The following is a 56,151-nucleotide window of genomic DNA, read 5'->3' on the forward strand; positions in this document are numbered from 1 at the left end:
GAGGCAGGGAACAAAAAGTTAATGTCTACCGGATTTTGGGAAGCAAAAAGAAATAAAAAGAGAGAATCTATCTCTAAAAATTCAGGGAGTTAATATGAAAACAATTACTAAGTTTTTCCTCAATCTGACATCAGTTTGCTCAATAGTATTGATAGCAACACTTAATGCTTCCCAATTAGCAGTTGTGGGACAGCCGACTCCAAAAATAGACGGCAAGCCAATCACTCAATCGGGAGGGCCGCGCTTCATTCAGCCCCGTGAAGATATCGGCGATCGCCCCCCCACTCAACCGAGACGGATTATTCGCGGTGGCTGCGGAAGTATTCGTCAGCTAGGTGTCACAGCTTTGGTGCCTAAAAATAAGATCGGACGGACTGTTTCCGACTATCCAACATTGTTTTTCTACTTACCTCAAACAGAGGCAAAATTAGCCGAATTTACCCTAGAAGATCAAAGCGGCAACCAGATTTATAAACAGGATGTGACAATTAGCAATTTATCAGGAGTGATCGGCATTAGTATCCCCGCTAACACAAATGTGCCGCCCTTGGAAGTAGGCAAAAGTTACCGTTGGAATTTTACAGTGATTTGCAACTCTCAAGACCGATCGAGCGATGAGATCGAAAGCGGTGTTGTACGCCGAGTTGAACTCAGTGCAGATATCCGCAGTCAATTAGAGAAGGCAGATCCGCGCCAGAAAACGGCTATTTATGCTGAAAATGGGATTTGGCAAGATGCCCTCAGCAATCTAGCTGCCGCTCGCCGCGCTAATCCTAACGATGCAGAATTAGCTGCTGATTGGAAAAGCTTGCTATATTCTGTGAAATTGGGCCAGATTGCCAAAGAGCCGATCGTTCAAACTCAGCCACAGCCATAGTTTATTACATAGTCTTAGGCGCATTGAGGCCGAGAAACCCGGTTTTTTTACGAAAATACTTCGTTCGAGCCCGCAGATTCGGCAAAAAACCCGGTTTCTTCGGTCAAATTGCGTAATTCGTGTATGCCAAGCCATTCCTCTTCTGAAAGCGGCTGCACTTCCAAATCAATCTCAAAACAGCGACAAGCCGCCGCAGTTAAAACATCAATCACAGTTGCAATCAAATCATTTCCCTCAGATGATAGAGGTAATTGCACAGGAATTAATTCCTCCCCAAACACTTGAGAAAACAATTTAACATCCGGTTGCAAACGCATCGAACCGTGCTGCAAAATAGCATCACCCCGTCGCAATTGCGCGCTACCAATTAACTTGCAGCCATCAGCGGTAACTAAATCCGCACCCGTGGCAGTACCAAAACAATTCGGATTGTGAATGTAACCCCTTCCAGCTTCCCCATAGTGCAAATCCAAACCCATCGCTCTCCAACCCTCAATCAAAAACTCGCAAATAGTCTGATAAGCTTTCATACGGCTGCTTCCAAATCCCGACGCCACAACTGCATAAGTTAAATCCCCTTGGTGCAGCACGGCGCGCCCGCCGCTGGGCCTCCTCACCAACTCCACAGGCATTCCCTGCCAAGACAACTGCTGCCAAAAATCCGGCCACCTGCGCTGGTGGTAGCCCAAGGAAATCGCCGCCGGTTGCCAAGTGTAAAATCGCAGAGTTGGGGGATTTTTGCCCGCTAGATGCTGTTCGAGTAGCCATTGGTCGATCGCCATCTGCACGCTACCAGACGCCGACAACAGTGGAATTAAACGCCATACAGAATTATCCATCAGTTCCCAGTCCTGAGTTTGCACTCAATAATTCGCAGAATGTTTTAAAATTAGTAACAGTTTTTTGGGCCTGTCTTGTCAGTTGGTGCAAGTTTTACGCCCGCCGGTGCTTTAGAAATAAATAGAAAAAATAATCGCAGAACCATGAGCAACAGTGTAATTGTCATTAACGACGAAAAATTTGAAACAGAAGTCCTGAAAGCTGAACAACCAGTGCTTGCCTATTTTTGGGCTAGTTGGTGCGGGCCTTGCAAACTGATCGCGCCTTCGGTAGACTGGGTGGCTGCCAACTACAGCGATCGGCTGAAAGTGGTTAAAATGGAAATTGACCCCAATCCTAATACTGTCAAGCAGTATAAAGTAGAAGGAGTCCCAGCTCTCCGACTGTTTAAAAATGCCGAAGTAGTGCTTTCTCACGAAGGAGCTATTACTAAACAAACTTTGATCGGTTTGCTCGACGCTCACTTATAAAGTTTGGATATGATTCGGGAGTTTCCAACTCCCAACTCACAATTATAGCAATCGCATTTTTTTTAAACATCTCTCTTTTCTCCTCGATATTCCTCTCTGACTCTGCGCCCTCTGCGCTCTCTGCGGTTATCAAAAACATTCACAAATCAAATAAGAATGCCCGAGCAAAAAATTAAATAATAATTTATCAATATAAAAAGATTCCTTAAAATCCCAAAAAGTTACAAAAAATATGCAATTTGCCAAACGTTTAGAGCCACTGCAATTTAATGTATTTGCCGATATGGATCGGGCGAAAACTCAAGCTAGAGCAGCGGGGCAGAATGTGATTGACTTGTCTCTGGGTTCTTCGGATTTGCCGGCCGCTGCTCACATTACAGATGCGATCGCACATTCTTTGTCGGACTCCAGCACCCACGGCTATTTGCTGTTTAACGGGACGAAATCTTTCCGGGAAGCCGCAGCTATTTGGTACGAGAAAAAATTTGGGATTTCAGTAAATCCAGAAACCGAAGTGCTGCCGTTAATTGGTTCCCAAGAAGGCACGGCGCATCTGCCTTTAGCTGTACTCAACCCCGGAGATTTTGCTTTGCTGCTCGATCCGGGCTATCCTTCCCACGCGGGCGGTGTGCATTTGGCCGGCGGTCAAATTTATCCGATGCCGCTATTAGCAGAAAATGCGTTTTTGCCGATATTTGAAGATATTCCGACAGCAGTGTTGGCTCAGTCGAAGATGATGGTTTTGAGCTACCCTCACAATCCTACAACTGCGATCGCACCTGTTGCTTTTTTTGAGAAAGCCGTGGCTTTTTGTCGCGAACACCGGCTAGTTTTAGTTCACGATTTCCCTTATGTGGATTTGGTGTTTGACGGTCGCAATTCTGCAATTGAGGCTGCTGGGAGCGAGGAAAACCGCAAATTGATGGCACCGTCAATTTTTCAGGCAGATCGAGATAAGAGTGTGGCGATCGAGTTTTTTACACTATCCAAATCCTACAGTATGGGAGGTTTTCGAGTCGGATACGCGATCGGCAATTCCGAACTAATTGGAGCACTGCGACAGGTAAAAGCAGCAGTAGACTTCAACCAATACCGAGGGATTTTGAACGGAGCGATCTCCGCATTAACCGGCCCCCAAGATACCGTCAGAACCAGCGTAGAAACCTTCAGAAAACGGCGGGATGCCTTTGTAAACGCCCTGCAGGGCATCGGCTGGCAAGTGCCTGTACCCCCCGCCACCATGTACGTCTGGGCGAAACTGCCGGAACCTTGGGCCCAAGATTCCGTGAAATTTTGCACTCAGCTAGTACAGAGTACAGGAGTTGCAGCTTCCCCCGGTGCCGGTTTCGGGAAATCAGGAGAAGGCTACGTGCGATTTGCCTTAGTCGAGTCGCCAGCAATTTTGGAAGCAGCAGTTAGAAAAATTGCTGAGTTTCTAAATTGAGCGATGCGATACAGCGTATCCCAGGTTGATGAAGGACACCCGCCTATCGGTCTATCCCCGCCGTAGGGACAAAGGCTTTCGCCGCGTCCCTTTGAGGCAGGGGTTTAAACCCCTGCCGGACTCGGGTTGTGACGTTTTTACGGACAAAAATAAGGGTACGGTGCCTAAGTCCCTACCCGCCGATCGAGATTGGTACAATTGCTAAACTATTGTGATTTATACCTAAAGGAATAGATATTTGCACGGAGTATCTGTCACAATTTATGTTGAGAAATGTTAACGCGAGGGATCTTGAGAATTGTCAGTTCCGCTCACCCACTCTAAAAATCCTTGAAATGAATGCTGTCGGGGCAGCGATTGTTCCGTAACCGAGAGCGCACATCCCAAAAATACGACACTGCCCAAAATTGCAATCAGCGGAAAATGCTTACCCAGCCCAAAGTCCCGCTGAAGTCGAGCTAACGGCCTGCTCTCGCGCCTGAGCATCTTTCCCACCGTCAGTTGTTTGAGACTAAAAGGATCGCGCACAAAATGACCGCTCCAGCTAATTACCAGATGAGAATGGCAGTGGGGACAAGTGAATAGTCCGCTGACCATTCCGACTGGGCCTACGACGCTGGAACGGTGGCAAATCGGGCAAGTGACAGAATGAGTGTTATAGGTGGGAGCGTTCATAACTGCTTTTCTTGAGTAAAAAACCAACAACCAATGGAGAGCCTGCGTTAACGCCTAGGGCATAGACCTGAAGAGGCACTTTTCCTTAATTCCTAGTTTACCGCTCGGATCGGGTCGATCGGAGCTCACTGCTTGGGAAAACCTTCAAATTGCCAATCCCGCAGCGAGTGCAAGTCGGGAGCACAGGTGAGATTGTATTGCAGGGGAGTTACCGTTATTCTGTTGTCGCGAATAGCTTGTACGTCCGTAGGAATATCATGCCAGACCGCCGCATCGGGGGCTTCTTCTACATCTTCTAACAATTCGCCAGCCAGCCAATAATAAGTTTTGCCGCGCGGATCGGTGCGCTTTTGAAATATGTCGAAATACCGGCGAATGCCTTGACGGGCGATCGCAACTCCGGTAATTTCTGCTTGTGTGACTGCTGGTATGTTGACATTCAACAGCACCGGTTTGGGCATTGGCTGTTTTTCCAACTGCGACAGCAAGGTGACAGCGAAATCCACTGCCGGCCCAAATTCCTGGGAAGTATAGCTCGCGAGGCTGAAAGCAATGCTGGGAATGCCTTCCATAATTCCTTCCATTGCGGCCGAAACCGTGCCCGAACAGATGATATCCGTGCCTAAATTGGGCCCGTGGTTGATACCGGAAAGCACAAAATCCGGCGGTTTGTCCAGTAAAGCCCACAAAGCGAGTTTCACGCAGTCGGCGGGAGTACCCGAACAAGCCCAAGCTTGGACTGAGGGATCGAAAATAGATTCGACTATTTCGGCGCGGATTGGTTGGTGCAGGGTGAGGCCGTGGCCGGTAGCGGAGCGCTCTCTGTCGGGACAAACTACGCTCACGTCGTGACCGGCGGTGGCGAGAGCGTTGGCGAGGCTGCGGATGCCTTGTGCAAAGATGCCATCGTCGTTGCTAATTAAAAGTTTCATTGAAATTTTTATAGGCCTGATAACAATACTAAACTAGATTCAAGGAGGACGATCGCTTTAACATCCAATTACCTATTACGAATTATCCGTAACTGCCCTCAATCTAAAATCTAAAATCTAAAATCTAAAATCAATAAGACTGTCGAACCAAAATTGCGCTAAACTCAGCTTGGCTCAAAACTGCCCTCAATCTAAAATCTAAAATCTAAAATCTAAAATCAAAATGACTGTCCAGCTAAGCGACATTGAAACTCAACTAGAAACCCTCGGTCAAGAGTCCAAAAGTGCGATCGCCACTGCCAATACTCTCGAACAACTCGAACAGTTGCGCGTCGGCTACCTCGGCAAAAAAGGCCAACTCTCTCAAATTTTAGGCATGATGGGCAAACTGTCGCCAGACCAGCGTCCCAAAGTAGGCGCGATCGCCAATACTGTAAAAGAAGCTCTGCAAGCCGATTTAGAAGACAAGCGCGCTGCCCTCCAAAGCGCCCAAATCCAAGCCAAATTAGCCTCAGAAACCCTCGATGTCACCATGCCGGGGATTTTTCGCCCCCAAGGTCGCGTTCACCCCTTAAACGCCGTCATAGACCGCGCTCTCGATATCTTTGTCGGCCTCGGCTACACCGTCGCCAACGGCCCGGAAATGGAAACAGATTATTACAACTTCGAGGCGCTCAACACCCCGCCCGACCACCCAGCGCGGGATATGCAAGATACATTTTACTTACCCGGAGGTGACTTGCTGCGGACTCAGACATCATCGGTGCAAATTCGCTACATGGAACAGCACAAACCGCCGATTCGGATTGTCTCTCCCGGCCGCGTTTACCGCCGCGATACTGTAGATGCTACTCACGCAGCCGTCTTCCACCAAATTGAACTTTTAGCAATTGATGAAGGTCTGACATTTACTGACTTGAAAGGCACAATTAAAGAGTTTTTGCGGCAAATGTTCGGGCAAGATTTGCCGATCCGTTTCCGCACGAGTTACTTTCCGTTTACCGAACCTTCTGCCGAAGTTGATTTGCAGTGGAACGGCAAATGGCTGGAAGTTTTGGGCTGCGGAACGGTCGATCCTAACGTTCTTAAAGGAGTCGGTTTAGATCCAGAAAAATATACGGGGTTTGCGGCCGGTTTTGGTGTCGAGCGGTTCGCAATGGTACTTTATGAAATCGACGACATTCGCCGGGTTTATGCTAGCGATTTGCGCTTTTTGCGGCAATTTTAAAGAAGGGCTTGGGGTCGCTTACAAGCTGCGTATAGAGGTGTTAGTCAATCGACATCAATCTTTCAGTTTCAAATAAGTGGACTTAAACAATTGACGGGGTGACAACCCCGTCAGAACATAGATACAGGGTATCCCAGGTTTATGAATTACACCCGCCGATCGATCGATCCCCGCAGGAACACGGCACTGCCGTATCTAAAGCTGCACTTCATAAAGCTGGGATACGCTGTATAATAAATGACATACCCCTGATGCCCCTCTAAAACAATGGTAGTGTATTGCGCCTGAGTATCATTATCGGCTCATCTTCAGCAAAAATCAGTGGTCAAGGGTCAAGCAAGCGATCGTACTAAAGCCAAAGCTAGAACTCAGCGGACTGACGATCGTTTACCAGTTCATAGTTTGGCAACCTTAGTAGCAAATGTGGTGGCGATCGCTCTCAATCAAATTCAATCGACTATCAGGGCTGCTAGTTTCACTTTTGATAAGATTATTGAACCGACCATAGTACAACAAAAGGCTCTAGATTTGCTTGGTATTTCTCTGATTTGTACCCAGTAAACCCGGGGGGGAAATCTTTAAAAGTCTTGCAATTCACGGCTTACGCTTTTTGTCAATTGGGGAAGTTCACTTTAAACAAAATACCATTCTCGCCCTCAGAAATAGTCAAGGCAGTGCGTGCGATCGCAAATCTGTTTTTATTGGATGCAATAGAACAGGAACAGATAACTTTGTTTAGTTTGAATCGCGTTTTGAAGCAGTATGTAAAAACTCAGTATCTTTCTAGCTGATATCCAATCAGGTTGATAAACGCGATATCCGTAGGGAAACGGCACTGCCGTGTCCGTGTCCGTACCCCTAGGAAACTGCTGTGCCGTTTCCCTACCGTAGCTGGTTCTGTAAGTGCGATCGCACCCATTCCCGAAACTCTCTAATTCTCGCATTCTCTCCCTTTTCTGAGTCTAGCTGCATAAACTCTGCGAGCTCTTTGACAGGAAACGAGCCAAATGCCAAACTGGTTTCCGACTTGATATAACCCGTATCATTTAAAATGTTAATTATTAGTTTTCCCTTCTTCCAAATCCAAACCTCCGGTACTTTTAATTCCGCATAAACCGCCCTTTTATGGATAGATGAGCTAGTCAAATCAATTTCCACAGCTAAGTCGGGCGGCGGGTCATTTTTTAGATCGATAGTTAACTTTCCCCGCATTAAAGATTCATTTTGGATATAAAAACATTCATCAGCTTCGTTGCCAGCTTTTTTCGGTTCCGAACGCCAAGTAGATGATTTCAAGCCGAGAATTTCAATCCCAATTTCCTCAGAAAGTGCTACAATTAGTCGTCCCAGAGTCCAGCTATACCTTTCATGTTCTGGTAAAGGTACCATAAGTTCTAACGTTCCTTGGTAATAAGTCATGCGCGGCGTTGAACGTTCCGCAAATATTTCTAACAAGTGTTCGTAGGTTTCCCAACTGATATCATGTAAAATCAGGTGAGAACCTGCAAGCTCTTCTTTACTGTACGCTAGGGTTTGAACCATTGCAAATACTCCACGAAAACTTTAACTCTATTTTACTCTATTGAACATTAGACAGGTGCGATTCCCTGCGGGATAGCTTCGCACGCGCGTACATTACCAGATTGATTCAAGATTCAAAATAAATCCGGGGAGAATATCTTCACCTGATACAGCGGCTGGAGATTCTAGCACTTCAACTTCTTGATTCTGACGGTAAATTTCTACTTGCCGTGATTGGCGATTAATTAACCAACCTAAAACAGCACCGTTATCTCGATATTCTTTCATCTTATCCTGAGTTTCTTTCAAACTATCGCTGGGAGACATTAACTCAACGACAAAATCAGGACAAATGGGGGGAAATTTCTTTTGTTGTTCAGGAGTTAGTGCATTCCAGCGTTCTAATTTTACCCAAGAAGCGTCAGGAGAGCGATTAGCTCCATTGGGAAGTTTGAACCCTGTTGAGGAATCAAAGACTTTACCCAATTTATTTCGCTCATTCCAAATCCAAATCTGTGCTGTTAATCCTGCATTGCTGTTTCCAGTTTCTCCTCCTGCTGGTGACATGATAATTAATTCTCCTTTCGCTGTGCGTTCCAATCTAATATTTTCATTCTCCTGACAGAGTTGAAAAAACTGCTCGTCTGTCAGCTTAATAATTGGGTTGAGATTGAGGGTGAGGGTAGTCATAGCGGTATTTTATCGTAGCTAAACGACCTTTATTGGGGATTGTAGCATATTGAGTGAGTTGCGAGGGCGATCGCCTTTTCGATAATTGTAAATTGAGATATAATGGTAAAAATAGATAATAGTGGATATTAGCTATGCAGCGAATATTCGAGGCTATATTAAAGGGAAACCTTTTAGAATGGGCTAATGAGGTTCCAAGACAAGGCGATCGCCCTGTCAGACTTTACGTTACTTTACAAGAAGAGCGATCGACTTTAAGCGCTGAGTTTCGCCGTCAGAAAATAGTTGAAATATTGGAAAAAATTGCAGCAAATAATGTCTTTGCTGATATTAGCGATCCAGTGGAATGGCATCGAGAGTTGCGTCAAGATTGTCCACTTCCTGGTAGGGATGAATAATGCTGCTTGACAGTAATATTATTATCTAGGCTTCCCAACCATAAAACACGCCAATTAGGCAGTTTATTGGCAAACATGACATAGTTGTATCGGCAGTAAGTTACGTTGAAGTGCTGGGTTATCATGGGCTAACTGAAGAGTATAGATTGTACTTTGAGGAATTCTTTGGTGTGGTGGAGGTTCTACCAATTTCTAACGCTGTACTCGATCGCGCAGTGCTGTTGCGACAGATAAGGATAATGACACTTGGGGAGGCTATTATTGCGGCAACAGCTTTGGTATATGGCAGAACTTTAGTAACAAGAAATATAGGGGATTTTCGGTGGATTGCTGAACTCACACTGATTAACCCGTTTGAGGCTTAAGAAAGATCGGCGATCGCACTTTAGGAAGAAAAGGGCGATCGCAAATTTATTCACTGCTTTTTACGTGATGTTCAACATAAGAGCGCAGCACAGCGTTCATTAGAGATTGATAGCCTTTTCCTTGGCTTTTAAACCAATCTAATACATCGCTATCAACTCTTAAAGAAATAGCTTGTTTTGTCAATGGTGTTACGAGTTTTGCTTTTGCCCAAAAATTCGCATCTAATTCAGGAATATCAGAGGTATCGATTGCAGATTCTGGAATATTTTCTAATTCTTCAAGTCGTTTGGGCGAGATAGTCATAGTAGGTATTTTTTTCTTGACGAGTGGCTTTTCTTGCAGAGATGATGCGGATAATTCCATTTCTTTCAGTATGCGCTACGGTGACGATAACGACACCTTGTATGGCGCCAATACTGATTTCTCGGATTTCTCCGTAGTCGAAACGCTCATCAATGGCATTAAAAACGATTCCGTCAAAGATTTCTTGAGCTTCTTCAAAGCTAATGCCATGTTTTTTGAGGTTTTGGGCGTTTTTATTTTCATCCCATTCAAACTGCATAATAGTGTATATACAAAATGTATATAATCATAATATAGCATAACCGGATCGCACTTTAGGAAGAAAAGGGCGATCGCACTTCCTTCGATCCTAAATTGCTATAATAACAATCAGCCAAAAAATCTCCACATAAAGCCTATGTCTACTTATAGCGAGGTACTGAGTCAGGCTCAAAATCTCACTCTTGAAGAGCAACAGCAACTGTTAGAAGTATTGTCAGCTTTGATTCGCGATCGGGTAACAACCCAAACTCAGGGTAAACGATCGGAAATTGATGCAGCACTGATTGAAATGGTACAAGATCCAGAGTATCAAGCTCAAGTGCTACAGATGGAGGCTGAGTTTGCGGTAGCGAGTTGGGAAGCCTTGCAATTGGGAGAATCTCCTGTATGAACCGGGGAGAAGTCTATGATGCTAGACTTGAACCTGTTGAGGGTTCTGAACAAGGAGGAACCCGTCCTGTTATCATCGTTAGTCGAGCTACAATCAATACATATAGCCCTGTAGTTTTGGCTATTCCCTGCACTACTTATCAAACTGGTAAACGAGTTTATCCCACTCAGGTATTAATTAAAGCTGCCGACGGTGGATTAACCAACGATTCTATCGGTATGGCCGATCAAGTACGGGTATTATCTAAATCTCGTTTATTGAGTTTACGAGGAATGCTTAGTGATGAAGCAATACTTATGCTGAATCAAGCTTTATTAATTGCGTTGGATTTGCCTGGTCAAGTTTAATTGCACTTGAGGAATATCAGGGCGATCGCACTTTGGGAAGATCAGGGCGATCGCACTTTAGGAAGAAACGGGCGATCGCACTTCCTTCGATCCTAAATTGCTATAATGACAATCAGCCAAAAAATTTCCACATAAAACCTATGTCTACTTACAGCGCGGTACTGACTCAGGTTCTAAGACTTGCACCAGATGAGCAACTGCGACTCATCTCTGAATTATTAGTATATGTTCGTCACCGGGTTCAGGCTAAACCTAGGTGGAGTATTTTAGAATTAGAAGGGTTGGGTGAGGAAATTTGGAATGGGATTGATGCTCAAGACTATGTGAATCAGGAACGAGATTCATGGAATGGATAGCTCAGTTACAGATACAACCGTACTAAAGTTGCTATTATTTATTGATAATCCCACAGACTAGGAGATTAAAATGCAAGTCAAAGACATGACTGTTGAGCAATTGCGGGACTTAATTCGGCATACCGTGGAACAGTGTTTAGAAGAATATTTTGGCGATCCTGATGCAGGTTTAGAAGTTAAGGAAGAAGTCAAGCTGAAATTGTTAGAGTCAATGAAGCGCAAACAAGCAGGAGAAAGTAGCGTCGAACCTGGGGAAGTTTATCAAAAACTCGGCATTAAGTCGTAATGAGCTATTCGGTTGATTTGACAGCAGAAGCTCTGGTTAACCAAGAAAGATTGACTCAGGCTGTGCAGGAGCGTATAGGTAATAAAATCAATTGGTTGGCTGAAAATTTTGAACAAATTACTCCTATGGCGTTGTCCGCTAATCTGGCAGGTTTCTTTAAGTTAAGAGTGGGTGATTATCGGGTAATTTATTCTTTTGATGATGATTTAAAGGTGATTACTATTCACCAGATTGGACACCGGAGAGAAATTTATGATTAACTAAGGGCGATCGCACTTTGGGAAAATAAGGGCGATCGTACTTTCGGAAGATAAGGGCGATCGCACTTTGGGAAGATAAGGGCGATCGCTTTTCCCAGAATTCCCAATTGAGATATAATATAGAGCAAGTAAAAAAAATTAACTAAATTTTGTGTAACTTAAGACACCCTATGTTGACTATTGAACAGATAGAAAATGCGATTCTGCAACTTCCGCCGAACCAGATAGGAGAGTTGTTAGAGTGGTTTCTAAATTTGGATTACAAACGATGGGATGTCCAGCTAGAGAAAGATATTGCTGAGGGTAAACTGGAGGCTTTAGCAGCAGAAGCGATCGCAGATTTTGAGAGTGGTAACTATCGAGAGATTTAATGCACTACACTACTCGAAAATTTTGGGATTGTTACAATGCTTTGCCATCAAATGTACAAGCTACAGCAGATCAGTGTTATGAGTTGCTGAAGGCAGATCCGTCTCATCCTTCTCTGCATTTTAAGAAGGTTGGTAATTATTGGTCTGTAAGGGCCGGACAAGCTTATCGGGCGTTGGGTATTGAAATTAAAACAGGTATTGTGTGGTTTTGGATTGGTACTCACGCAGAGTACGATCGGCTGATAGGAAAATAAGGGCGATCGTACTTGGAAAAAAGGGGCGATCGCACTTGGGGAAGATAAGGGCGATCGCACTTTGGGAAGATAAGGGCATCGCACTTCCTGCCAAAATCAGTATATATTAGAGTTAGAGCTAAAAAATACCAGTAAAAAGTCTATGCCGACTTATAATGAGGTACTGACTCAAGTTCAAGGCCTCGCCCTGTCTGACCAACTCCGATTATTAGAGGAATTAAGAAAGATCGTTGATCGGGGGGTGGAAGTTGAAGGCGATGATGAGGTGGTTTCAGCCCAAGAGATAGCGGAAAGTCAAGCAGCATTAGCAGATTATTTCGCGGGGCGCGATCGGGGAATCTCCTCAAAAGAACTTAAGTTGAAGCTGTTCGGAGAAAAAAGTGACTGACTACATTCTCCTAAAATCAGCACAGCGGTATTTACAACGGATGCAACTGGATGATCGAGTGCGTATTGTTAAGGCTTTAGATGCGCTGGTGACAGACTCGACAGGACTTGACATTCAGCCTCTCAAAGGTCGTCTTGAGTTCCGGCTGCGAGTGGGTAAATATCGGATACTTTTTGTAGAAGATACGGATAACCAGGTATATGTTGTGACTCCGATTGGTTCTCGCGGTGATGTCTATAAATAAGAGCGATCGCACTTTGGGAAGATAAGGACGATCATATTTCCCCGCTGCTTGTTAAATAGTTTTTTTTAAAACTGTACTAACTTTTAACTTCTCGGCTACGCATCCACTCAGCTAAACGCTCTAGCTGTTGTCTTAAAAAGCTTTTGATGACTGGTTGCCTCTTCACATAGTTAGCGATGCTAGGGCTGATATTGTAGTATAGGCTGACTAATCCTTTACCTACAGGATTAGTTAAAAGTTTTTTGTCACGGAAATTGCGGAATGTGTCTATATCGGGGTGTGTGGAAGTAGAATAAGCTGCTGTGGCAATGAAGCAAGAGCTACTAGAAGAGCTACTAGAACTACTAACACTAACTGCTTTGGATGGTACAAGAAATGTTTTATAGGAACAACATTTGTCAAAGTTTGCCACCAGTTCTATGAATATGGGATCGTCTGAATAATCCTCGACTTTATATGTATTTTCTACAAAGTCCCTGCATTTATCTGTTATCGCATTTTCTTCATCAGACCATTTGTTATAACTTGCTTCAATCGTATTTTTATAAATAACCAAATATTCTGGTTCTAACTTGTTTTCATATTTACCAATTGTCTCTACTATTTCATCAACTTTTTTTTGGAATATCAGTGCTTTATAAGGTTCGTTGAGTTCATCATAACACTTTTTCACTTTGTCGATGAAGCTAAGCATCACAAAAAGTAAGATGATTTGGCTTGCGAGAAAAATCATGCCACCTTCTTTTGATTCGCAAAAACAAAAAAAACCTTCGTAGAATTTTAAAGCAGAGTTATATTTTTCAAGAGCCTTTTTGTAGTAGCCTGATTCTTGATATTTTTGGCCGTCAGAAGTTTTTTCTATAGCATTATTAAACAGTCTAGCGGTACCAACAGATAAATAATCACCTGGGTTTTCAAATAATTTACTCATCTTTACATTCTCATCTTTACACTAAAATAATTTAAGATCTTTTTCGCTACCAACCAGTATACTTTGAGCGATTGCCCAAGCTTTAACTTTTCCTGTAAATGTGGGCGATCGCAATTTTTCTCAATCAATCCTTCCATTTCTGAAGCGTAGTTGCGTAGAAATTAGCTTTACGCCAAGCTTCCTCAGCGGATGAGGCTTTACCCGCAGAGTTAGGACCAACATATACTTCGCCAGTATCCTCGTCCCAATAATAATCGTAAGAAGAATCTGTCGGCGTTTTAACTGTACCCATGTGTTTTCTAGCCATAACTACTCCATTGATGTTTGTAAGATTCAACTCAATCTCAGTATTAACTGAACTCTGACTAGCAGGTTTGGTGAAGTTATCGCCTAACATTTAACTTTTGCTATAAATGTTGGCTATCGCGTTCCATTAACCCTCTAATTTTTTCACAATAAAAGCGTTATATCTGATTAATTGAAAACCGCCGGAGTTATCTTAATCCCCTTTTGATTGGCTACATAAACTCTGTGTCTTCCACTATAAACTTCGTAAGGTGGTGTACCTTTATGGAGAGTTATAGGATCTGTTTCGTCGTGAAGCAGACTTGAGATAGAGTCAGGAGGATTTTCTATTGACCTTATTTTTCCTTCAATGAGTTCGCTTCTATTTGGGACTCGAATATCTGAGATTTTTACAGGGACAGTTTCCATTTGGTTGAGTTCTGTAACGCTGAATATGGTATGTTCATGAGGTTGAGTAAGTCAGAGATGTCGGGACTGACCCCAGACGCCCCGCAAATGCCCAAAATATCCACAATAACGGATGTAGCCCGATCGCCCTCAGTGCAACCAACCTCTACTCCAAAAATCATACAATGACCACTTTGGCCCATCGCCCACCAACTCACTTTAGAAAATGTTATGTTTTGTTATCTAAAAAGTTATAAAAAATAAGTTATAATCAGTAAAAATTACCCCAGACGCGATCTATGGAGCTTAATGAAGTCTTAAGATTTGCCGATGAAAAAGTTTTTTCTCAAACAGGGAAGCACTTAGACGACCTGCAAGAAGCTATTTTAAAAGAAACCCTCCAAGGTCGAAAATATGCAACAAAAATAGCGCAAGACCGTGATTGTAGTGAAGGTTATGTTAGGGTGGCCGCTTCTGAATTATGGAAGATACTATCAGATGTCTTCGGCGAAGAAGTTAGCAAGGTAAATGTTAGAGCAATACTAGAAAGAGCGAAATTTTATAATCATTCATCAGCTATTGGTGAAAATTATGGAACAGTTAATCATAACGTCAACATTTGTCAAGAAAGGGCGAGAAGTCCCACACCTTCCCAAAACCCCCAACAAACCCCAACTCAACCCCACATCGACTTAGGCGACGCACCCGAAATCTTCAGGTTTTTCGATCGCACTTCTGAACTCTCCACCCTCGAAAACTGGATAACGGGCGATCGCACTCGCCTCATCGCACTCCTGGGAATCAGCGGCATCGGCAAAACCACCCTCTCCCTAAGCCTAATCGATCGCATCAAAACCCAATTCGATTACGTCATCTATCGCAGCCTCCGCTTTTCCCCTACTCTCGATGCAACCCTCACCAACCTGCTGCAAATCTTTTCCCAACAATCAGAAACTCCCCAAAGCATCGAAACCAAAATTTCCCAAATCCTCGATTACCTGCGAAAGTACAGATGTCTGATTGTCCTCGATGACGTGCAGATGCTTTTGGGCAGCGGACAACTCGCAGGACAATATAAAACTGGATATGAAGATTATCAGTTATTTTTTAAATTAATTGCCGAAGTTTGTCATCAAAGTTGTTTGATATTGAATAGTTGGGAAAAACCCAGAGAAATTGCCAGATTCTCAAAAGATAATCATCCCGTGCGATGTTTTGTATTGGGAAGTTTAGGAGTAGCAGCTAAAGAGATTTTGAACTCACAAAAGTTATCCGATGAGGAAACATGGGAAACATTGATTGATATTTATCAAGGCAATCCTCTGTGGTTGGAGTTCACTGCAACGCTGATTCAAGAGTTGTTTGGGGGGAGAGTTTCTGAGTTTTTGCAGTGCGAGATGCCGATTTTAGATGAAGGGTTGCAATCTCAGTTATCTAAACCTTTTGGCCGTTTGACTCCGGCAGAGTTGGCAGTGATGACTCACCTGGCTAATCAACCTGAACCCCTTGCTGTGTCGCAAATTTTCAACAAAATACCATTTTCGCCGTCAGAAATAGTCAATGCAGTGCGCTCTCTTGGAAATCGGTTTTTATTGGATGCTGTAGAACGGGAAAAGATAACTTTATTTATTTTGAATTCTGTGATGAAACAGTATGTGAAAACTCAGTATCTTTCTAACCGATCGAATTAAAAAGGGCGGCAACCTTGCTCTATTATGCGAACATTAATCTACCTTTAGGTTGAGGGATCGATCGCCCTAATTGCCGAGCAGTCTCAACCCACTCCTGCATAATAATCTCTAGATTTTGCAATGCTTCTTGATAAGTTTCCCCATCCGCAGCACATCCCGGCAATTCAGGCACTTTTGCAATAAAAGCCTGGTCTTGCTCACTCCAGTAAATGATTACTTCGTACTTCATTATCCTACGTTAATTAAGTGTTAATTGCTTGCTCGGCTGCTTTAATTAAAACCTCATCCATCCAGTTGTTAATACTTTTGCCAGCCTTCTTGGCCGCAATAAATATTTTGCGGTGATGTTCGGGAGTAGTGCGGAAGGGAAGTTTACCTGAAAATGGTTTATCAGGTTCCTGTCCTAATTCTTTGCAAAACTCTAGATAATCATCGATCGAATTTTGGAATTCTTGGCGAGCTTCTTCAATAGTTTGTGCCTTAAAAGTCACTACGTCATTAATATCGAGGACTCGCCCGAAAAGAATTTCCGCTTCTAAATCTACTTCAATGCTAGCACTGTAACCTTTGTAAGTCATCATGGCTGTAATACTTCTTCCTATTTCAATAAGTGACAGTTGTGGCGGATATTTTTTATACTAATGCCCTTGTTAATTTGGGCAATCCGCAATGATTTTCCCGTTAACAGCTAAGTCATCATGGTTCAACCCCCGCCTTTATCAAAAATTCTCTGACTGATTTAACGGCTCCTTTATCTGTCTCTTTTTGAGGATGTGGTTCGTGAAATACAGCTCTAACCTCATTTAATAAAATCCGAACCCGCGAACCTGAACCTTGAGTAACAGTAGCACGGAGTGCTGTAAATAAATTTTCAATATCTTGCCAATTAATATTAGCTGGTATAGGATCTGTAAAAATTGCTTCTAAAATCTTACGCTGTTTATTATTTAGTTCCTTAAAAAATTTATTTGTTATTATAATTGACCTATGATATCATAATATGATATCAATGTCAATAAGGTGAGCTAATCTCGCGCCCAGACTACTTGAGACTGGAACAAACACCACTTTCATCGAGAATACTCTATGAGATATTTCATGAAACTTGAGATGAGAGAAGGCGACGCACCTTACGATTTTTTATTTGCCAGGGTTGGCTATAAAGGTAGGTACTGAACGCGGTTAACTAAATCTTCAGGTTCGCTAACCTTAGCAATAATTTCCAAGTCACGAATGCAATCACCAAAAGTTACATTCTGTTGATGGGCATAGATGACGCCAGCAAAATTTACTTCTTCTTGCTGGCGGCTGTTAGCTATGGCTAAAAAATCTTCGTCTTGTGTAAAAACAACGCGCTGAAGATCCGTTGCGCGATCGAGTATAATAGGGTCTGGCGTGTTTTGATGGTTATCTTCTTGAGCTCTCAAAACATCTACATCTCTTTGTCTCAGTCCATTTGTAATCGGTAGAGGCACATTCTCATCCATGTACAAAGCTATACTCATTTAATTAGTCCTTGGGCGCGGAGTTTTTTAGCCAAAGGAGATTCACCCGCTTCTAATCGCAACTTTTCGGCATACTCGAATCGGCGCTGCATATCTGCATCAAGGTCTTGTTTATGATCCCAGTAGTAAGCTAAGGCAGAGTAAATTTTACTCAAAGTTAGGTGAGGATAGCTTTCCAGTAATTCTTCAGGACTCAAGCTGTAAGCTTTTACCGAAGTCATTAATTCAACTACTTTCATAGTAGTCCCTGTGATGATAGGCACATTCTTCTCATCTAATTCTACGTATTTATATTCGGTTGCAGTTAGTGGCATAGTTTACCTCGTTAATGGATCTAATTTAATTATATCGATATATCGATCGCCCTTGACCGCATCCCCAAACTGTCCGAATTCCGTAAGTCCTGAGATAGACAGTTACTTATTGAGTGCTCAATCCATGTTTTTATATCTTATGTCAGCAGCCTAGAAAAATTGTTGAGGCTGACAGAAATGTCAGCCCCATAAATCTGATAACTATTCTACCCCCTCAATCCTGTCTTCCACCTCCTGATAAAGTTCACGCAACCTGTCCAAATTGTTCTCCGAAGTCTCCCAATAGCCCCGGCCATTCACCTCAAGCAAAGTGCTGACAATCTTGCGGAACGAATGAGGATTTAAGTTAAGCAAACGCTTCTGCATCTCCTCATCTTGGATAAACGTAGTGTTAACATCCTCATACACCCAATTATCCACAGCGCCCGCCGTCGCACTCCATCCAGTCGTATTCACCAGACGCTTAGAAATCTCGCGCACGCCTTCATAACCGTGCGACAGCATCCCCTCGTACCACTTCGGATTCAGCAGCTTAGTCCGCGAATCTAAACGCACGGTTTCTGATAGCGTCCGCACCTGCGCGTTGGCTGTGGTTGTATCAGCAACAAAGGATGTCGGTTGCTTCCCATCTGCGCGCAAACTGCCGATCAATTTAGTCGGATCGGAGTCGAAATAGTGCGACACGTCGGTTAGGGAAATCTCCGCCGAATCCAAGTTTTGGAAAGTGACTTCCGCAGTTTTCAAGGAGGATTCAAAAATCTTCCGGTCTTGTTCCATTGTTCCGGGATTGTCGGAAGAAAAGGCGAAGGATTTGCGAGTTAAGTACATTTCCTGCAACTCGGCTTCGCTTTCCCAAGTGCTGTTTTCCACCGCCAAGTTGATGTTAGATGAATAGGAACCAGAGGCATTGGAAAATACCCGGGTTGCTGCTTGTCGCAGGTTGATTCCCATTTCTTCCGCTTGCTTCAGGGCGTGTTTGCGGACGAAGTTCATCTCTAACGGTTCGTCGGCTTCCGCTGCCATTTTCACGGCTTTATCTAACAAGTTCATTTGGTTGATGAACAAGTCGCGGAATACGCCGGAACAGTTAATTACTACGTCGATTCGAGGGCGTCCCAACTCTTCTAAAGAAAGCAATTCGAGTTTGTTTACCCGGCCCAATGCGTCTGGAACTGGCTTCACTCCCACCATCCACATTACTTGGGCGAGGGATTCGCCGTAAGTCTTGATGTTGTCGGTTCCCCACAACACAACGGCGATCGTTTCTGGGTAATTTCCGCCGTTATCAACGCGCTGTCTTTCTAACAGCCGATCGACTACAATCTTAGCAGACTTAACCGCCCCCGTTGTAGGGATTGACTGCGGGTCCAAAGCGTGCATATTCTTACCAGTCGGCAAAACATCCGGGTTGCGAATCGGATCGCCACCGGGGCCAGGCAGAACATACTCGCCTTCTAACGCGCGCAACAAAGCGCCTAATTCGTTGTCGGCACAAACTTGCTGCAAGCAGAATTCCAGATACTCAAACAGCGGTTTAATCGGTTCTGGATCGATTTTTTTGTAACCTGCGGCGTGCAAGGCTTCAACCCAAGGGGTTTTCTTGCCCATGTTGAAGAAATTCAACTTAGAAACAAGGGAAACTCTGCCCTCAGCGTCGGTTTGTTCCTTCACCAAAGCGCCAACGGCATCCCGACAGGCCAACGTGATATTTTGCAGCAATTCGACATCACTTAAAATGCCTTTGTCGCTGTTGCTGTAAATTTCGCCGATATCGCGTCCGAGACTGTTAGCAATAATCCGCGGCAAGCTGATCAGCCCGTCTTCTTCGCGGTCTAAATTGGCGATATTCACCAAAGTTGCGATCGCCTCTTCCGCAGTCGGTGGCTTACCGATAACGTGCAAACCGCAAGGTAACAACCGCGACTCAATTTCCATCAACTTGCGGTAAACCAAGCCAACTAAATTGTCGCGTTCCTCGGCAGTCATTCCCGCAGCAACCCCTCTTTCTTGTTCCGGAGGTAGGGCGATATCCTTGTCCAAATTCACCAAACGGCATTTTTCGACGATCGCATCAACAATCGGCACACCGCGCCCAGTCTCTTTCAAAGTTTGATAAGAAGCAATTAACTCGCTTAGTTCCTGCAAACCTTTGTACAAACCAGCATTTTCAGCCGGAGGAGTCAGATAGCTGATTGTTTCAGCATAACTGCGGCGCTTAGCAATTGTTGCCTCGCTGGGATTGTTGGCGGCGTAATAATAGAGGTTAGGAATTTTGCCGATCAAACTGTCGGGATAACATTCCCCAGACATTCCCATCTGCTTACCTGGCATGAATTCTAGCGAACCGTGAGTGCCAAAGTGCAGCACCGCATCCGCACCCCAAATGCGCTCCAAATATGTATAGTAAGCAGCAAAACCGTGGTGCGGGCTGGCGGAACGAGAGAATAACAACCGCATCGGATCGCCTTCGTATCCAAAAGTAGGTTGCACTCCGATAAACACATTGCCGAAATGTTTGCCGAAAATCAGCAAATTTTGTCCGTCGCTGTTCAAATGTCCCGGAGGCGGGCCCCAATTTTCTTGCAAGCGTTCCGAGTAAGGAGTGAATTCTTCGTATTCAGCTACAGACATCCGGTAAGCAACATTTAATTCGGGACTTTGGTATTGGGCTGTTGCGTCGTGGATGACTTCTTGCATCAGTTTTTCGGCGGACTCCGGCAATTCTGGCAAGTCGTAACCGTTGCCTTTTAAGGCTTTCAAGACTTGGTAAATCGAGCCGAAAACGTCCAAATAAGCGGCTGTTCCGACGTTGCCTTTGTCGGGCGGGAAACTGAAAACTGTGATCGCAACTTTTTTATCTAATTTTGGTTTGCGGCGCAGCATTGCCCATTTCATGGCGCGCTGGGAAATTGCTTCGATCCGGTCTTGCAGGGCGATCGCCTTGCCAGTTGCGCCATCTCTTCCCGACAAAATAATCGGTTCGATCGCGCCATCCAACTCAGGAATGGCAATTTGCAAAGCAACTTGAATCGGGTGCAAGCCTAAATCGCTATTTTCCCACTCTTCCGTCGTTTGGAAAACCAGCGGCAAAGCCACCATGTAAGGGCAGTTTAGCTTTTTCAAAGTCTCGATCGCCTTCGGGTGATCTTGTTTCGCCGGGCCGCCCACCAAAGCAAAACCAGTCAGAGAAACCACCGCATCAACTATCGGCAGCGGCGCAACACCTTTGGTTCCAACTTCCAAGAAGAAAGTTTCGACTGGTTTCGAGAAGTCCAAACCGCCGGCAAAAATCGGCACCACCCGCGCCCCCATTGCCTCCAATTCCTGCACCATTGCTACATAGTGCGCGTCATCTCCCGTGACTAAGTGAGTCCGCTGCAACACCAAGCCGATGCAAGGCGCGAGGGGGTCTTTGAGGTCTGCGGAAATATCTTTGCGGGCGTTATACCAAGTGAGGTATCCTTTTACATCCTCAAACATCGACGGTGCCAAAGGATGCCAAATTCCCATATCCGGGTAGACAACGGGCTCTTGAAAAGTTAGCTGTTCCTGGCCTTTGAAGACATATTTATGTGACAGCATCAGCAAGAAGTTTTCCAAGTTTTCTTGGGAACCGCCCAGCCAATACTGGAAACTCAGCATGAAGTTGCGCGCATCTTGGGCTTTGTCGATGGGCAAATATTTCAGGACTTTCGGCAAAGTTTGCAGCAGTTTCAGCATTCCGTCTTGGAAGGAACTCCCGGATTTTTCCTTCCGTTTTTTCATGAATTCGCCGATCGCACTTTTGCTTTGTCCCAACTGTGCCATCGAGAAACTGCCCATTTTATTTAGCCGCATCACCCCTGGCATCGACGGGAAGACGACGGCGACATCCAAGCTGTCGCGCAGCGGTTCCACTGCCGCTACCACTTTTTCTGCCAAATCTTCGATGAAAATTAGAGAAGCAATAAATACATTGGCATCCGCCACATCCCGCTTGAAGGCCTCGTAATTTTCCGGGCTGCGGAGTTCCTCGATCAGGTAGCCACTGATTTCTATTGCCAGATTCGGATTTTTCTGGTTTATCGATCGAACCGCTGCGGACAGGGCGCTTTGATACTGCGGTTCCAGTACGACATAGACCACCTTCATGAGCGATCGCCCCTGCAAGTTTTCCGGCACAACGTGGCGAATGGTGGGCTTGACGTGAGTGAACATCCGGTTAGGCTCCTTTAAGATGCTGTTTTCGGGAATCGGGAATTTTTTTATCCCATAAGCATTTTTACCAGAAAACGCTTGCCATTAGGCGATTTGAGCCTGCACATGACACAATTCGACAAATTTAGGTCAAATTTTCGTTACATTTTTTGATAAATTCCTTGAGCAAATACTCCAGATTTTATTTACAAAAATTTACTTGACAAAAAATATTTAGTATGTATAGGATTAATTAGTTGGATAAAAATAATTAAAAATTAATCAACCATTGAAAAATAAATCCTGAAAAAAGTTCCAAGTTTTGTAGAATTGATTAAACTTGCGGTCGAGCAATTAACTGATGGAAAAAAGGCATAATTTGTGAAGGCAGAATGTAACCTTCGGATAATTGCTGAGTCAAAAAAGTTGACATTTTACCAGGAATTTAAAACCATTTCATCACATATGTTTTGTGTAAATTCCTGATCGGCGATCGAGTTCATGGAAAGTTAATTGCTATAAACTCTCAAACTCATCAAAACCTTAAGGGGATAACATGGCTAACTACGCAATTTTCGACGAACAATTCTACCTCGCCTCATATCCTTGGGTCAAACCAGCCATTGACGCAGGAGTCATCAAATCCGGGAGAGAACACTTTGAAAAATTCGGGCGAGAAGGCGGTTTAACTAAAGTATCGCGTTATTTTGACGAAAATGCTTACCTTGCTGGGAATCCAGACCTAGCACCCTTTGTCCGCACAGTCAATCCAAACGCACCTTTTGCGACCGGCCTCGATCACTTTATCCAGTTCGGTTACGATGAAGGACAGCGCCGCACCCAAGTATCGCCTGAGTACGACGAAAATTTTTATTTAGCAAACAACTCAGATGTCCGACCGTTCGTTCAGAACGGAACTTTCAAATCAGGCTTCGACCATTTCATTAAATTCGGAATCAAAGACGGTCGGTTTGGGACTTCATTTTTTGAACCGGAATACTTAAAAGAAAACCCCGACATCGTGCCGTTTGTCAACTCTGGAACCTTGAGAACCGGTCGGGACCACTTCTTCAATTTCGGGAAAAACGAGCCGGCCCGCGACGCAACTTTTGTCGGCAGCCGCAGCAACGATGTTTTAACTGGTGTTGGCGTCGGCGATGTCGAACTCGTGGGAGTGGAAGTAGGTCTAGATTCGCAACGCAACCGACAGTATGAAAGCTTTGGCACCAATGAATTCGATGTCTTGATTGGTGCTCCGGGAACTAATACATTCGTACTCGGAGTTCCTGCTACATCCGGGAATTTTAGCCCGACACCGCTGTATTTGGGTAACGGTCAAGCTACTATTCGCAACTTCGACATAGAAAGCGATTTTATCCAACTGCAAGGAACTTCATTAAACGGCTACAGCCTAACTCCGGTTGGCAACAATTTGTCAATCCAGCGTTTTGGAGATGTGCTCGGCGTGATTGAAGGAGGAGCAACCTTGGGTTTGACTTTCCAAGAATCTAACGGTAACGGTACTTTCTTGATTGGATAGTCATTGGTCATTGGTCATTAGTCATTAGTCATTAGTTAATACTAATGATTAATGACTTTTTTCTGTCGAGAATTAACGGATAGAAAAAAGTATAATTACCGCCACAAAAATAAAGTCTTCGGATAATTAGTGTGTCACAAAAATTAATGTTTCACCAGGAACTTAAAACCATTTCATAAAGTCTGCATTGTATAAATTATTGATAGCCGATCGAGTGAATGGAAAGCTGATGGGTATTGACGCTCCCAATCATCAAAACCGTAGGAGGAAAATATGGCTAACTACGCAATTTTTGACGAACAATACTACCTTTCGCAATATCCGTGGCTGAAACCAGCGATTGATGCAGGAATCATCAAATCTGGAAGAGAACACTTTGAAAAGTTTGGTCAAGCCGCCGGTCTCACAAAAATATCGCGGTATTTTGACGAAGATACTTACCTTGAGGGAAATCCCGACATTAAACCCTTTGTCCGCACCCCCAACAACCCTAACGCGCCTTTTGCTACAGGCTTAGATCACTTTATCCAATATGGTTGCGAAGAAGGTCGCACTCGCGTATCGGCGGAGTATGACGAAGCCTTTTATGTAGCAACTAACCGAGATTTGCTGCCGTTTATTCAGAATGGAACTTTTAAAAATGGCTACCAGCATTTCATTCAATTCGGGGTCAAAGACGGTCGGTTGCCTACTTCTTTTTTTGAACAGGGATACTTAGGGAACCACCCCGACATTGGGCAGTTTGTCGAATCTGGAACCTTGAAAACTGGTCGGGAACACTACTTCAAGTTTGGACAATTTGAGCCAAGCCGCTCTGCGACTTTTGTGGGAACTTCCGGCAATGACATCCTCACCGGTTCCGGGGCGGGGAATGTGGAATTAATTGGAGTTGACGTAGAAGCCCCTAACGGTCTCCGACGATATGAAAGTGACGGCAGCAATGAATTCGATACTCTCACTGGCGGTAGCGGCCGCGATAAATTCGTGCTCGGTGACATTGTTGGCTTCAGGGGAGGAACCCTCTCATCCAGACAGTTCTACATCGGCCCAGGTTTTGCTACAATTCGGAACTTTACTCAAGGTCAGGATATCATCCAGATAGGGATTCCCTTAGATCAATTATTGGTGTTTCCAATCAACAATAATCGAGATTTAGCTATCCAAACTAATGGCTTCCCCGTCGTTGAAAATGGAGTTTTCATAGCCAGTCGCTTTGACACAATCGCTGTAGTTGAAGGTGGCGGCAATCTCAATTTGAATCTATTACCAGGATCTAGTGTTATTAGATATTTCCTTGGGTAGAAATCTCGCAGCTATTAAAGATTTGCCTTTGGCTTCTGTCGCTGCGATCGCTAATTGAAGAGAAGTGAAAAACATGGCTAACTACGCAATTTTTGACGAACAATACTACCTTTCGCAATATCCGTGGCTCAAACCAGCCATTGATGCAGGAATCATCAAATCTGGAAGAGAACACTTTGAAAAATTTGGTCAAGCCGCGGGTCTCACAAAAATATCGCGGTATTTTGACGAAGATACTTACCTTGAGGGAAATCCAGACCTTAAACCCTTTGTCCGCACCCCCAACAACCCTAACGCGCCTTTTGCGACCGGACTAGACCACTTTATCCAATACGGTTACGAAGAGGGTCGCCGCCAAGTATCGCCTGAGTATGACGAAGCGTTTTATCTCGCAAATAACCGAGTTTTGCTGCCGTTTATTCAGAAGGGAACTTTTAAAAACGGCTACCAGCATTTCATTGAATTCGGCCTCAAAGAGGATCAGTTTGGGACTTCATTTTTTGAAATACAATACTTAGAAAGCAACTCGGATGTTCGGCAGCTTGTCGAATCGGGAGCCTTGAAAACAGGTCGCGAACACTACTTCAATTTCGGGAAAAACGAGCCAAACCGGTCTGCTACTTTTGTGGGAACTTCCGGTAATGACATCCTCACTGGTTTCGGGGTGGGGCATACCGAATTAATAGGATTTGAAGTAGCTTATGCTACAAAAGGTATTGGCTTCCCCTCCTCCCCCGGGCGATATTATGAAAGTGACGGCAGCAATGAATTCGATACTTTAACTGGCGGTAGCGGCCGCGATACATTCGTGTTGACCCGTAGACGTCCCCGTTTCGGGAGTGGTAGACAGACGATGGACACGGACCTGTCCTACATCGGGCCGGGTTTTGCTACAATTCGGAACTTTACGCAAGGTCAGGATACGCTCGATATAGGGATTTCCTCAGATCTAGTGGTATTTCCCATCAACAATAATCGAGATTTAGCTATTCAAAAGAAGGGCTTCCTCGTCGTTAACAATGGAGTTACCGAAACCACTCCCTCTGACACGATCGCTGTTATTGAAGGTGGCGGAAATCTCAGTTTGATTCTACCATTCTATACCATTATTAGGGTATAGTTTTATTAGCGCTGTATGTGGGTAGAAATCTCGAAGCTATTCAGGGTTTGCTTTGTCTCTCAGGGGGAGACTTATGAATTAAAAAATCGGGAGATACAATTGCTATAATTCATAGCGTAGCCAATCTAAATCTGCAACAGATTGGGATGAGAAGTTCCTTTAACCCTCCAGTATGTCTCACTTTGCTGGGCTAGAAAGCATAGAGCTTAAGTGAGATTTGACTGTTGGGTAAAATCACCCGATCGGGTAATTCTCTCAGTTCTGGATTATGGATAAATTGCATAAACAGCTCATTAAACCCGCAGTAGGAAAACATGGCTAGTTACGCAATTTTTGACGAAAAATACTACCTTGCTCAATATCCTTGGGTGAAACCAGCCATTGATGCAGGAGTTATCAAATCTGGAAGAGAACACTTTGAAAAATTCGGTCAAGCCGCCGGCTTAACTAAAGTATCGCGATATTTTGACGAAGATACATATCTAGCTCAAAATCAAGATATTGCACCCTTTGTTCGGACCGCCAACAACCAAAACCGACCCTTTGCTTCAGGTTTAGACCACTTTATCCAATACGGTTACGAAGAGGGCCGCACGCGAGTATCGCCTGACTACGACGAAGTTTTTTATTTAAAGCGCCATCCGGAAATAACTCCCTTCGTGCAGAACGGAATTTTTAAATCCGGCTTTCAACACTTTATCCAATTCGGAAAAACAGAAGGTAGGTACGGGACAACTTTCTTTGAACCACGTTACTTGGGAGATAACCCAGATGTGGCGGCAGTTGTGGAGGCTGGAAGTTTAAAAACTGGTCGAGAACACTATCTAAAATTTGGGCAATTTGAGTCAAATCGATACGGATTTTTTACAGGAACCAACGGTAATGATATCGTCACGGGATTTACAGCGGGAAAAAATAAAATTATAGGACTGCAAGTAGCTTTCGCCGGCCAAAATCCACCTTTTGGCATTAATAAGAATAAGTATGACGCTTTGAAATTGGATGACATCACGAGAGAGCCTTTCCTGACTACCACTGAATTCGATACATTAATTGGCACTTCTGGCATTGATTACTTCGTGATCGGAGATGCTGTTCCCAACAACCGACGTAGTTTGCTCAGCCGGGTAGATTTCTATACGGGCAGTGGCGAGGCAAGGATTGTCAATTTTGAAAAAGGAAAAGATTTTATTCAGTTGGTGGAAAGCTTTAATGAACTGAGTATATTTCCATCAGGGGCGGACTTATTAATTCAAAAATCGGGAGATACACTTGCCAGAATTCAGGGCGGATCAAGTCTAACTCTGCAACCGATTGGGATGATAAATCCATTTAGTCCTCCAGTCGGTCTCACTTTCCTCGGCTAGAAAGCATAGAGCTTAAGTGAGATTTGACTGTTGGGTAAAATCACCCGATCGGGTATTGTGTCAGTTCCTGATGATTGATAAATTGCATAAACAGCTAATTAAAGCCGCAGTAGGAAAACATGGCTAGTTACGCAATTTTTGACGAAAAATACTACCTTGCTCAATATCCTTGGGTCAAACCAGCCATTGATGCAGGAGTTATCAAATCTGGAAGAGAACACTTTGAAAAATTCGGTCAAGCCGCCGGCCTAACTAAAGTATCGCGGTATTTTGACGAAGCTACTTACCTTGCTGGCAACCCAGACATCGCTGCCTTAGTCCGCACCCCCAACAACCCAAATGCACCTTTTGCGACCGGACTAGACCACTTTATCCAATACGGTTACGAAGAAGGTCGCACTCGCGTATCGCCTGAGTATGACGAAGCGTTTTATCTCGCAAGTAACCGACAGTTGCAGCCGTTTATTCAGAATGGAACTTTTAAAAACGGCTACCAGCATTTCATTGAATTCGGCATCAAAGACGGTCAGTTTGGAACTTCGTTTTTTGAAACGGAATACTTACTGAAAAACCCCGATATTGTGCCGTTGGTCAACTCTGGAGCCTGGAAAACCGGTCGCGAACACTACTTCAATTTTGGGAAAAGCGATCCAAGCCGCTCTGCGACTTTTATCGGAACTTCCGGCAATGACATCATCACCGGTGCTGGGGTGGGAAATACCGAATTAATTGGAGTTGAAGTAGGTTATGTTGCAAACAGTGATGGCTTTTCCATTCCCGGTCGAAATTATGAAAGTGAGGGCAGTAATGAATTCGATACTCTCACTGGCGGTAGCGGCCGCGATAAATTCATGCTCGGAGACCTTTTAGTAGGCGGTGGTGGTAAGCTATACAGTTCCCCAACAAGGCTCTATATCGGGCCGGGTTTTGCTACTATTCGGAATTTTACCCAAGGTCAGGATAGCATCCAGCTAGCATCAGGTAATTATGACGGAGATCCCTTAGATAAATTCTTGATATTTCCTATCAACAACAATCGAGATTTAGCTATCCAGACGAACGGCTTGTCAGTCTTGCGTCCAAATGGATCTTACGAACTTAGTAGCTTTGACACGATCGCTGTTATTGAAGGTGGCGGAAATCTCAAGTTGAATCAATTACCAGGATCTTCTTTTTCGATACTTTTACTTGGATAGAAATAGAGAAATATCGAAGCTATTCAGGATTTGCCTGATTAATGCTGTCGGTGCGATCGCACATTCGCAAAAAGGGCGATCGCACTTTTGTGTTTGCCATAAAAATAATAAAACAGGCTTAACGATAATTAACTTGACATAGTGAGTTCGTAGAGTTATTTATAGTGGGTCAAGTTTAATTGACAAGTAAGCAGACTAAGCTTGGAGAAATAATTATGACAAATTATGACATTTTTGACGAACAATACTACCTTGCGCAATATCCTTGGGTCAAACCAGCCATTGATGCAGGAATTATAAAATCCGGCAGAGAACACTTTGAAAAGTTCGGTCAAGCCGGCGGCCTCACCAAAGTATCGCGGTATTTTGACGAAGAAACCTATCTATCTCAAAATCAAGATATTGCTCCCCTGCTTCGTAGCGCCAACAATCCAAATGCGCCTTTTGCCTCTGGTTTAGACCACTTTATCCAGTTTGGTTACGATGAAGGCCGCACCCAAGTATCGCCTGACTACGACGAAGCATTTTATTTAAAACGATACCCCGTACTTGTGCCGTTTGTACAGAACGGCACTTTCAAATCGGGTTTGGAACACTTTATCAAATTCGGAGCCAAAGAAGGTCTTTATGCGAACACCTTTTTTGAACCAGAATACTTGCTGAAAAACCCCGAGGTAGCAGCAGCAGTAAAGGCGGGAGTTTTTAAAACAGGCTCAGAACACTACCGAAAATTTGGACAATTTGAGCCAGCCCGATCTGCTACATTTGTCGGTACTAAAGGCACTGACATTGTAACGGGATTTGGTGTGGGAAATGTTGAAATCATTGGCATTCAAGTATCTTTAAATGCAGCGGGCGATCGAGTTTATGAAAAACCTTCCGGTTTTCCCTCCCCCGTAAACGACACCCTAATTGGCGGTAACGGTACTGATACTTTCGTGCTCGGTGTTGGGGATTTTTCCGATGTGAATGGGGGTCAATTCTACGGGGGGGTTAGCAACTCCAACTATGCTACGATTAAAAACTTTGACCCGCAAGCCGATAAAATCCGCCTAGCGGGAACGCGAGGCAACTATATGTTGAACAATACTCCTAATGGAGATTTTAGGATTAGTGTCGGGCCGATTAGGGCTTTCGCACCGGTAGGTATAGTCGAGGGCGGTCAGAATATGCCGTTTTTCGTAAATCGGGGGCGCGAGCTCTTAATTTTTGATAAAGTTTCTGTATTGGATAACTTTTGGGAAGCTGGATATTTAGCAAACAATCCCGATGTTGCTGCGGCTGTTAAAGCAGGAAGTTTTGCTTCAGGTCTCGATCAGTATACAAAAGTTGGTCAATTTGAAACCAATCGATCTGCAACTTTTGTGGGGACTTCTGGGAATGATATTGTGACTGGTTTTGGCAAGGAAAAAACAACAATTATTGGAGTTGATTTTGATGGCAGTTATTTCAGTGACGGCAGCAACGAATTTGATACCTTGATTGGCAGCGAAGGTGCTGATACTTTTATTTTAGCTTATGGAAATATTCCGATGGGACCAGGCGGCTTTCCCTTCACCTCTGAATTGTATTCAGGCCCGGGGGAGGCTCGCATTCGCGACTTCAAGGCCAGTCAGGGAGATGCACTCCAGCTATCAGGCCAAGTCAGTGACTATCAAATATCTCCAGTGGGTGCAGATTTAGTCATCTCAAAAGCAGGAGATAGAATTGCAATTCTTGAGGGAGGTGCTGGATTGAATTTGAAACAACTGACATTTCCTAGCACCGAATTTAACCGGAATCCTTTCTTGCTGGGCTAGAAACCGGGTTGATGAAATGTTAACAGGATTTATGCAAAGACTCTCATAAACCGGGTTTAATCAAAAACCCGGTTTCTTGAATCAACCCAGTTTCTGAATTTAGGACTTACGCATGGGGTAGTCAGAAACCGGGTTTTTTTACGAAAATCCTTCGTTATAGTCCACAGATTAGGTAAAAAACCCGGTTTCTCTGGCCTTAATGCGTAATTCCTGTGAATAATTAAGCCCGATCGCGCGCTAGCTTCAAAACCTCAACCGCATCTTTGTGACCCTCCGAAGACGCCCAAATTAACGCAGTCCAAGTATTATTATCCTTAGCTTTGATATCAGCTCCTTTATCGATTAAAAATTCCACAACTTGAGTGCGCCCGCTACCTGCTGCACTCATCAAAGCCGTCAAACCAAAATTAGTTTTAGCATTCACATCCGCTCCCGCCTCCAGCAAAAGCTGTACAATCTCGCTATGTCCGGCAGCAGCGGCACTCATTAACGGCGTCCACCCGTCATTATCCTGACTGTTTGCCTCCGCACCTGCTGCCAGCAATTTTTTGACGATCGCAGAATTGCCAGCCTCAGCCGCAGCCGTCAAAGCTGTCTCACCTTGCTCATCTTTGGCATTGATATCTGCACGCTGTTCGATCGCACTTTCTACAGCCGCAACATCACCCGTCTTGACGGCATCAATTAAATCTGTCATAAATTCTCCCTTGTATCCTCTCAAATATTAAATCCTATGACAGTCGATATTTTAATCCTCTCCAACGGTCCCGGAGAATTGGCAACTTGGGTGCGTCCCGCCGTGCAAGCTTTGCGCCAGCAATTGGGAAACGCGGGCACTCAAGCGCGAATCTCTGTGGTGCTGTCCCCCTGTCCGCACGCCACCGGGAAAGAAGCGCAAATCGCATCTTCCTACCCAGAAGTTGACAGAGTGCAAGCACCGGAGCATTTTTTTCCATTCTTATTGTCGGGCAAAACTGCTGAAAATTGGGATTGGCATCAAACAGGAGTTGTTTTATTTTTAGGCGGCGATCAATTTTTTACGGTTGTGATTGGCAAAAGACTCAAATATCGCACTGTTATTTATGCTGAATGGGACGCGCGGTGGTATCGCTGGATTGATAAATTTGCGGCGATGAAACCAGAAGTTTTTGCTAAAATTCCCCAAAAATATGCTAATAAATTTACAGTGGTAGGAGATTTAATTGCGGAAGTAGCTCGTTCCCAGGCTGTGCCTGGAAACGCATATCCAGAGGCTCTGCCTCGTACAAAAATAGAATTAATTGGATTGTTGCCCGGTTCTAAAGCCGCAAAATTAGCTTTAGGTGTACCGTTATGTTTGTCGATCGCCCAATCCATCCACCGCCTCCGCCCTGAAACTCGCTTTGTAATTCCCGTTGCTCCTACCATAGATGTGCAAACTTTAGCACGTTTTGCCGACCCCAAACAAAATCCTTGCCTGCATTTATTTGAGAACGCTAGCGCCCAACTTCAGTTAACAGAACCGCCGTTTTTGCAGACAGCAAATAACTTGCAAGTAGAACTTTGGACGCAGACGCCGGCTTACGATTTGCTATCTGAATGCAGCCTGTGTTTAACTACTGTGGGAGCGAATACTGCCGAATTGGGTTCGTTAGCTGTACCGATGATTGTTTTGATTCCGACGCAGCAATTGGATGCGATGAAAGCTTGGGACGGATTGCCGGGATTGCTGGCAAATTTGCCGTTAGTCGGTTCCGTTTTTGCTACGGCTATTAATTGGCTAATCTGGCAATTGGGAAAGGGAAAGCTTTATGCTTGGCCGAATATTTGGGCACAGGAGGAGATTGTGCCGGAGTTAATTGGGAAGCTGGAACCGGAAGTAATTGCTCAATTGGCGATCGACTATTTGAGCCATCCTGATAAATTAGCACAAATGGGCGATCGCTTGCGTGCGGTGCGAGGAGAATCGGGGGCGGCGAAAAAAATTGCTGAATTGGTTTGTGAAGAAATTGAGGTGCAATCTAATTGTCATAAGAATTAGATTTTTTTATTTTTAACCGCAGAGGAACGCGGATTAACGCAGATTTAATCCAGATTAATTCGTGAAAACAGGCAAAAGAAAGTTTATTTTCTATTGCCTGTTTATTATCCAAAAACTGGATTTGCCCTCAAGTTAAGCTCGATCGTGCTTGGCAATTATCCAAATGGCGTGGATCATACCCGGAAACCAGAAAAAACAGGTTAGAACCAGGTTGATCCAAAAATCAGTCCCGAGGCCTACAGTCATAAATACGCCCAGAGGGGGAACAAAAATTGCAGCGACTATGCGAAGTAAATTGCCCATCTCAGTTACTCCAAACGAGTTTTCTCTTTCAATTTAACTTCACTGACTGACAGAGCCTTTCCCGAAAAATTTAGGCGGTGCTGCCATAGTGTAAACTTCGGTTTCAGCGGCGATTACCTCCCGCAAGTGACCGGGAAGCTGCATCAACCCCAACAGTGTAATTCCGTCGAACATCCGCAACCCGCCAGTTGTTTTCTCTGCAAGTAATTTGTCAGTAACTGCGGGTTCGGGTCGCGTATTTATTTCTTGATTAGAAGCTATGGCAAAACCCCAAGGAGCTCCGTAAGTAGAAATAAAGCTGGTGCAGGATTGAACATTGGAGAAAACAGATTTCAGGGTATTTACAATGCGAGCGTGCATTTTCATTTCTGCCGGAGAAACGGGGCCCGCTTGCACTACGAAATATCCGTTAGGTGACATTACGCTGCGAACTTTCTCAAAATACTCCTTGGTAAACAATTGGAAAGATGGGCCTTCTTCAATGGGATCGGACAAGTCAGAAATGACAATATCCCAATCATTGTCAGTTTTATCTAAATAGTCCAAAGCATCGCCGATTACTACTTCGCAGCGGGGGTCATCAAAGGCATTTTGGTGCATTTCGGGCAGGTGTTCGCGGCAAGCTTCTACTACTTCGCCGTCAATGTCGATCATCACGACTTTTTCAACTGTTTTCCAGCGCAGCACTTCTCTAATTGTAGCTCCTTCTCCGCCGCCGAGAACGAGGACTTTTTTGGGTGAACCGTGACAAATCATGGCTGGGTGCACCAGGGGTTCGTGGTACAGAAACTCGTCGCCCGTACAAGATTGCCACTTACCGTCTAAAACTAAGCCTTTGCCGTAAGTACCGGTCTGAACGACATACATTTCTTGATAGGCTGTTTTTTTGTAAGCGAGCACCGCGATGACGCCGTGAACGTAAATATCCCAAGGGGTAATGTACTCGCTCATCCAAAAATCGGCACGAACTTCGCTACCTGACATCAATTATTCTCCAAATATAAACGGCTGTGTCGATGTTGTCACAAGTAGTAGTTCTTAGCACAAAATGGTCAGGGTGTGTGAGTACGATCGACACATTGCAGTGAGATTTCGGAGAAATGGTATAGTGTGATTGCGTTCTGGGAGAGAGGAATTGGCTTGTTAGTTGAGATTGCTTGTGGGCGATCGCCCGATCGCACTTTTCTCGTCGCCCCTGGCTGTATCGCACTCACATTTAATATTTTCGCTTTGCATTGCCGGCGGGTTTTGTACAAATGTTGTCTGAATCGGGCCGTGTTTCGCGCTCAGTCCGCCCTTCTAAGTTTGCGATCGCCCTGCTGATTTATCAACAATCAGATGAAAACCCCGCAAATGCGAGTGCGCGGAAGAAAAGCGACCGTCGGTTTTAACCGGATTTGTTATTGATAACTTGACATTTTGAATGTATCTTAGATAAGATTTTTATAGAGATCAAAATAAAGCGAGTTTTGAATTTTTATGACAAAGTTTCAGAAAATATGTGGGACTTTTTTATAAACAAATCAAGGAAAAAAAAAGTTATCATGAAACTTTTATGACACTATTTTTAGGTTTAAAATAATAGCAGATGGAACCAACAGACTGGAAAAACAGAATCAAAGAGCTGGAAAAGGCAAATCAAATCCTACAGGAAAAACTCGAAACTTCGGAAACCGAACGCAGCGAATTAGAAGCCCTTAATCAAAAAACAGAATCTTTGCTAAAAACAGTCACTGAAAATTTTAGAGATTACGAAAAGATTGTAAAATCAAGAATGTCTACACTAGAAAAAGCCCTGGAAAACCAGCAAACAATGCAGCTCAAATTGATCGAAGCCGAAAAAATGTCTGCTTTGGGAATTTTGGTAGCTGGTATCGCCCACGAAATCAACAATCCCGTCAACTTCATCTACGGCAATATTACCTATGTCAATGACTACACGAGCGATATTTTAAAATTGCTCGCAATGTACCAGGATCGGTATCCCGAAGCAGATGCAGAGATGGAAGCTTTTCTTGAAAAAATTGACCTAGACTTTCTGCGCGAAGATTTGTTGAAAACTCTTTCGTCAATGAAAGTTGGCTCCGAGCGCATCCGCGAAATTGTGCTAACTTTACGCAACTTTGCGCGGGTAGATGAAGCCGAAAAAAAACCGGTTAACATTCACGAAGGAATTGACAGCACCTTGTTAATCGTGCAGCATTTAACCAAAGAAAAAGCAGGTTTGCCGGCTATAAAAATTGTTAAAAATTATGGAAAACTACCGAAAATTGAATGTTATGCCGGACAATTAAATCAGGTGTTTATGAACATCATTAATAATGCTATTGATGCCCTGCGAGAGCGAGACCAAAAGAGTTCCATAGCAGAGATAGAAGCCAACCCCAGCCAGATGGCAATTACTACTTCTATTATTTCGGAAAATTGGGCAAGAATTAGCATCAAAGATAATGGTATGGGCATGAATGAAGCTGTGAGAGCGAAAATTTTCGATCCGTTTTTCACCACCAAACCAGTTGGTCAGGGGACGGGTTTGGGACTGTCAATTAGCTATCAAATTATTGTGGACAAACACGGCGGGAGGTTGGAGTGCATATCCGCAATTGGAGAAGGGACTGAATTGGCGATCGAGATTCCGATCGCCAATTCCCGCAGCTAAGATCGATCGATCGAGCTAAACTGAGGGATAATGAAAACTCCCTTTGACCGCGGCTCCTCCTAGTTTGATGTGCAACCCTATGTCTACTGTCACTTTTGGTTTGTCAACCCCTATAGCGGCAGAGGCCGGGGCATCCTACGGCAGCAGCGAACCGCCACAGCGCCCCACCGTGCGGGCAGAGTGGATCGAGGTATTGGTGGACTCTCCTTTCAGGGTTGCGGGGGACTCGCCAGGGGAGGAAAATAAGTTATTTACCTATCGTTTACCTGCGGAACTTACCGTGCAACCAGGGGATATTTTGAGTGTACCCTTTGGCAGTCAACAGGTAGGCGCGATCGCAATTCGCTTCATTTCTCAACTGCCGCCAGACTTAGATCCGGCGCGGGTTAAAGATGTCGAAGATGTTGTCAGTACGGGGTTTTTCCCACCGACTTACTGGGAATTACTCGATCGCACTGCCACCTATTATTGCACACCATTAATTCAAGTAATTAGAGCCTCACTGCCACCCGGTTTGTTAAGCCGTTCCGTGCGCCGAATTCGCTTAATTAAGGACGCAATTTCTCCGAATGCCGAAACATTTCTCAATCCCGCAGCCAGTCAAATTTTGCAATTGCTGCAAGCTCAAAAAAACGGCGATTACACTTGGCAATACCTCCAGCGCCAAGTTAAGGGAAGTTATCGGGGATTGAAAGATTTATTGAAACGCGGTTGGGTAGAAAGTTATTTAGAACCGCCCAATCCTCCCAAACCACAACTCAAACCGGCAGTGACATTAATTGCTAGTGCATTTGTCACAGATTTAACCAAGCGGCAACAAGAAGTATTGGAAGTTTTGCGGCGCGGCGGCGGTGAAATGTGGATGAACGATTTGCTGAGAATTTGCAGCGCGAGTTCTTCTGTTGTCAAAAATTTGGAACAAAAAGGTAGCGTTGTCATCGATCAAAGGGAAGTTCTCAGGGGCGATCGCGGAATTTCTCAATTGCCCGATGCACCTAAAACTTTAACTCATTTTCAAGCTCAAGCTTTAGCGTTTATTAACTCTTTTTCGGGATTTCGTCAAGTGCTGCTGCACGGCGTTACAGGTTCCGGGAAAACCGAAGTGTATTTGCAGGCGATCGCCCCCATCTTAGCCAGCGGCAAATCCGCCCTCGTACTCGTTCCCGAAATCGGCCTCACACCGCAACTTACCGATCGATTCCGCGCCCGTTTTGGCGAGCAAATTTGCGTGTACCACAGCGCCCTATCCGACGGGGAACGTTACGATACATGGCGTCAGATGCTGACAGGAACGCCGCAAATTGTCATCGGCACGCGATCGGCCATTTTTGCTCCTTTACCTCACCTCGGCTTAATTATCCTCGATGAAGAACACGACAGCAGCTTCAAACAAGACCAACCAGCCCCCTGCTACCACGCCCGCACCGTGGCTAAATGGCGCGCCGAATTAGAAAATTGTCCCTTAATCTTAGGTTCCGCAACGCCAGCTTTAGAGACTTTTGTGGGGACGCGAAGAGATTATTACTCGTTACCAAATATCCATTATTTATCATTGCCCGATCGCATTTATTCGCGCCCGATGCCGCCTGTGGAAATAGTCGATATGCGCCAAGAATTGCGGCAAGGAAACCGCTCAATTTTCAGCGCTTCCCTGCAAAATGCGCTGGAACAATTGCGAGCAAGACAACAGCAAGGTATTCTATTTATTCACAGAAGAGGACACAGTACCTTTGTCTCTTGTCGGAGTTGCGGGTATGTGATGGAATGCCCAAACTGCGATGTTTCGCTTTCTTATCACCACGTCGGCGAAGCAACCGCAGAAATATTGCGCTGTCACTACTGCAACCACACCGAACGCCACCCCCAAAACTGCCCGGAATGCAGTTCTCCTTACTTCAAAAACTTTGGTAGTGGCACTCAGCGAGTCGAACAGGAATTAACGAGATTGTTTCCAGAATTGCGGGCAATTCGGTTTGACAGCGATACGACTAGAAATAAGGGCGACCACCGCAGATTGTTAACACAGTTTGCTAATGGGGAAGCTGACATTTTGTTGGGTACGCAAATGCTGACGAAAGGGTTAGATTTAGCGGGAGTCACATTGGTGGGAGTTGTGTCTGCTGACGGGTTGCTGAACTTATCAGATTATCGGGCAAGCGAACGAGCTTTTCAAACATTAACTCAAGTCGCGGGCCGTGCGGGCAGAGGTGATGATCCGGGGCGGGTAATTATTCAAACTTACACTCCCGAACACCGGGTTATTCAAGCAGTTAGGCGGCACGAATATGCAGGTTTTGTGGAAACAGAATTAGCAGAAAGGGCGGCGCTGAATTATCCTCCTTCGGGGCGGCTGATTTTGTTGCGGTTGAGCAGTGTAGATGCGGCGGAAGTGGCGGTGACGGCGGTACAATTGGCGTCGGTTTGTCAGGAGTATATTGAGCGATTGTCTGTACCGGGGTGTGAGTTGTTGGGGCCTGCACCTGCGGCGATTATGCGGGTGGCAAATCGCTATCGGTGGCAGATTTTGCTGAAGTTGCCTTTGGATGAGTCAGTGGATTTGTCGGATTTGATCGGATTGCGCGATCGCACGCCGCGTTCTGTTAGTTTAACTATTGATGTCGATCCGTTGAATTTTGGTTAATCGAGGGCAGCCTAAAAGCCCGGTTTCGGATTAAGGCTGTAAAAGCTTTTCTACCGATTGAGCAATAGCAGTCTCATCCTGGAACTCAGAATTATCAATCTCTAAATCCCAAGGCAGCTCGACCAGCAACGCACGTTCATTAATTTCTTTTAACCTATGGTCTGAAACAGGAATGTGGGCTGAGGCATCTCTCGTCATGACTCGCTCTATACAGGTATCGAGTGGAGCTTGTACATGAATTAGGAACACGCGGAAGCCTTCTGGCAAGGCTGTTAATAACTCTGAGAAGGTATGGGCTGTGCCTGTAGACTCGATGCAAAGGGTGGAATGTGATTGAGCTAACTCATCAAGTTTTTCTAACACAATTTGGAATCCTCGTTTCTCCAACGGAATTCCTTCTAATCCTGGCTCTAGCCTAAGCACCTCAAGAAATATAGGTTCAATTCGTAGAAACTTTACCTCTAGATATTTCTCCAAAACACTACCAATGAACGTCTTGCCAACTCCTTTGAGTCCTACTAGCAGCAACAGGTTACACGGTTTTGTATTGTAAGATGAGTACATATTTCTTTAACAATAGTTGCGCTACATCAGTCAATTTTTATAATATGTTTTTTACACTATTTACACACTATTGACAGTATTATGTAGTTGTAAGGTGCGTAGTTCGTACCCTACAAGTAGAGTCTCTGCGTAATACTAATTTTTTATGAGGCTGCATAGAATCTGATCCCCCCTAACCCCCCTTAATAAGGGGGGGACAAGATTCTTCTCAAAGTCCCCCTTCTTAAGGGGGATTTAGGGGGATCGAGATATGTGCAACTTCACATTAAATTGGTATAAGTCCTATTTAAGGCAAATCAGTGCTCCCCATCAGATAAAGGTCGCACTCCCGGGCCACGCCGCGCCCTTCGTTAATCGCCCAAACCACCAAACTTTGTCCCCGGCGACAGTCACCAGCCGCGAAAACTCCCGGAATGCTGGTTGTATATTTTTCGTGCTCGGCTTTCACATTGCTGCGCGCGTCGCGTTCCAATCCCAAGTCATCCAGCAGCGGCTGTTCCGGGCCGAGGAAGCCCATCGCTAGCAAGACAAGCTGTGCCGGCAACACTTTTTCCGTGCCCGGGATGTGGTTCGGAATAAACTGCCCTTTCTCGTTTTTCGCCCACTCCACTTCAACGGTGTGCACAGCTTTGACATTGCCGTTTTCGTCGCCCTCGAACTTTGTCGCCGTGGTGAGATAGCCGCGGGGGTCGTCGCCGAATTTGGCTGCTGCTTCTTCTTGGCCGTAGTCGAGGCGGTAGACTTTCGGCCATTCGGGCCAGGGATTGTTGGCCGCCCGTTCCGAGGGCGGTTTGGGCAGGATTTCTAACTGTACCAGGCTTTTGCAGCCGTGGCGGATGGAGGTACCCACGCAGTCGGTGCCGGTGTCGCCGCCGCCGATGATCACGATATCTTTGCCTTCGGCGGAGATAAAGTTATCGTTGGTGCTCTTGTCTAAAACTGCTTTGGTGTTGGCAGTTAAAAAGTCCATCGCGAAGTGGATGCCTTTTAATTCCCGGCCGGGGATGCCCAAGTCGCGGGGTTTTGTCGCGCCGGTACAGAGCACAACGGAGTCGTATTCTTTTAGCAGTTGTTCCGCTGGCAAGTCTTTGCCGACTTCGGTGTTGCAGACGAATGTCACCCCTTCGTCTTCGAGGACTTTGAGGCGGCGCATTACGACTTGTTCTTTGTCTAGCTTCATGTTGGGGATGCCATACATTAGCAGGCCGCCTGGTCGATCGGCTCTTTCGTATACTGTTACCCAATGACCGGCTTTGTTGAGTTGCGCGGCGGCGGACAAACCGGCGGGCCCGGAACCGATAACGGCGATTTTTTTGCCGGTGCGTTTGGCTGGCGGTTCGGCGGTAATCCAGCCTTCATCCCAGCCTTTGTCGATAATTGCGGCTTCGATGTTTTTAATCGTCACCGGCGGGTTGTTGATGCCGAGAACGCAAGCGCCTTCGCAGGGTGCGGGACAGACGCGGCCGGTGAATTCAGGGAAGTTGTTAGTTTTGTGGAGTCTGTCTAGGGCTTCTTTCCAGAGTCCGCGATATACGAGGTCGTTCCATTCGGGGATGAGGTTGTTAATGGGGCAGCCGCTTGCCATGCCGCCGATCATTGTACCCGTGTGGCAAAACGGAATGCCGCAGTCCATGCAGCGCGCGCCTTGGGTGCGGAGTTTGTCCTCCTCCATCGGTAGGTGAAATTCGTCCCAGTTGTGGACTCTCTCGACTGGTGAGAGTTCGGAGGGCAATTCGCGCAAGAATTCGATAAAGCCTGTTGGTTTTCCCATAGTGGTGTTCTGGTTAGAATTTACTATTCTGTCAGTTTCTCAAAGGTGAAGCTGGCGGGCTTCTGAATTAACTATTGTGATCTAAATTGTGTGCGATCGCACCTCAGATTGAGCAATTCCTACCTGAAATCTTCAATATCGCCGGGAGTCGGGGAATTGTCGGCAGCCGTGAAATATACAGCGACAGCAAAGAAAGCGGGTTTTTTACGGGAATTAAAAGTTTTAAAGGTTTTGATGCAGTATTTTCGTCCGTCAAACCCGGTTTCTGCGTAATTTCAGCATTGCTTATTCTCGGACGATCGCACGCCAGCGATAATCCCACATCTGGAAACGCTTGCGGGTTAACTCGGACGACCCGCCAGCCTCAACTTTGAAACGCAGTCCCCATCAGGAGAGCATCGAGATCCTATACAAAAAGTTACAGACCTTGCAAAATATTATTTTCAGGATATACTACTGTAAATCTGTCAGATAAGCGGAGTTTACTTGTTTAACTCCAAAAATAGGTAAATAAACTCATGAGTATTACAGTTCAGAACGTATCGAAACACTTCGGCTCCTTCCACGCAATTGACAACGTGAATTTGGAAATTAAAAGGGGCTCTTTAGTCGCGCTGTTGGGGCCTTCTGGTTCCGGGAAATCGACTCTGCTGAGGATGATCGCGGGGCTAGAACCGCCGGACAGCGGTCAGATTTACCTGATCGGTGAAGATGCTACTCATCAGTCGGTGCAGGAACGCCATATCGGTTTTGTGTTTCAGCACTACGCTTTATTTAAACACATGAGTATTAGGAAAAATATTGCTTTTGCGATGGAAATTCGCAAAGTTCCTAAAGGCTCTATTAGCAGGCGGGTGGATGAACTTTTGGATTTAGTGCAGTTGACAGGTTTGGGCGATCGCTATCCTTCGCAACTTTCTGGGGGCCAGCGGCAGCGGGTTGCTTTGGCCAGAGCTCTAGCAGTTCAACCAAAAGTGCTGCTGCTAGACGAACCTTTTGGAGCATTAGATGCTAAAGTCCGCAAAGAATTGCGATCGTGGCTGCACAACCTTCACAAAGAAGTTAACATCACCACAGTTTTTGTGACTCACGACCAAGAAGAAGCTATGGAAGTAGCCGATGAAATTGTGGTGATGAACAAAGGTAAAGTCGAACAAGTTGGCACTCCTGCTGAAATTTACGACAAACCGGCGTCAGCTTTTGTGATGAGTTTTATTGGGCCGGTCAATGTGCTCTCAAATGCTGCGGGTTTGTTCGCCAGCAACGGCACAACGGCTCGCAATAATGGAGCCGCTCATTCGGACGTAGTGTTTTTGCGCCCCCACGACGTGGAAATTAAAACTAAGCCGGAGTCTGGTTTTTCATTAGCAACAGTCAGTCGCATCATTCATTTAGGGCGGGAAATACAAACCGAGTTAGTGTTAGAATCCGAGCAGGTAGTAACAGCTTACGTGAGTCGCGAGCGCTTCGATTCTCTACAGTTAACGCGAGATCAGCAGGTTTACGTCAAGCCCAAACACGCGATGACTTTCCCTGCTTATTCAATTTAAATCAGCGGCTGCATCTTACTCAAAATACTATCCGGGAGCTTCTACAAAACACTGCTGCTACATCATTACCAGGCTCGTGCCTGGTAATGCTGTCTCGTGGCTCCAAATCGGAGGAGCTTGCTCCTGAAATTCATTCCCAGGCTTTGAGTGGGAACGATAAAAAAAGGTCAGCGAAGAATATGAATGCTAACAAATTGTTCAATTTAGCAACTAGCACTTTAGTTGGTTATCGCCGTTACATCCAGGCAGGATTAACACTTTGTGCAGGATTTGGACTGTCTGCGATCGCCTCTTCAGTTGCGTACAATTGGGAATACAAATCCATGCAAGCCGAACTGCAAGAGCGACTGGACAAAATAGCTACAGAGATTCAGAGAGATGTTAGCGGCAATTTAGAAATAATTCGGGCAGCAGGAGCATTTTACAGCGTATTTGACGGCGTTAAAAAACCAGAAATTAATACATTTGTTGGTACTGCCCTGTACCGCCATCCCAGCCTGAAGGCGATCGCTTGGCTGCCCCGTGTTTCTGACTCGCCGCAATTCCTGACTGATGAAGTAGATTTAGGTTTAGATTTGACTGCCAATCGGCTAGCGTTAGAAAAAGCCGCAAAAAGACAAGAAATTATCGCGACTGACCGCCAAAAATGGTCTTCACAAAATCAACCAAGTGTCTTTGTCTTTATGCCAATTTTTAGTCAAATTTCTGCTGGTGATACCGCAGCCTTGCCACCAAATTTTTCTGCGAGTGAACCCGAAACTTTGAAAGGTTTTACTTTCGGGGTTTTGCTGGTTGATGCTATTGTAAAGTCTGCCTTACAGGAAACTAAACTCAACTTTATTAACGTGTATCTTCAAGATGCTATGGCTCCTGAAGCAGAAAGATTTCTCGCTTTTTACGAAGCGAAGACTAAAAGGATCATCACCGACGAAAATATTAAAAATAAACTCCAAATTGGGGAAAGAGCTTACTGCCCGGACGGCAGTAGTTGTACCCGCATTCTCAATATTGAAAATCGCAGGTGGTTGCTGCAACTGCGGCTAACGCCTGAGTACATTAATCCTCTAAGATTTTGGCGTTCTTTGACTGTTTTTATTTTTGGGACAATCTTAACTTTAGCGGCGACACTTTATCTAATGAGCTTGTGGAATTATACCGCTCGAATTGAAAAAATAGCAGCAGAACGCACGGCTAAATCTAAACAGCTAGAGCAAACGTTGCAAGAATTGCAGCAAACTCAAACTCAACTGATTCAGCAGGAAAAAATGTCTAGTTTGGGTTTATTAGTTGCTGGTGTCGCCCACGAAGTTAACAATCCTATTAGTTTTATTTACGGCAATATTCAACACGCCAGCGCATATAGTAGCGATTTGTTGGAGTTGGTAAAACTCTACCAAAAACACTATTCATACCCTCCATCGGAAATTTCAAAGTATTTAGAAAATATTGACTTTGAGTTTCTCAGCAAAGATTTGCCGCAACTGCTGTCTTCGATGAAAATAGGAGCCGATCGCATTGTTCAAATTGTCAAATCTTTGCGAAATTTCTCTCGTTTAGACGAAAGCGAAATGAAACCTGTCAACATCCATGAAGGCATTGACAGCACTCTGCTAATTCTGCAAAGCCGCCTGAAAGCTACAGGCGATCGCCCGCCGATCGAGATTGTTAAAAACTACGGCAATTTACCTTTAGTAGAGTGCTATGCCGGACAATTAAATCAGGTGTTTATGAATATTCTGGCTAATGCGATCGACGCCCTTGAGAGTTACAACCTCGATCGCGGGCCCAAAGCAGCGAAAGCCAATCCGATCGCGATCGCCATCACCACAGAATATTCGATCCCCGATAAAATAATTGTGCGGATATCTGACAACGGCCCCGGTATGGCAGAAAATGTCAAAAAACGGCTGTTTGACCCGTTCTTTACGACGAAACCAGTAGGAAAAGGGACAGGATTGGGACTGTCAATCAGCTATAAAATTGTCGTAGAAAAGCACAAGGGTACGCTGCGCTGCGATTCGACACCGGGATTGGGGACGGAATTCTCTATCGAGATTCCGCTGCGGCAAGAAGTCAGACAAGCACTACCGTTTGTGGCGCGGAAAATCTCGGAGGCAGCTTAGAAGGGGCTGGGAAAGGAAAATTTTTTTCTCGTTAACTACTGTAATTTGGTCGGATTACAGTATTATATGTAATAATGCCACAATCAAGACTGCTTTAGGCAGCTTAAACCGTCGGCACGGCCGATACTGTATAACCAAAACACGGTGAGACTAAATATGTTCACTGACTTGCAAATTATTTACGAACGCGACCCGGCGGCGCGCAACTGGCTGGAAGTATTATTTTGCTATCCCGGACTGCAAGCACTTTTTTTGCACCGGACAGCACACTGGCTTTATTCGGCTGGCCTGCCGTTTGTACCGCGCTTGATTTCGCAACTGAGTCGCTTTTTAACAGGTATTGAGATTCACCCAGGAGCAAAAATTGGTAGGGGCGTGTTTATCGACCACGGCATGGGGGTGGTAATTGGCGAAACTGCGATCGTTGGAGATTATGCTGTAATTTATCAAGGAGCGACCCTTGGCGGCACGGGTAAAGAAATAGGAAAACGGCATCCGACGCTGGGAGAAAATGTAGTGGTGGGAGCAGGTGCTAAGGTTTTAGGCAATATTCAAATTGGCAATAATGTTCGGATTGGTGCAGGTTCGGTAGTGCTGCGGGATGTCCCTAGCGATTGCACAGTGGTGGGAATTCCCGGCCGCATCATCCCTCAAAAAAAGCAGGTGGAAAATGCTCAAAATTCTCAAGGCATACCGGATTTGGAAGCTCAAGCAATTCGAGCTTTGTTCGATCGAATTAAGGATTTAGAAGACCAGGTTAATATTTTAAAATCTCAACTATCTCCGCTCAAAGCAACTGAATCAGAGCAAAAAGAGGCAGAAAAACATGAATTATTCATGTATTCTAATTTATTCATTACAGACTTTTTAGACGGTGCAGGCATCTAGTAAAGCTTGAATTTATATAGAGTTTTGCCCACAAGACTATCCTGCTGCCCTGGTACAAACTAACTTTAATTTATTCAGTAACTGGCTATGACTATTGCTTCTCTTTCCACTAAAACTTTTGATGAAACGAGCCGACATATATTTTCTCGCCGCTCGCACTTGCCCAACAGAAGCAATGCTCTGTGGCGAATTGAAACTGGAGTAGTGCGAACTGTAACGTGGCTTGAAGATGGCACAATTATCACCTTGGGATTGTGGGGGCCAGGTGATACGATCGGCAAACCGATATCAAAATGCGATCCTTTTCAAATTGAATGCCTCACTAAAGTCGAGGCAATTTTACTATCGGGCGATCGCTGGCTAAATAGAGATATTTTGCTCACTCACATTCAGCAGGCTGAAGATTTTATGGTAATGCGAGGTTACAAAAGAGTTGATTTTATGCTCTATCAACTATTAACTTGGTTGGCTAAGAGGTTTGGTTCTGAGGTAGAGCGAGGACATCTGATCGATATGATTTTAACGCATCAGGATATTGCAGAAATTATCGGTACAAGTCGCGTAACTGTCACTCGCACCCTCGGTCATTTTGAGCAGCAAGGCTTGATCGATCGTCTGCCATTCCACCGGATTATTCTGCAACCTTCTGAGGTGTGGCACTACGAAATATAAAAGGATATTAACTGTTAATAGTTTACGGTTGCTGATGTAGGTGGTAGGAATGCGGTGCCAAAAAAAATCTTCGCTGACAATGCGATATTCGAGCAAATTCACAGTTTTCTAGACAATAAATAATTTGGCTCGAATGTGCGTTAAATTTTATCATCGACTCGTCAATAAGTTCAAAAGCAAGTGCGATCGTCGCCCTTGCTTTTCTGTTTATCCTGATTTCTTTCTTCTCACTGCCAAAAGATGCGATATCTCGCACCTGTTGACTGCCACGAAGTAGGTGAGTACGAATAAACTTAACGATGAGACAGCATATATCCGCCTACCTACTTAGCAGTTATTTGAAGGCGGCGGTATTGCCTGTAAAATAGTCGCTCCCTGCAACATTTGAGACTTTCGGGATCTACCTGCTTCTGGGTGTTCCCAAGACGGTGCAAAGGGCGGAACTAAAAACGGACAAGCTTTCCACCCACCCTGTACCGCCACACCGAGCATCTGGCAGTTTCCGCCCCTGTGCCCGTGCTGCTCGTAATACCGACAGTGGCGACAGCTTAAATTGCCTACTTTTAGGTCGATCACGGGATTTCTCCAACCGTTTTTGTAATAAAAATATAATAACACTATACACCTACCGGAATTGTGTACTATTATATAATGTACAATTTAAACTCGATCGCCAGTGGGGAATGTGGAACTATCTTCTAGAGTACAATATGCCCTGTTAGCGCTCTTGGAACTGGCGAGCCACTACCCGAAGGATTCGCCCCTAACAGTGAACGAAATTACTGCCTCTCAAGAGATACCGGAACGCTATCTAGACCAAATTCTTGCCGTGCTGCGGCGTGCAAGTATTGTCCAGAGTTTGCGGGGTGCTAAAGGCGGTTATTTGCTGGCGAAAGATCCTTGGCAAATTACTTTGCTAGAGGTGTTTTCGACACTCGAAGGCGACGGCAGCGGCCAGACCCAAAAAGTTTCGGAATCTGTAACAATAGAAAAAACTGCGGTGCTAGAAATCTGGCAGGAAGCTCAACAGGCATCTTGGGCTGTTTTGGGAAAATACACATTACAAGATTTGTGCGAACAGCGGGATGTTCGCAAACAAGCACATCCCATGTACTACATTTAAAGGGAGAGAAATTAAGCCATGAGAATTGCTAAGGATGTTACAGGAATAATTGGCAGAACTCCTTTAGTTCAGCTCAATAAAATTCCCCAAGCCGAAGGAGTAGTGGCTCAAATTGTGGCCAAATTGGAAGGGATGAATCCGGCTGCTTCGGTGAAAGATCGGATTGCAGCCAGCATGATTCAGGCGGCAGAAGATGCAGGGTTAATTCAACCGGGGAAAACTATTTTAGTTGAACCGACTTCAGGCAATACTGGAATTGCTTTGGCAATGATCGCGGCGGCGAAAGGCTACAGTCTGATTTTAACAATGCCGGATACGATGAGTTTAGAGCGCCGATCGATGCTGAAAGCTTACGGAGCTCGGTTGGAATTGACGCCCGGACATGAAGGGATGTTAAGCGCGATCGCCCGTGCGGAAGAAATTGTAGAAGAAACCCCCGACGCTTTCATGCTGCAACAGTTTCGCAACCCCGCTAATCCAAAAATTCACCGGGCAACCACGGCAGAGGAAATCTGGGAAGATACAGACGGTAAAGTAGATTTTTTAGTAGCTGGAGTTGGCACCGGCGGTACGATTACGGGAGTTGCTGAGGTAATTAAACAGCGGAAACCGAGTTTTAGGGCGATCGCAGTTGAACCAGCCACCAGCGCCGTGCTTTCTGGAGGTAAATCTGGTGCTCACAAAATTCAAGGGATTGGTGCAGGATTCATCCCGGAAGTGTTGAAACCCGAGTTAATTGATGAGGTGATTGCAGTTAGCGACGCAGATGCGATCGCCTACAGTCGCCGACTAGCCAGAGAAGAAGGATTGTTGTCAGGAATCTCAGCAGGCGCGGCTTTGTTTGCCGCCATTCAAGTCGGCAAGCGTCCCGAAAATGCAGGAAAATTGATAGTTTTTGTGCAGCCTTCTTATGGCGAACGCTACCTCAGTACAGTCTTGTTCAAAGACTTAGAATTGCCGACAGTCAGCGAACTCGAAGCATTAGTCAGCAATTATTAATACGTAGTATGGCATTGGTGACAACTTAACGTCAAACCGACCGTCTCTCTTGTTGTATCGAAGTCTAGATCCCCCCTCACCCCCCTTAATAAGGGGGGGACAAGATTCTTCTCAAAGTGGGTCTTCTTAAGGGGGATTTAGGGGGATCTAGACTCGGCTATAAACAAGATATACAAAGGTTTTTAGGGGATTGTTGACACCAATGGGCGGGGTACTACCCTACTTTTCAGACTTGATACAATTTCCAACTAGCCATCGCCAACATTCCGTAAATCACAAACTTTAGCGGGCGTTGAGGCATAATTTGGCAGAATTTAGCCCCTACCAAAACTCCCGGCACCGAACCCAACCAAATTGGCAAAACTAAACTCCAGTTTACTGTTCCGAGGCTGAGGTGTCCCACAGATGTAAACATCAACAAAATTGCCGCCTGGGAAATATCTGTACCCACCAATTTAGAAGTATCCAAGCGGAAAACAGCAATCAGCAACAGTGCAAACATCGAACCGGAAGACACGCTAGTGATTCCCACTATGCAGCCTAAAATTGCTGCTGCACCCACAGTACAAAAACGACCATAATTAGTATTTAAGTCCCATTCAGGGGGCGCAGGCAATTTAAAATTAGGGAAAAATGTTTTGACCGCTAATTGGGTCAGCGATAAAGCGACAATTAGTGCGATTGCTACTCCGAGAACGCGCAGCAATATGCTGTCTAAGTTCTGATTTCCGCTGGATTTGATGCAGTGTAAAATCCACACCCCAGTCAGCGAACCGGGCACGCTGCCCAAAGCCAGCCACTTAACTACTTGCAAGTCGAGGGTTTTTTGCTGCCAGTGTTTGAAGCCGCCAACAACTTTCATCAGTGTAGCAGCTACGACATCCGAACTAATAGCAATTGATGCCGGAACCTGGAAAACAAAAATTAACATTGGGGTGATGAGCGACGCTCCGCCAACTCCGGTCAAACCAACAATAATGCCAACAAAAAAGCTGAGAAAGGATAGTAATAAGTAGTTCACGGTTATGCCCAAAAACTGTGTATTTAAGCGCTGCCAACCAACAAATAGATAACTTGGGCGGCTCCTGCCACACAGCAACACAGGCAAAATCTTACTCGCATTTCAATATTTATTACCAGAATTTTTGCTCTTCAACGCTTAATTTTTTTTTGCGTGTTTAGCTACAAGATTCTCGGTCAAACTCAGTAAATGCAATTAAACAAAGCTACAAAAAATGTAGTGTAAAAGCTCCCTGATTTTCTTATATTTACCTGTGTAACTGATTAAAAAGCCTCGATTAATTGATGGGTTTATGTTCTGCCTTCTACCTTGAAGTGACTATCGTCATAGGTAAAACAGAGCTGAGGTTAACCGACTCTTTGCCGGCAAAGAAATCTGGAGTATCGAGAACATTAAAATGAAGCAATGCCACAACGACAATTGTGAAGGCGGTTGAGGAAACTAAACCCGTCAATAACTCTTTTTTGAGGTTTTTTTCCTTGGGTTTGTCTGCAAAAACATCTACAGCCCCGAATTGCATCAACAGAATTCCAGCAATATTGGAAAGCCAGTAGCCGACAATTGTGCCAGGAAACAGTAAATCTGGGGAAAGCCCACTACAGATATACCCAAAAGCGTAGGCAATTGGCAGATTGAAAAATATGTCGTTCCACCAACACAGCGGTGATAGCAAATATCCAATTGCCAGAAGCAACCCGCCTCTGATTTTTTTAAACCAGACTTCCTTAAAGCCCTTAGCTTGTGGTAACTGTTGGGTCAGTTGTTTTGCAAGCTGGTACTCTTGAGTGACTTTTTTAGCGTTTTCCACGTTAACAGCTCATAACTCGATCGACTTACCGTAGTTTAACATCCTAACAGATATATGTCTAGTAAGTCGATCGAGTTACCGTATTTTATTGTCGATCGGCTAAATCTAGTTTTTTCCCGGTAGAAAAATATCTATCCAGGAGAGGTTGTTGAGAATGCTGGCTGGTGTGGGTTTAGGCGCCGATCGAGAAATTGAAAGCTTCCGGCAAATGCTTGACAGTTTGCCAAAGATATGCACTATCGATCCCCCAGTAAAATTGCAGGTAAACGAGCAAAAGCCCGATCGCGACTGTCACGCCGAGCAATTTAGGGACTATTTTCGCGACAGTCTCCAGCACTACTAAGTAGGTAGGCGGGATTAAACTGAACCATGTCACAGTATGTAAATAGGGCTAAGTCAGCCAGTAGAGGGAATTTGGAGACTTTACAATCGTTTACATAGTTGAGTTTTACAGCGTCTATCTACTTAGTGTTCAGTACGGCTCATATCAGGTATCCTAATTTTGGGTTTACTTAAGCAAAATCACTATCTAGCCTTGCTCTTAGAGTTTTCAACAAAAAGGTTTTGCATTAGAAAAATTTAGCCTCTATATCAGCCAGTAAGTACAACACATCTCCTATGTTGATAAATCCTGGTGTAGTAGGAGGAGCGGGAAACAGTGCCTGAGCTTGCATACTAGCTTTTATTTCAAGAGACCTCCACTTAGCAGGGTGCTTCGGCTCTCCATTTTGAAAATTAAAACTTCCGCCGTGTGCAGCAGCATTTCGACAATGACGTAAAAACTCCCATAATTCATCTTTGGTTCGATCTGGTTCAGTAATTTCTTTAGCAACAATCAAAAGTCCACCTGCTGCTATTTTTTTAAAAGCCATAATTACATCATCATATTTTTCGTGTTTAAAAAAAAGCTCATATCCCAAAGACTCGATATTAACTTTAATCGGTATGTCTACATGAGAAGGATGCTGTGGATCACCAATTAAGGGAGTCACCCCTTTTTGTAAAAGCTCGCGGGCTAATCTTGTGAATGTATCACTGTTATACTCATTGGTTTGATCTATTTTCAACTTTTCAATAGAAGTAGGTTGTAATTGCTTAAGCTCCAAAAGCAGTCCTCGTGAAATTAATTCAATAAATCCGTGTGTTTGGGCTAGGTAGCTGCAAACAAGGGGATAGAAAGGTTTGTTGGGAGCAAATTTTAATTGAGGCTCAAGGAAATTCATAAGTTTGAACAAAAATGTAATATTTAATAGTAATGGCAGCGAGCGTGGCAACTGTATCGCTTTTCATGGTTAACTTTTGTTGACAATCAATCGGGTATTACAAAACTACTTGGGCTCAGGGCGGCTGCCAAAATCGAATAAATTACTCCAATTCCCAATAAGCCCACAGCGAAACTGAAAAATAAAACCATGGCGTCTGGGGGATTGTAGGTATCGCGGTCAATTTGGTGGCGAACGGTGAAGTAGTGCACAGTTGAGATTAAGACTGTCGCCCAACCTATTAGAGAGAAGATTAAACCCAACTTCCACCCCATCGCCTCGCGGTAATGTACGGGCATTTGCACGACGCGAAGTCGGATGATGACGACGCCAAAACCCATGAGTGCGATCGCTGCCCGCATCCATGCTAAGAAAGTGCGCTCATTTGCAGATCGATCGATCGCCCGCGACAGATTTTCCTGGTTTGCTTTCTCATCATCTACTTGCATCGGTTGGAACGATAATTGCACGCGATCGAACTCTTTAAGATTAATATAAAACCAGCGCCATTATTCTGGTTCCATCAAACCTTCTAAGCTAGAAGGAATGGTGAACATATAATAAATTACCCCAGCCCCTAGGATGGCGATCGCGAGGCTGAAAAGAATTACCCAGCGATCGGTAGGTTCATAAGTATCGTAATCGATATCGTGGCGGACGCCGAAGTAGTGCTTAGTTGATAAGAGCACTGTCAGCAAACCCACTGTTGAAAAAAGCAAACCCAACTTCCAACCATTGCCGGGAGTTGGCAGCAGAGGGGGATGGAAGGCGCGAAGGCGCACGATAACTACGCCAAAACCCATCAGCGATATTGCTGTCCGCATCCATGCTAAATAAGTGCGCTCGTTTGCCAAGTGATCCCGCACCCGCGACGGATTTGGTCGCTTAATCTTTTCTGTATTTAGTTTCGTGGATTTCCAATTTAATAGCATAGATGCAACCTTTTAATATTAACTCCAAATATGAAGGTAAACCGATATATTTTCGCTGGGACGATTATCCGCCAGGGGATCGCTCCCCGGCGGGTTCTTGCGTTGCAACCGGCTTTACACAGCCGATCGCATTACAACTTCACCAAAACTAATCATTTTCCTCAGTAGGTGCGTTGGGAAGCTGCGTATCTATGTAGGCCTGAGTCACGTCAGGAACAAACCAATTCGCATCCCCAGGCTGGAAAACTTTAGCAGTAGGAACGTTGAATTCTACAGCCCCCGTATCGGGATTAGCTCTGGCTACAACTTGAGTTCCGTCAACTATCTTAACAGCTAGACCGCCAGTCAATTCTTCTGAAGGTCGATCGGTCGCCCTTAAATCGGTTGCATTGACATCGCTGGGCAGATAAATCCCATCGCAATCCCATTTATGTTCAGTTGTTTGGCCGTCAGCTAGAAAATAAAGGGCATTCTCGTAAGAAGACTCCGCTGCTTTTTTGCGTTTCGGGCCGTAGACAGCCAGGGTTTTTCCGGTCTCGTTGCGGCACTGACCCCAAGGTTTTCCCGTTTCTAAAGTGTATTTTTGAAACTCCAATTGAGAGATTTTTTTCTGGAGTTCCTCAGGGGTATAATTCTCGGCGATATTGGGTGCGTCTTTCGCTGCTTTGAGAGTGTTCAGAGCTTCAGTCACCTCTATGTAGTCGGGATTGCTCGCATATCTCGGCGTTTTTGGAGCGTCGGCCCAGGAGGGAGGAACTAATACTAAATTGGCGACCATTACCAAGAGCACTAAAACAAATTTGAAGATTTTCACAATTTTTCTCCTTTTCTAGATTGTCAGGTTTTTTCCAACTTTCTGTTTGCTTGCTATTTTCGGACTTAGGCCAAAACCAGTTGTCCTTAACTTGTTTGCCTGAGAAGCCAAATTTTGCAGAATCCAAAAATCTGGTTTTTTAGCATTATACCTATTTTCAAATTCGAGCTGGGTGGGGTAGTGGCGAAGTGTTCGGGCGATATTTTAGGGATTCATCCTCAAGTTTTTAGCTTTGTTTGATTCACCACTACAGGATTTCTTGAGACAAGAGGTATATTGTTGCCTAAGTCAGGTTATTGGCTAGCTCAAAAGATGGTTGGCATTTGAGTGAAGACTAGAGCCTAAATTCGTTTGAAGCTGCTTTTAGTTTAGTCGCTCACTTCATTGTTAACTTAGCATATTTCTTGAGATATTTCAAGCGAATTACCGCAAATTTAAAGCAAACAATTGTTAAGGTAAAATGATGAGTTAGGAGTTATGAACTATGGCAAATTATCTACCTAAAGAGGGATGAAAATAGCGGAATATTGGCTAATTATTAGTTAGCTTGAAATGCCGGGATCAGCCGATAACTACCGCTTTCAATCAGAATAAATATTCCCAAACCAATCAAAACAAAAGGAACAACAGCCTTGGTATAGCGAGTCAAAATACGGGCGATCGCCCTTTGGCGAGTTAACCGGTAAGCGGCATAAGACCAAACACCTACCATCACCGAGAAAACCGCCAAAATCACCACCAAGCTCGGCAAATCGCTGCTAGCAAACAGCGGCAAATAAATGCCGATGTTGTCTCCCCCGTTGGCCACTGTTACCGCAGCCACATTCAAAGTTTGGGGGTTGAAAAGATTTGCTAACTTTGACACAGGTGAATTAGATTCGCGGTTAAATTCGCCCGATACCGCTTGTACGTCATTTTCCTCATTTTCTCTCTTGACTAAGTGACTGATGCCGATCGCGATCGGAACCAAACCCAGCAAGCCAATCCAAGCTTTCGGCACAATTAAACCGCCAAAAAAACCGGGCAAACTAGCAGCGATGAGTGCTGCAAATCCGAGGTACTTACCCACAAAGATATGCCGGGGGCGGAAAGTATCATTTACCTGGGCGAAGAACAGCATCGAAAGCACCATATCGTCGATATTGGTTGCGGCAAAAGATGTCATCCCGGCAATAATCGCTGCTGCAATCCAATTCATGTGCTGTCCCTGCAATTTTTCTAAACTTCCGTTTCGCTGGCGTTACTTCTGCTGATAGTTATCAAACAGAAAGCGCAACCCACTAAAGATATTATACTTAAAGTTGGGCTTGCCAGAGTGCCGCTTTTCACCAGAATCGCCATTCCCAATCCGATCAAAACAAAAGGCACAAGCTGATTGCCGTAGCGAGTCAAATTATCGGCAATCGCTCTCATCTGAATTAACCGATAAGCAGCGTAGCACCAAACGCCCACCATCCCGAAGAATACAGTGAGAACCACCGCCAAACTTTCTAAAGTATTGCTAGCAAAAAGCGGCACATATATCCCGATATTGTCGCCCCCATTTGCCACCGTCACCGCTGCTACGCTGTAAGTTTGAGGAGACAGAAAACTGCTAAAAAAAGATTTCTCAGATTGCTCTAATTCTGCCTCAACTTCCGAATCGTCGGTTTCTGAATTCAGCAAGCGGCTAAGCCCGATCGCAATTGGCAGCAAACCCAGCATTCCGATCCAATCTGGCGGAAAGATTAAGCGGCCAAAAAAGCCGGGAAGGCTAACTAAAACCAGTGCAGTAAAGCCCAAAAACTGACCGAAGACGATATGCCTGCGCCGAAATACTGCATTCACCTGCGAGAAAAACAGCAGCAGAATCAGAATATCGTCTAGATTCGTAGCCGTAAAAGCTGTCATTCCCGTAGAAATTGCTGTTAGTAATTCATTCATTTCTGTGTCTCCTCAGTTACAAATATTTTGGTGGGCATTGCCTTAGTGTCTACTTAAGACTAAAACCCTGTCTAACTCTGGATGGTAGCCGAGCCTCGATCCCCCTAAATCCCCCTTTTTAAGGGGGATTTTAAGAGTGCTTCCGGTTCCCCCCTTTTTAAGGGGGGCTAGGGGGGATCGAGGTTGCTCACCGTCAGACGGTATACTCATCGTTTAACCTGTTTGTTGACACCAATGGCGGGGTTTCGCCGGCCCTACAACTATTAATCAAAGCCGTTGCTGTCGATCGATACTGCATTCAATCGAACACCGCCGTAAATTGCATTTTCTTCCTCGAATTTGGCGTGAATTGCGTCAATACCCTGCTGCATCGATCCCGTCAGTTCAGGAGAACGCAGCCGCTGCCAGAAAAACCATCCGCAAGTAACCACCAAGTACATCAAGAACAAGTAAGGAAAGGCATCGTAAGGAGCTTCGGGAGGTGGGAACATAGTGCTGCCGGGAATGCCCACGCTGCCCGCAATCGGAATCATCATAAATGCGATCGCCACAGCCGAAAATGCTACATCCCGCACGCGCAATTTACCAATTTTGTGCAGGTAAACCGGGGCTGCGATCGAAATTAAGACGTACACGGTTAAAAATCCGTAGCTGCAAATTGCCCCCAAATAACCCATACAATCGAACAGTTTGATGTTAAACATAGACATCACAGCAGGCACCAAAAATGTCAGAAATGTACACATCGTTACTGCAACGTGGGGAGTTTTATTAGACGAATGCGCTACACCTAATGAAGAGTGAAACAAACCGTGCCGCGCCATCATAAAAAACACTCTCGCCGCTGGATTGATGCTGCCGAGCACGCAAGCAAAAAAGCTAAATAAAGCGCCGAAAGCCACTAACTCTCCCAGCCAACCCATGCCCACTTGTTGCGCCAGAAAACTCAGAGGTTCTTCACTATTAGTAATAGAAACTCCCGTACCGCTAAAACCCAAAACCTCAATATAGGTCATCAGAATGAAGAATAAGCCTGCCATGACAGCACTGCCCATGACAGCCTTGGGGATATTTTTTAAGGGTTTTTTCGCTTCGTCGCCCAGAGATGTAGCACTTTCAAAACCAGAGAAACCAAACATTACTAAGACAAGCCCCGTCGCTATGTTCCCCGGAGTTACGCCTTCCAAAGTCAGTTGCGACATATCTAAGGCAAAACCTTTGTGCGCCCAGATGATCATTCCTAAAAGTGCGATCGCCGCCACTGATGCCCCCTCTAGCCACAGCATCGCCATAGCTGAAAGCTGGATATCTTTGTAACCTGCATACCAAGCAACCCCGGCCCCGATCGATAACAGCGTAATCGGTGACGGATGGATGCCTAAATGACCGATGAAAGTACCCGTAAAGTTGGCAAAACCACACAAAACGGCCATCGCAGTAAATAGATAAGCGAGTACCAAACTCCAGCCGCAAATTACGCCGGCAGTCGGGCCAAGTCCTTTAACAATATAAGAATAAAGAGAACCAGCAGAAGCCGATCGA

66 protein-coding genes (2 of these 66 running past the window's edge) are annotated in these 56,151 nt (G+C 44.9%); 35 read left to right on the forward strand and 31 right to left on the reverse strand.

The genetic code is table 11. From position 1 onward, the window contains the following. A protein-coding gene (locus tag QUB30_RS03595) for an adenylate/guanylate cyclase domain-containing protein (RefSeq protein ID WP_333329184.1) crosses the window boundary here: on the forward strand, positions 1-56 show its final stretch. Its footprint begins 1,900 nt before the window's first position; the window shows 56 of its 1,956 coding nt (coding positions 1,901-1,956); its start codon lies beyond the left edge, outside the window; its stop codon occupies positions 54-56. Between the two features lie 38 nt (positions 57-94). Continuing rightward, complete coding sequence (locus QUB30_RS03600) at positions 95-877, forward strand: DUF928 domain-containing protein (RefSeq protein WP_333329187.1); 783 nt, start codon at positions 95-97, stop codon at positions 875-877. 47 nt (positions 878-924) lie between these two features. Here QUB30_RS03600 and QUB30_RS03605 read toward each other — a convergent pair whose 3' ends face one another. Beyond that, a complete protein-coding gene (locus tag QUB30_RS03605) occupies positions 925-1,716 on the reverse strand; it encodes a biotin/lipoate A/B protein ligase family protein (RefSeq protein ID WP_333329583.1) in 792 nt (263 codons plus the stop codon). 144 nt (positions 1,717-1,860) lie between these two features. Between QUB30_RS03605 and QUB30_RS03610 the strand changes: the two genes are divergently transcribed. Further along, positions 1,861-2,187, forward strand: a complete 327-nt coding sequence (locus QUB30_RS03610; protein ID WP_172188562.1) for a thioredoxin family protein — start codon at positions 1,861-1,863, stop codon at positions 2,185-2,187. A gap of 232 nt (positions 2,188-2,419) precedes the next feature. Further along, the gene (locus QUB30_RS03615; RefSeq protein ID WP_333329191.1) at positions 2,420-3,631 is read left to right on the forward strand and encodes an LL-diaminopimelate aminotransferase; all 1,212 of its coding nucleotides are present in this window, start codon (positions 2,420-2,422) and stop codon (positions 3,629-3,631) included. Between the two features lie 276 nt (positions 3,632-3,907). Here QUB30_RS03615 and QUB30_RS03620 read toward each other — a convergent pair whose 3' ends face one another. Together QUB30_RS03620 and surE are read right to left on the reverse strand one after the other, a co-directional pair. After that, positions 3,908-4,306 carry a hypothetical protein gene (locus tag QUB30_RS03620; protein ID WP_333329194.1) on the reverse strand — a complete coding sequence of 133 codons (399 nt, stop codon included), beginning with the start codon at positions 4,304-4,306 and terminating at the stop codon, positions 3,908-3,910. A gap of 125 nt (positions 4,307-4,431) precedes the next feature. Continuing rightward, positions 4,432-5,238, reverse strand: coding sequence for a 5'/3'-nucleotidase SurE (surE, locus tag QUB30_RS03625; RefSeq protein ID WP_333329198.1), 807 nt, complete (start codon positions 5,236-5,238; stop codon positions 4,432-4,434). A 223-nt stretch (positions 5,239-5,461) separates the two neighbouring features. On the opposite strand from surE, the gene pheS reads away from it, so the two are divergent. Beyond that, positions 5,462-6,466: a phenylalanine--tRNA ligase subunit alpha gene (pheS, locus tag QUB30_RS03630; protein WP_333329201.1), complete on the forward strand. Its 1,005-nt coding sequence runs from the start codon at positions 5,462-5,464 to the stop codon at positions 6,464-6,466. Between the two features lie 321 nt (positions 6,467-6,787). Continuing rightward, complete coding sequence (locus QUB30_RS03635) at positions 6,788-7,027, forward strand: hypothetical protein (RefSeq protein ID WP_333329204.1); 240 nt, start codon at positions 6,788-6,790, stop codon at positions 7,025-7,027. Positions 7,028-7,348: 321 nt separating this feature from the next. On the opposite strand, the gene QUB30_RS03640 is transcribed toward QUB30_RS03635, so the two are convergent. Both QUB30_RS03640 and QUB30_RS03645 read right to left on the reverse strand, forming a co-directional pair. Then, complete coding sequence (locus QUB30_RS03640; protein WP_333329207.1) at positions 7,349-8,008, reverse strand: Uma2 family endonuclease; 660 nt, start codon at positions 8,006-8,008, stop codon at positions 7,349-7,351. 93 nt (positions 8,009-8,101) lie between these two features. Continuing rightward, complete coding sequence (locus QUB30_RS03645) at positions 8,102-8,677, reverse strand: Uma2 family endonuclease (RefSeq protein ID WP_333329210.1); 576 nt, start codon at positions 8,675-8,677, stop codon at positions 8,102-8,104. 134 nt (positions 8,678-8,811) lie between these two features. On the opposite strand from QUB30_RS03645, the gene QUB30_RS03650 reads away from it, so the two are divergent. Together QUB30_RS03650 and QUB30_RS03655 are read left to right on the forward strand one after the other, a co-directional pair. Beyond that, positions 8,812-9,075, forward strand: coding sequence for a hypothetical protein (locus QUB30_RS03650; RefSeq protein ID WP_333329213.1), 264 nt, complete (start codon positions 8,812-8,814; stop codon positions 9,073-9,075). A gap of 65 nt (positions 9,076-9,140) precedes the next feature. Beyond that, positions 9,141-9,440: a type II toxin-antitoxin system VapC family toxin gene (locus tag QUB30_RS03655; protein WP_333329587.1), complete on the forward strand. Its 300-nt coding sequence runs from the start codon at positions 9,141-9,143 to the stop codon at positions 9,438-9,440. Positions 9,441-9,486: 46 nt separating this feature from the next. Here the strand turns inward: QUB30_RS03655 and QUB30_RS03660 are convergent, their stop codons facing one another. After that, the gene (locus QUB30_RS03660; RefSeq protein WP_333234003.1) at positions 9,487-9,744 is read right to left on the reverse strand and encodes a BrnA antitoxin family protein; all 258 of its coding nucleotides are present in this window, start codon (positions 9,742-9,744) and stop codon (positions 9,487-9,489) included. Continuing rightward, positions 9,719-10,003, reverse strand: coding sequence for a BrnT family toxin (locus QUB30_RS03665; RefSeq protein ID WP_333237918.1), 285 nt, complete (start codon positions 10,001-10,003; stop codon positions 9,719-9,721). Before QUB30_RS03665 ends, QUB30_RS03660 begins: the two co-directional genes overlap by 26 nt. A gap of 138 nt (positions 10,004-10,141) precedes the next feature. Here QUB30_RS03665 and QUB30_RS03670 point away from each other — a divergent pair, with 138 nt between their 5' ends. The 5 genes from QUB30_RS03670 (at position 10,142) to QUB30_RS03690 (ending at position 11,645) form a co-directional block, all read left to right on the forward strand. After that, the gene (locus tag QUB30_RS03670; protein WP_333172072.1) at positions 10,142-10,396 is read left to right on the forward strand and encodes a hypothetical protein; all 255 of its coding nucleotides are present in this window, start codon (positions 10,142-10,144) and stop codon (positions 10,394-10,396) included. Beyond that, positions 10,393-10,743: a type II toxin-antitoxin system PemK/MazF family toxin gene (locus QUB30_RS03675; protein ID WP_333329217.1), complete on the forward strand. Its 351-nt coding sequence runs from the start codon at positions 10,393-10,395 to the stop codon at positions 10,741-10,743. The genes QUB30_RS03670 and QUB30_RS03675 overlap by 4 nt, the downstream gene beginning before the upstream one ends. 140 nt (positions 10,744-10,883) lie before the next feature. Then, entirely contained in the window at positions 10,884-11,099 is a 216-nt protein-coding gene (locus QUB30_RS03680) for a hypothetical protein (protein WP_333329220.1), read from the forward strand. A gap of 70 nt (positions 11,100-11,169) precedes the next feature. Beyond that, positions 11,170-11,385, forward strand: a complete 216-nt coding sequence (locus QUB30_RS03685) for a hypothetical protein (protein WP_333329223.1) — start codon at positions 11,170-11,172, stop codon at positions 11,383-11,385. Next, a complete protein-coding gene (locus tag QUB30_RS03690) occupies positions 11,385-11,645 on the forward strand; it encodes a type II toxin-antitoxin system RelE/ParE family toxin (protein WP_333329226.1) in 261 nt (86 codons plus the stop codon). The genes QUB30_RS03685 and QUB30_RS03690 overlap by 1 nt, the downstream gene beginning before the upstream one ends. Here QUB30_RS03690 and QUB30_RS03695 read toward each other — a convergent pair. Beyond that, complete coding sequence (locus QUB30_RS03695; protein WP_333329229.1) at positions 11,642-11,773, reverse strand: hypothetical protein; 132 nt, start codon at positions 11,771-11,773, stop codon at positions 11,642-11,644. The genes QUB30_RS03690 and QUB30_RS03695 overlap by 4 nt on opposite strands. 42 nt (positions 11,774-11,815) lie before the next feature. Between QUB30_RS03695 and QUB30_RS03700 the strand changes: the two genes are divergently transcribed. From QUB30_RS03700 to QUB30_RS03715, 4 genes are all read left to right on the forward strand, one after another. Then, positions 11,816-12,016: a hypothetical protein gene (locus QUB30_RS03700; RefSeq protein ID WP_333329232.1), complete on the forward strand. Its 201-nt coding sequence runs from the start codon at positions 11,816-11,818 to the stop codon at positions 12,014-12,016. Continuing rightward, a complete protein-coding gene (locus QUB30_RS03705; RefSeq protein ID WP_333329235.1) occupies positions 12,016-12,270 on the forward strand; it encodes a ParE family toxin-like protein in 255 nt (84 codons plus the stop codon). The genes QUB30_RS03700 and QUB30_RS03705 overlap by 1 nt, the downstream gene beginning before the upstream one ends. 142 nt (positions 12,271-12,412) lie before the next feature. Continuing rightward, positions 12,413-12,658, forward strand: coding sequence for a hypothetical protein (locus tag QUB30_RS03710; RefSeq protein ID WP_333329238.1), 246 nt, complete (start codon positions 12,413-12,415; stop codon positions 12,656-12,658). Further along, a complete protein-coding gene (locus QUB30_RS03715; protein WP_333329241.1) occupies positions 12,651-12,902 on the forward strand; it encodes a type II toxin-antitoxin system RelE/ParE family toxin in 252 nt (83 codons plus the stop codon). Before QUB30_RS03710 ends, QUB30_RS03715 begins: the two co-directional genes overlap by 8 nt. A gap of 76 nt (positions 12,903-12,978) precedes the next feature. Here the strand turns inward: QUB30_RS03715 and QUB30_RS03720 are convergent, their stop codons facing one another. Together QUB30_RS03720 and QUB30_RS03725 are read right to left on the reverse strand one after the other, a co-directional pair. Then, on the reverse strand, positions 12,979-13,833 hold the full coding sequence (locus QUB30_RS03720) for a CFI-box-CTERM domain-containing protein (protein WP_333329244.1): 855 nt from the start codon (positions 13,831-13,833) through the stop codon (positions 12,979-12,981). A gap of 124 nt (positions 13,834-13,957) precedes the next feature. After that, positions 13,958-14,140 carry a hypothetical protein gene (locus QUB30_RS03725; RefSeq protein WP_333329247.1) on the reverse strand — a complete coding sequence of 61 codons (183 nt, stop codon included), beginning with the start codon at positions 14,138-14,140 and terminating at the stop codon, positions 13,958-13,960. A gap of 685 nt (positions 14,141-14,825) precedes the next feature. Between QUB30_RS03725 and QUB30_RS03730 the strand changes: the two genes are divergently transcribed. Then, positions 14,826-16,217, forward strand: a complete 1,392-nt coding sequence (locus QUB30_RS03730) for an ATP-binding protein (RefSeq protein ID WP_333329249.1) — start codon at positions 14,826-14,828, stop codon at positions 16,215-16,217. 22 nt (positions 16,218-16,239) lie between these two features. Here the strand turns inward: QUB30_RS03730 and QUB30_RS03735 are convergent, their stop codons facing one another. From QUB30_RS03735 to QUB30_RS03760, 6 genes are all read right to left on the reverse strand, one after another. Continuing rightward, positions 16,240-16,446 carry a type II toxin-antitoxin system HicB family antitoxin gene (locus QUB30_RS03735; protein WP_333329252.1) on the reverse strand — a complete coding sequence of 69 codons (207 nt, stop codon included), beginning with the start codon at positions 16,444-16,446 and terminating at the stop codon, positions 16,240-16,242. Positions 16,447-16,459: 13 nt separating this feature from the next. Then, on the reverse strand, positions 16,460-16,798 hold the full coding sequence (locus QUB30_RS03740) for a type II toxin-antitoxin system HicB family antitoxin (RefSeq protein ID WP_293206837.1): 339 nt from the start codon (positions 16,796-16,798) through the stop codon (positions 16,460-16,462). Positions 16,799-16,913: 115 nt separating this feature from the next. After that, entirely contained in the window at positions 16,914-17,198 is a 285-nt protein-coding gene (locus tag QUB30_RS03745; protein WP_333329590.1) for a type II toxin-antitoxin system HicA family toxin, read from the reverse strand. Positions 17,199-17,374: 176 nt separating this feature from the next. Next, positions 17,375-17,722: a DUF5615 family PIN-like protein gene (locus QUB30_RS03750; protein WP_333237943.1), complete on the reverse strand. Its 348-nt coding sequence runs from the start codon at positions 17,720-17,722 to the stop codon at positions 17,375-17,377. Beyond that, positions 17,719-18,036: a DUF433 domain-containing protein gene (locus QUB30_RS03755; protein WP_333237946.1), complete on the reverse strand. Its 318-nt coding sequence runs from the start codon at positions 18,034-18,036 to the stop codon at positions 17,719-17,721. The genes QUB30_RS03750 and QUB30_RS03755 overlap by 4 nt, the downstream gene beginning before the upstream one ends. Positions 18,037-18,237: 201 nt before the next feature. Next, complete coding sequence (locus QUB30_RS03760) at positions 18,238-22,233, reverse strand: magnesium chelatase subunit H (protein WP_333329260.1); 3,996 nt, start codon at positions 22,231-22,233, stop codon at positions 18,238-18,240. Between the two features lie 535 nt (positions 22,234-22,768). Between QUB30_RS03760 and QUB30_RS03765 the strand changes: the two genes are divergently transcribed. From QUB30_RS03765 to QUB30_RS03790, 6 genes are all read left to right on the forward strand, one after another. Then, positions 22,769-23,752 (forward strand): calcium-binding protein, encoded by a 984-nt coding sequence (locus QUB30_RS03765; RefSeq protein WP_333329263.1) that lies wholly within the window; start codon positions 22,769-22,771, stop codon positions 23,750-23,752. A 273-nt stretch (positions 23,753-24,025) separates the two neighbouring features. After that, complete coding sequence (locus tag QUB30_RS03770) at positions 24,026-25,054, forward strand: calcium-binding protein (RefSeq protein WP_333329266.1); 1,029 nt, start codon at positions 24,026-24,028, stop codon at positions 25,052-25,054. A gap of 73 nt (positions 25,055-25,127) precedes the next feature. Next, positions 25,128-26,174 (forward strand): calcium-binding protein, encoded by a 1,047-nt coding sequence (locus QUB30_RS03775; RefSeq protein WP_333329269.1) that lies wholly within the window; start codon positions 25,128-25,130, stop codon positions 26,172-26,174. 314 nt (positions 26,175-26,488) lie between these two features. After that, positions 26,489-27,541 (forward strand): calcium-binding protein, encoded by a 1,053-nt coding sequence (locus QUB30_RS03780; protein ID WP_333329272.1) that lies wholly within the window; start codon positions 26,489-26,491, stop codon positions 27,539-27,541. Between the two features lie 119 nt (positions 27,542-27,660). Then, a complete protein-coding gene (locus QUB30_RS03785) occupies positions 27,661-28,737 on the forward strand; it encodes a calcium-binding protein (RefSeq protein WP_333329274.1) in 1,077 nt (358 codons plus the stop codon). A 215-nt stretch (positions 28,738-28,952) separates the two neighbouring features. Then, entirely contained in the window at positions 28,953-30,536 is a 1,584-nt protein-coding gene (locus QUB30_RS03790) for a hypothetical protein (protein ID WP_333329277.1), read from the forward strand. A 220-nt stretch (positions 30,537-30,756) separates the two neighbouring features. Here the strand turns inward: QUB30_RS03790 and QUB30_RS03795 are convergent, their stop codons facing one another. Next, positions 30,757-31,233, reverse strand: a complete 477-nt coding sequence (locus QUB30_RS03795) for an ankyrin repeat domain-containing protein (protein WP_333329280.1) — start codon at positions 31,231-31,233, stop codon at positions 30,757-30,759. 36 nt (positions 31,234-31,269) lie between these two features. Here QUB30_RS03795 and QUB30_RS03800 point away from each other — a divergent pair, with 36 nt between their 5' ends. Then, positions 31,270-32,556: a lipid-A-disaccharide synthase gene (locus tag QUB30_RS03800; RefSeq protein ID WP_333329283.1), complete on the forward strand. Its 1,287-nt coding sequence runs from the start codon at positions 31,270-31,272 to the stop codon at positions 32,554-32,556. Between the two features lie 132 nt (positions 32,557-32,688). Here the strand turns inward: QUB30_RS03800 and QUB30_RS03805 are convergent, their stop codons facing one another. Together QUB30_RS03805 and QUB30_RS03810 are read right to left on the reverse strand one after the other, a co-directional pair. Beyond that, positions 32,689-32,859 carry a YqaE/Pmp3 family membrane protein gene (locus tag QUB30_RS03805; protein ID WP_333329286.1) on the reverse strand — a complete coding sequence of 57 codons (171 nt, stop codon included), beginning with the start codon at positions 32,857-32,859 and terminating at the stop codon, positions 32,689-32,691. 39 nt (positions 32,860-32,898) lie between these two features. Beyond that, entirely contained in the window at positions 32,899-33,843 is a 945-nt protein-coding gene (locus tag QUB30_RS03810; RefSeq protein WP_333329289.1) for a fused MFS/spermidine synthase, read from the reverse strand. 604 nt (positions 33,844-34,447) lie between these two features. On the opposite strand from QUB30_RS03810, the gene QUB30_RS03815 reads away from it, so the two are divergent. Next, positions 34,448-35,518 carry an ATP-binding protein gene (locus QUB30_RS03815; protein WP_333329292.1) on the forward strand — a complete coding sequence of 357 codons (1,071 nt, stop codon included), beginning with the start codon at positions 34,448-34,450 and terminating at the stop codon, positions 35,516-35,518. Between the two features lie 79 nt (positions 35,519-35,597). Next, complete coding sequence (gene priA, locus QUB30_RS03820) at positions 35,598-38,159, forward strand: primosomal protein N' (protein ID WP_333329295.1); 2,562 nt, start codon at positions 35,598-35,600, stop codon at positions 38,157-38,159. A gap of 30 nt (positions 38,160-38,189) precedes the next feature. On the opposite strand, the gene QUB30_RS03825 is transcribed toward priA, so the two are convergent. Together QUB30_RS03825 and gltD are read right to left on the reverse strand one after the other, a co-directional pair. Next, entirely contained in the window at positions 38,190-38,723 is a 534-nt protein-coding gene (locus QUB30_RS03825) for an AAA family ATPase (protein WP_333329299.1), read from the reverse strand. A 286-nt stretch (positions 38,724-39,009) separates the two neighbouring features. Next, positions 39,010-40,494, reverse strand: a complete 1,485-nt coding sequence (gene gltD, locus QUB30_RS03830) for a glutamate synthase small subunit (RefSeq protein WP_333329302.1) — start codon at positions 40,492-40,494, stop codon at positions 39,010-39,012. Between the two features lie 86 nt (positions 40,495-40,580). On the opposite strand from gltD, the gene QUB30_RS03835 reads away from it, so the two are divergent. The 5 genes from QUB30_RS03835 (at position 40,581) to QUB30_RS03855 (ending at position 45,727) form a co-directional block, all read left to right on the forward strand. Further along, positions 40,581-40,868 (forward strand): hypothetical protein, encoded by a 288-nt coding sequence (locus tag QUB30_RS03835; RefSeq protein WP_333329305.1) that lies wholly within the window; start codon positions 40,581-40,583, stop codon positions 40,866-40,868. A 144-nt stretch (positions 40,869-41,012) separates the two neighbouring features. Then, positions 41,013-42,044, forward strand: a complete 1,032-nt coding sequence (locus QUB30_RS03840) for a sulfate/molybdate ABC transporter ATP-binding protein (protein WP_333329308.1) — start codon at positions 41,013-41,015, stop codon at positions 42,042-42,044. A gap of 179 nt (positions 42,045-42,223) precedes the next feature. After that, on the forward strand, positions 42,224-44,167 hold the full coding sequence (locus tag QUB30_RS03845) for an ATP-binding protein (RefSeq protein ID WP_333329310.1): 1,944 nt from the start codon (positions 42,224-42,226) through the stop codon (positions 44,165-44,167). Positions 44,168-44,323: 156 nt separating this feature from the next. Continuing rightward, the gene (gene cysE / locus QUB30_RS03850; RefSeq protein ID WP_333329313.1) at positions 44,324-45,055 is read left to right on the forward strand and encodes a serine O-acetyltransferase; all 732 of its coding nucleotides are present in this window, start codon (positions 44,324-44,326) and stop codon (positions 45,053-45,055) included. An 87-nt stretch (positions 45,056-45,142) separates the two neighbouring features. After that, on the forward strand, positions 45,143-45,727 hold the full coding sequence (locus tag QUB30_RS03855; protein ID WP_333329316.1) for a Crp/Fnr family transcriptional regulator: 585 nt from the start codon (positions 45,143-45,145) through the stop codon (positions 45,725-45,727). 327 nt (positions 45,728-46,054) lie between these two features. Here the strand turns inward: QUB30_RS03855 and QUB30_RS03860 are convergent, their stop codons facing one another. Beyond that, on the reverse strand, positions 46,055-46,303 hold the full coding sequence (locus tag QUB30_RS03860) for a hypothetical protein (protein WP_333329319.1): 249 nt from the start codon (positions 46,301-46,303) through the stop codon (positions 46,055-46,057). A gap of 109 nt (positions 46,304-46,412) precedes the next feature. On the opposite strand from QUB30_RS03860, the gene QUB30_RS03865 reads away from it, so the two are divergent. Further along, entirely contained in the window at positions 46,413-46,850 is a 438-nt protein-coding gene (locus QUB30_RS03865) for an Rrf2 family transcriptional regulator (RefSeq protein ID WP_333329322.1), read from the forward strand. Between the two features lie 18 nt (positions 46,851-46,868). Then, positions 46,869-47,849, forward strand: coding sequence for a cysteine synthase A (gene cysK, locus QUB30_RS03870; RefSeq protein WP_333329326.1), 981 nt, complete (start codon positions 46,869-46,871; stop codon positions 47,847-47,849). Between the two features lie 226 nt (positions 47,850-48,075). On the opposite strand, the gene QUB30_RS03875 is transcribed toward cysK, so the two are convergent. After that, positions 48,076-48,870, reverse strand: coding sequence for a sulfite exporter TauE/SafE family protein (locus tag QUB30_RS03875; RefSeq protein WP_333329329.1), 795 nt, complete (start codon positions 48,868-48,870; stop codon positions 48,076-48,078). 304 nt (positions 48,871-49,174) lie between these two features. Further along, complete coding sequence (locus QUB30_RS03880; protein WP_333329332.1) at positions 49,175-49,678, reverse strand: hypothetical protein; 504 nt, start codon at positions 49,676-49,678, stop codon at positions 49,175-49,177. 154 nt (positions 49,679-49,832) lie between these two features. Between QUB30_RS03880 and QUB30_RS03885 the strand changes: the two genes are divergently transcribed. After that, positions 49,833-50,021, forward strand: coding sequence for a hypothetical protein (locus QUB30_RS03885; protein ID WP_333329335.1), 189 nt, complete (start codon positions 49,833-49,835; stop codon positions 50,019-50,021). A gap of 226 nt (positions 50,022-50,247) precedes the next feature. Here the strand turns inward: QUB30_RS03885 and QUB30_RS03890 are convergent, their stop codons facing one another. The 7 genes from QUB30_RS03890 to QUB30_RS03920 form a co-directional block, all read right to left on the reverse strand. After that, positions 50,248-50,901 (reverse strand): hypothetical protein, encoded by a 654-nt coding sequence (locus QUB30_RS03890; RefSeq protein WP_333329338.1) that lies wholly within the window; start codon positions 50,899-50,901, stop codon positions 50,248-50,250. A gap of 86 nt (positions 50,902-50,987) precedes the next feature. Next, entirely contained in the window at positions 50,988-51,410 is a 423-nt protein-coding gene (locus QUB30_RS03895) for a DUF202 domain-containing protein (protein ID WP_333329341.1), read from the reverse strand. A gap of 39 nt (positions 51,411-51,449) precedes the next feature. Beyond that, the gene (locus QUB30_RS03900) at positions 51,450-51,872 is read right to left on the reverse strand and encodes a DUF202 domain-containing protein (RefSeq protein ID WP_333329344.1); all 423 of its coding nucleotides are present in this window, start codon (positions 51,870-51,872) and stop codon (positions 51,450-51,452) included. Between the two features lie 148 nt (positions 51,873-52,020). Further along, entirely contained in the window at positions 52,021-52,686 is a 666-nt protein-coding gene (locus QUB30_RS03905) for a hypothetical protein (protein WP_333329347.1), read from the reverse strand. Between the two features lie 538 nt (positions 52,687-53,224). Beyond that, positions 53,225-53,884 carry a cadmium resistance transporter gene (locus QUB30_RS03910; RefSeq protein WP_333329350.1) on the reverse strand — a complete coding sequence of 220 codons (660 nt, stop codon included), beginning with the start codon at positions 53,882-53,884 and terminating at the stop codon, positions 53,225-53,227. 20 nt (positions 53,885-53,904) lie between these two features. Continuing rightward, positions 53,905-54,609, reverse strand: coding sequence for a cadmium resistance transporter (locus QUB30_RS03915; RefSeq protein WP_333329352.1), 705 nt, complete (start codon positions 54,607-54,609; stop codon positions 53,905-53,907). A gap of 263 nt (positions 54,610-54,872) precedes the next feature. Next, positions 54,873-56,151: the 3' portion of an APC family permease gene (locus tag QUB30_RS03920; RefSeq protein WP_333329354.1), read on the reverse strand. It continues 227 nt past the right edge of the window; only the last 1,279 of its 1,506 coding nucleotides appear in the window; its start codon lies off the right edge, out of view — the gene reads right to left on this strand; its stop codon occupies positions 54,873-54,875.

Origin of the sequence: Microcoleus sp. BROC3, assembly GCF_036702515.1 — a bacterium.
Classification (GTDB): Bacteria; Cyanobacteriota; Cyanobacteriia; order Cyanobacteriales; family Microcoleaceae; genus Microcoleus.

Coding starts and splice junctions, on each gene's coding strand:
- QUB30_RS03710 (WP_333329238.1), top strand. CDS start 12,413: ATGCCGACTTATAATGAGGTACTGACTCAAGTTCAAGGCCTCGCCCTG.
- gltD (WP_333329302.1), bottom strand. CDS start 40,494: ATGGGAAAACCAACAGGCTTTATCGAATTCTTGCGCGAATTGCCCTCC.
- QUB30_RS03660 (WP_333234003.1), bottom strand. CDS start 9,744: ATGACTATCTCGCCCAAACGACTTGAAGAATTAGAAAATATTCCAGAA.
- QUB30_RS03730 (WP_333329249.1), top strand. CDS start 14,826: ATGGAGCTTAATGAAGTCTTAAGATTTGCCGATGAAAAAGTTTTTTCT.
- pheS (WP_333329201.1), top strand. CDS start 5,462: ATGACTGTCCAGCTAAGCGACATTGAAACTCAACTAGAAACCCTCGGT.
- QUB30_RS03665 (WP_333237918.1), bottom strand. CDS start 10,003: ATGCAGTTTGAATGGGATGAAAATAAAAACGCCCAAAACCTCAAAAAA.
- QUB30_RS03690 (WP_333329226.1), top strand. CDS start 11,385: ATGAGCTATTCGGTTGATTTGACAGCAGAAGCTCTGGTTAACCAAGAA.
- QUB30_RS03790 (WP_333329277.1), top strand. CDS start 28,953: ATGACAAATTATGACATTTTTGACGAACAATACTACCTTGCGCAATAT.
- QUB30_RS03645 (WP_333329210.1), bottom strand. CDS start 8,677: ATGACTACCCTCACCCTCAATCTCAACCCAATTATTAAGCTGACAGAC.
- QUB30_RS03605 (WP_333329583.1), bottom strand. CDS start 1,716: ATGGATAATTCTGTATGGCGTTTAATTCCACTGTTGTCGGCGTCTGGT.
- QUB30_RS03770 (WP_333329266.1), top strand. CDS start 24,026: ATGGCTAACTACGCAATTTTTGACGAACAATACTACCTTTCGCAATAT.
- QUB30_RS03600 (WP_333329187.1), top strand. CDS start 95: ATGAAAACAATTACTAAGTTTTTCCTCAATCTGACATCAGTTTGCTCA.
- QUB30_RS03910 (WP_333329350.1), bottom strand. CDS start 53,884: ATGAATTGGATTGCAGCAGCGATTATTGCCGGGATGACATCTTTTGCC.
- QUB30_RS03785 (WP_333329274.1), top strand. CDS start 27,661: ATGGCTAGTTACGCAATTTTTGACGAAAAATACTACCTTGCTCAATAT.
- surE (WP_333329198.1), bottom strand. CDS start 5,238: ATGAAACTTTTAATTAGCAACGACGATGGCATCTTTGCACAAGGCATC.
- QUB30_RS03825 (WP_333329299.1), bottom strand. CDS start 38,723: ATGTACTCATCTTACAATACAAAACCGTGTAACCTGTTGCTGCTAGTA.
- QUB30_RS03795 (WP_333329280.1), bottom strand. CDS start 31,233: ATGACAGATTTAATTGATGCCGTCAAGACGGGTGATGTTGCGGCTGTA.
- QUB30_RS03765 (WP_333329263.1), top strand. CDS start 22,769: ATGGCTAACTACGCAATTTTCGACGAACAATTCTACCTCGCCTCATAT.
- QUB30_RS03810 (WP_333329289.1), bottom strand. CDS start 33,843: ATGTCAGGTAGCGAAGTTCGTGCCGATTTTTGGATGAGCGAGTACATT.
- QUB30_RS03700 (WP_333329232.1), top strand. CDS start 11,816: ATGTTGACTATTGAACAGATAGAAAATGCGATTCTGCAACTTCCGCCG.
- QUB30_RS03685 (WP_333329223.1), top strand. CDS start 11,170: ATGCAAGTCAAAGACATGACTGTTGAGCAATTGCGGGACTTAATTCGG.
- QUB30_RS03615 (WP_333329191.1), top strand. CDS start 2,420: ATGCAATTTGCCAAACGTTTAGAGCCACTGCAATTTAATGTATTTGCC.
- QUB30_RS03760 (WP_333329260.1), bottom strand. CDS start 22,233: ATGTTCACTCACGTCAAGCCCACCATTCGCCACGTTGTGCCGGAAAAC.
- QUB30_RS03845 (WP_333329310.1), top strand. CDS start 42,224: ATGAATGCTAACAAATTGTTCAATTTAGCAACTAGCACTTTAGTTGGT.
- QUB30_RS03780 (WP_333329272.1), top strand. CDS start 26,489: ATGGCTAGTTACGCAATTTTTGACGAAAAATACTACCTTGCTCAATAT.
- cysE (WP_333329313.1), top strand. CDS start 44,324: ATGTTCACTGACTTGCAAATTATTTACGAACGCGACCCGGCGGCGCGC.
- QUB30_RS03735 (WP_333329252.1), bottom strand. CDS start 16,446: ATGAAGTACGAAGTAATCATTTACTGGAGTGAGCAAGACCAGGCTTTT.
- QUB30_RS03620 (WP_333329194.1), bottom strand. CDS start 4,306: ATGAACGCTCCCACCTATAACACTCATTCTGTCACTTGCCCGATTTGC.
- QUB30_RS03640 (WP_333329207.1), bottom strand. CDS start 8,008: ATGGTTCAAACCCTAGCGTACAGTAAAGAAGAGCTTGCAGGTTCTCAC.
- QUB30_RS03610 (WP_172188562.1), top strand. CDS start 1,861: ATGAGCAACAGTGTAATTGTCATTAACGACGAAAAATTTGAAACAGAA.
- QUB30_RS03670 (WP_333172072.1), top strand. CDS start 10,142: ATGTCTACTTATAGCGAGGTACTGAGTCAGGCTCAAAATCTCACTCTT.
- QUB30_RS03750 (WP_333237943.1), bottom strand. CDS start 17,722: ATGAGTATAGCTTTGTACATGGATGAGAATGTGCCTCTACCGATTACA.
- QUB30_RS03725 (WP_333329247.1), bottom strand. CDS start 14,140: ATGGCTAGAAAACACATGGGTACAGTTAAAACGCCGACAGATTCTTCT.
- QUB30_RS03900 (WP_333329344.1), bottom strand. CDS start 51,872: ATGCTATTAAATTGGAAATCCACGAAACTAAATACAGAAAAGATTAAG.
- QUB30_RS03650 (WP_333329213.1), top strand. CDS start 8,812: ATGCAGCGAATATTCGAGGCTATATTAAAGGGAAACCTTTTAGAATGG.
- QUB30_RS03675 (WP_333329217.1), top strand. CDS start 10,393: ATGAACCGGGGAGAAGTCTATGATGCTAGACTTGAACCTGTTGAGGGT.
- cysK (WP_333329326.1), top strand. CDS start 46,869: ATGAGAATTGCTAAGGATGTTACAGGAATAATTGGCAGAACTCCTTTA.
- QUB30_RS03815 (WP_333329292.1), top strand. CDS start 34,448: ATGGAACCAACAGACTGGAAAAACAGAATCAAAGAGCTGGAAAAGGCA.
- QUB30_RS03800 (WP_333329283.1), top strand. CDS start 31,270: ATGACAGTCGATATTTTAATCCTCTCCAACGGTCCCGGAGAATTGGCA.
- QUB30_RS03855 (WP_333329316.1), top strand. CDS start 45,143: ATGACTATTGCTTCTCTTTCCACTAAAACTTTTGATGAAACGAGCCGA.
- QUB30_RS03840 (WP_333329308.1), top strand. CDS start 41,013: ATGAGTATTACAGTTCAGAACGTATCGAAACACTTCGGCTCCTTCCAC.
- QUB30_RS03720 (WP_333329244.1), bottom strand. CDS start 13,833: ATGAGTAAATTATTTGAAAACCCAGGTGATTATTTATCTGTTGGTACC.
- QUB30_RS03805 (WP_333329286.1), bottom strand. CDS start 32,859: ATGGGCAATTTACTTCGCATAGTCGCTGCAATTTTTGTTCCCCCTCTG.
- QUB30_RS03885 (WP_333329335.1), top strand. CDS start 49,833: ATGCTGGCTGGTGTGGGTTTAGGCGCCGATCGAGAAATTGAAAGCTTC.
- QUB30_RS03740 (WP_293206837.1), bottom strand. CDS start 16,798: ATGATGACTTACAAAGGTTACAGTGCTAGCATTGAAGTAGATTTAGAA.
- QUB30_RS03705 (WP_333329235.1), top strand. CDS start 12,016: ATGCACTACACTACTCGAAAATTTTGGGATTGTTACAATGCTTTGCCA.
- QUB30_RS03755 (WP_333237946.1), bottom strand. CDS start 18,036: ATGCCACTAACTGCAACCGAATATAAATACGTAGAATTAGATGAGAAG.
- QUB30_RS03915 (WP_333329352.1), bottom strand. CDS start 54,609: ATGAATGAATTACTAACAGCAATTTCTACGGGAATGACAGCTTTTACG.
- priA (WP_333329295.1), top strand. CDS start 35,598: ATGTCTACTGTCACTTTTGGTTTGTCAACCCCTATAGCGGCAGAGGCC.
- QUB30_RS03890 (WP_333329338.1), bottom strand. CDS start 50,901: ATGAATTTCCTTGAGCCTCAATTAAAATTTGCTCCCAACAAACCTTTC.
- QUB30_RS03680 (WP_333329220.1), top strand. CDS start 10,884: ATGTCTACTTACAGCGCGGTACTGACTCAGGTTCTAAGACTTGCACCA.
- QUB30_RS03775 (WP_333329269.1), top strand. CDS start 25,128: ATGGCTAACTACGCAATTTTTGACGAACAATACTACCTTTCGCAATAT.